Raw genomic sequence first — 43,683 nt, 5'->3', positions numbered from 1 at the left:
CGCCCCGAGCCCCTGCGCCCCCCGGCCGCTGATGCCTTTCCCTCCCGCCCCCCCCCCGCCCCCTCCCCGCTTTTATGTGTGCGCGCGGCCCCCCCCCCCCCCCCCCGGGGGGGGGGGGGGCCCCCGGACCCCGACAGACCATTGATGAAGCGCCAATATCTCGCTGACGTGAGATGGCACAACCCTGAGAGGGATTGACGCATAGTGCTCGACGTCAACTTCTTCGACGAGCTCCGGATCGGCCTGGCCACCGCTGACGACATCCGTCAGTGGAGCCACGGCGAGGTCAAGAAGCCCGAGACCATCAACTACCGCACGCTCAAGCCCGAAAAGGACGGACTCTTCTGCGAGAAGATCTTCGGTCCGACCCGGGACTGGGAGTGCTACTGCGGCAAGTACAAGCGCGTCCGCTTCAAGGGCATCATCTGTGAGCGCTGTGGCGTCGAGGTCACGCGCGCCAAGGTGCGCCGCGAGCGGATGGGCCACATCGAGCTCGCCGCGCCCGTCACGCACATCTGGTACTTCAAGGGCGTCCCGTCGCGCCTCGGCTACCTGCTCGACCTCGCGCCGAAGGACCTCGAGAAGGTCATCTACTTCGCCGCGTACATGATCACGTTCGTGGACGAGGAGCGCCGCACCCGCGACCTGCCCTCGCTGGAGGCTCACGTCTCCGTCGAGCGCCAGCAGATCGAGAACCGCCGCGACGCCGACCTCGAGGCCCGCGCCAAGAAGCTCGAGACCGACCTGGCCGAGCTGGAGGCCGAGGGCGCCAAGGCGGACGTGCGCCGCAAGGTGCGCGAGGGTGCCGAGCGCGAGATGAAGCAGCTCCGCGACCGCGCCCAGCGCGAGATCGACCGCCTCGACGAGGTGTGGAACCGCTTCAAGAACCTCAAGGTCCAGGACCTCGAGGGCGACGAGCTGCTCTACCGCGAGCTGCGCGACCGCTTCGGCACGTACTTCGACGGCTCCATGGGTGCCGCCGCCCTGCAGAAGCGACTGGAGTCCTTCGACCTCGACGAGGAGGCCGAGCGCCTCCGCGAGATCATCCGTACCGGCAAGGGCCAGAAGAAGACCCGCGCGCTCAAGCGCCTCAAGGTCGTCTCCGCGTTCCTGCAGACGAGCAACAGCCCCAAGGGCATGGTGCTCGACTGCGTGCCGGTCATCCCGCCGGACCTGCGTCCGATGGTGCAGCTGGACGGTGGCCGCTTCGCGACCTCCGACCTGAACGACCTGTACCGCCGCGTCATCAACCGCAACAACCGCCTGAAGCGGCTTCTCGACCTCGGCGCGCCCGAGATCATCGTGAACAACGAGAAGCGCATGCTCCAGGAGGCCGTCGACGCGCTCTTCGACAACGGCCGTCGTGGTCGCCCGGTCACGGGCCCCGGCAACCGTCCGCTGAAGTCGCTGTCCGACATGCTCAAGGGCAAGCAGGGCCGCTTCCGTCAGAACCTGCTCGGCAAGCGCGTGGACTACTCCGCGCGTTCCGTGATCGTCGTCGGTCCGCAGCTGAAGCTGCACCAGTGCGGTCTGCCGAAGGCGATGGCGCTGGAGCTCTTCAAGCCGTTCGTGATGAAGCGCCTGGTCGACCTGAACCACGCGCAGAACATCAAGTCGGCCAAGCGCATGGTCGAGCGCGGCCGCACGGTCGTGTACGACGTCCTCGAAGAGGTCATCGCGGAGCACCCGGTCCTGCTGAACCGTGCGCCCACGCTGCACCGCCTCGGCATCCAGGCCTTCGAGCCGCAGCTGGTCGAGGGCAAGGCCATCCAGATCCACCCGCTCGTCTGCACCGCGTTCAACGCGGACTTCGACGGTGACCAGATGGCCGTGCACCTGCCGCTGTCCGCGGAGGCGCAGGCCGAGGCCCGCATCCTGATGCTGTCCTCGAACAACATCCTCAAGCCCGCCGACGGCCGTCCGGTGACGATGCCGACGCAGGACATGGTCCTGGGTCTGTTCTTCCTCACCACCGACGGCGAGGGCCGCGGGGTCAAGGGCGAGGACCGCTCCTTCGGCTCCACCGCCGAGGCGATCATGGCGTTCGACGCGGGCGAGCTCTCGCTCCAGTCGAAGGTCGACATCCGCTTCCCGGTGGGCACCATCCCGCCGCGCGGCTGGACCCCGCCGGTGTCCGAGGAGGGTGACGAGGGTGTCGCGGAGCGCGAGTACCAGCAGGGCGACAGCTTCCGCCTGAAGACCACGCTGGGCCGTGCGCTCTTCAACGAGCTGCTGCCCGAGGACTACCCCTTCGTCGACTACGAGGTCGGCAAGAAGCAGCTCTCCGAGATCGTCAACGACCTCGCCGAGCGCTACCCCAAGGTCATCGTGGCGGCGACGCTCGACAACCTGAAGGCGGCCGGCTTCTACTGGGCGACCCGCTCCGGCGTCACCGTGGCCATCTCCGACGTCGTCGTCCCGGCGGCGAAGAAGGAGATCGTCGCGGGCTACGAGGCGCAGGACGAGAAGGTCCAGAAGCAGTACGAGCGCGGTCTGATCACCAAGGAAGAGCGCACGCAGGAGCTCATCGCGATCTGGACCAAGGCGACCAACGAGGTCGCCGAGGCGATGAACGCGAACTTCCCCAAGACCAACCCCATCTTCATGATGGTTGACTCGGGTGCCCGAGGAAACATGATGCAGATGCGGCAGATCGCCGGTATGCGCGGTCTGGTGTCGAACGCGAAGAACGAGACCATCCCGCGTCCGATCAAGGCCTCGTTCCGCGAGGGCCTGTCCGTGCTCGAGTACTTCATCTCCACGCACGGCGCCCGTAAGGGTCTGGCGGACACCGCGCTGCGTACCGCCGACTCCGGCTACCTCACCCGTCGTCTGGTCGACGTCTCCCAGGACGTCATCATTCGCGAGGAGGACTGCGGCACCGAGCGCGGCCTCAAGCTGCGGATCGCGGAGCGCGGCGCCGACGGCGTGCTGCGCAAGGCGGACAACGTCGAGACGTCCGTCTACGCCCGCATGCTGGCCGAGGACGTCGTCATCGACGGCAAGGTCATCGCCCCGGCCAACGTCGACCTGGGTGACGTGCTCATCGACGCCCTGGTCGCCAACGGCGTCGAGGAGGTCAAGACCCGTTCGGTCCTGACCTGTGAGTCGGCGGTCGGCACCTGTGCCTTCTGCTACGGCCGTTCGCTCGCCACCGGCAAGCTGGTCGACATCGGTGAGGCGGTCGGCATCATCGCCGCCCAGTCCATCGGTGAGCCCGGCACGCAGCTCACGATGCGTACCTTCCACACCGGCGGTGTGGCCGGTGACGACATCACCCAGGGTCTGCCCCGTGTCGTCGAGCTCTTCGAGGCCCGTACGCCGAAGGGTGTCGCCCCGATCTCCGAGGCCGCGGGCCGCGTCCGCATCGAGGAGACCGAGAAGACCAAGAAGATCGTCGTCACCCCGGACGACGGCAGCGACGAGACGGCATACCCGATCTCGAAGCGCGCCCGTCTCCTGGTCGGCGAGGGCGACCACGTCGAGGTGGGCCAGAAGCTCACCGTGGGTGCCACCAACCCGCACGACGTGCTGCGCATCCTGGGCCAGCGCGCCGTCCAGGTCCACCTGGTCGGCGAGGTCCAGAAGGTCTACAACTCGCAGGGTGTGTCGATCCACGACAAGCACATCGAGATCATCATCCGGCAGATGCTCCGCCGCGTGACGATCATCGAGTCCGGCGACGCCGAGCTGCTGCCCGGCGAGCTGGTCGAGCGCTCCAAGTTCGAGACCGAGAACCGTCGAGTCGTGACGGAGGGCGGCCACCCGGCCTCCGGCCGTCCGCAGCTGATGGGTATCACCAAGGCCTCGCTGGCGACGGAGTCCTGGCTGTCGGCCGCCTCCTTCCAGGAGACGACCCGAGTGCTGACGGACGCGGCGATCAACGCCAAGTCCGACAGCCTCATCGGCCTCAAGGAGAACGTCATCATCGGTAAGCTCATCCCGGCCGGTACGGGTCTGTCCCGCTACCGCAACATCCGGGTCGAGCCGACCGAGGAGGCCAAGGCCGCGATGTACTCGGCCGTCGGCTACGACGACATCGACTACTCGCCGTTCGGCACCGGCTCCGGCCAGGCCGTTCCGCTGGAGGACTACGACTACGGTCCGTACAACCAGTAGTCGGCCCGCTCGCCCCGGCGAGCGCGCCACCCGCCGCAGGGCGGTCACCCGGCTCGTGCCGGGTGGCCGCCCTGCGGTGCTTTGACGCATGATGGAGGGCACACACCGTGTGGGGGAGCGTGCGTCTCGTGACCAATCCGTCGTGGCAGCCGGCGCCGTGGCCGGGGCAGCAAGGCCAGCCGTCGATGCTCGCGGGCCACTCCGACCGGGAGCGCGCGGTCGACGTGCTGCGCGCCGGGTTCGCCGAGGGCCGGCTCCAGCAGGACGAGTACGAGCGCCGGGTGGAGCGCGCCTACGCCGCCCGTACGGTGGGGGAGCTGGGGCTCCTCGTCGCCGACCTGCCCCAGGGCCCGACGGGCTTTCCGCAGCAGGTCCCGCAGCAGTTCGCGCCCCGGGTGCCGCCCACCTTCCTGCCCGCGCCGGCGCCCACCAACGGCAAGGCCACCGCGGCCATGGTCTGCGGCATCGCGACGTTCTTCACCTTCGGCGCCTCGGCCGTGCCCGCGGTCGTCCTCGGCCACATGGCCCGCGCCGAGATCCGCCGCACCCACGAGCACGGCGACGGCCAGGCGGTGGCGGGCCTGGCCCTGGGCTGGCTGGCGATCGTGGGGTGGACGCTGCTGTTCCTGCTGGTCGTGTCGGCGTCCGGGGGCTAGGACCGGTCCGGCAGCGGGGGACGGGGCCCGGGCCGGTGGGCCGCCGCGGCGTCGGCGGTGCCCGGCGTGTCCGGGGCGCGGGGTATTTGTTTTGACCGCAGCCAATGAGGTAGGTACGCTCAGACCTTGTGCCTGGGGTGTGCCTTGGCTCGCGCGCGTGTCTTCAACCGCATCGTGAGTCTGATCCGGCCACCGCAATCTGCGCCCTCCCCGTCGTTCAGCGGGGGTCTGCAGTATTCGACACACCCGACCGCGTGGGTCGGTGACGTTCCAGGTTAGCTTTACTATTCGGCACACAGAAACCGGAGAAGTAGTGCCTACGATCCAGCAGCTGGTCCGCAAGGGCCGGCAGGACAAGGTCGAGAAGAACAAGACGCCCGCACTCGAGGGTTCGCCCCAGCGCCGTGGCGTCTGCACGCGTGTGTTCACGACCACCCCGAAGAAGCCGAACTCGGCCCTCCGTAAGGTCGCGCGTGTGCGTCTGACCTCTGGGATCGAGGTCACGGCCTACATTCCGGGTGAGGGACACAACCTGCAGGAGCACTCCATCGTGCTCGTGCGTGGTGGCCGTGTGAAGGACCTGCCTGGTGTTCGCTACAAGATCATCCGCGGTTCCCTCGACACCCAGGGTGTCAAGAACCGCAAGCAGGCCCGCAGCCGCTACGGCGCCAAGAAGGAGAAGTAAGAATGCCTCGTAAGGGCCCCGCCCCGAAGCGCCCGGTCATCATCGACCCGGTCTACGGTTCTCCTCTGGTGACCTCCCTCATCAACAAGGTGCTGCTGAACGGCAAGCGCTCCACCGCCGAGCGCATCGTCTACGGCGCCATGGAGGGCCTGCGCGAGAAGACCGGCAACGACCCGGTCATCACGCTGAAGCGCGCGCTCGAGAACATCAAGCCGACCCTCGAGGTCAAGTCCCGCCGTGTCGGTGGTGCGACCTACCAGGTTCCGATCGAGGTCAAGCCCGGTCGCGCCAACACGCTGGCGCTGCGCTGGCTGGTCGGCTACTCCCGTGCCCGTCGGGAGAAGACGATGACCGAGCGTCTGCTGAACGAGCTCCTCGACGCCTCCAACGGCCTCGGTGCCGCTGTGAAGAAGCGCGAGGACACGCACAAGATGGCCGAGTCCAACAAGGCCTTCGCGCACTACCGCTGGTAGTCGCTACCCACATCGAGAACCGAGAGAAGACTGAGCCTTATGGCTACCACTTCGCTTGACCTGGCCAAGGTGCGCAACATCGGCATCATGGCCCACATCGACGCGGGCAAGACGACGACCACCGAGCGGATCCTGTACTACACCGGTGTCTCGTACAAGATCGGTGAGGTCCACGACGGTGCTGCCACCATGGACTGGATGGAGCAGGAGCAGGAGCGTGGCATCACGATCACCTCTGCTGCCACCACCTGTCACTGGCCGCTGGAAGACGTCGACCACACGATCAACATCATCGACACCCCGGGGCACGTCGACTTCACCGTCGAGGTGGAGCGTTCCCTGCGTGTGCTCGACGGTGCTGTGACGGTGTTCGACGGCGTCGCCGGCGTTGAGCCCCAGTCCGAGACCGTGTGGCGTCAGGCAGACCGCTACGGCGTTCCGCGTATCTGCTTCGTCAACAAGCTGGACCGCACCGGTGCCGAGTTCCACCGCTGCGTCGACATGATCACGGACCGCCTTGGTGCGCAGCCGCTGGTCATGCAGCTCCCGATCGGTGCCGAGGCCGACTTCAAGGGCGTCGTGGACCTGGTCCGCATGAAGGCCCTGGTCTGGTCCGCCGACACCAAGCTGGGCGAGGCGTACGACGTCGTCGACATCCCGGCCACCCACACCGAGGCTGCCGAGGAGTACCGCGGCAAGCTGCTCGAGGCCGTGGCCGAGAACGACGAAGAGATCATGGAGCTGTACCTGGAGGGCCAGGAGCCCACCGAGGAGCAGCTCTACGCCGCGATCCGTCGCATCACCATCGCCTCCGGCAAGGGCGGCGACACCACCGTCACTCCCGTGTTCTGCGGCACCGCGTTCAAGAACAAGGGCGTGCAGCCCCTGCTCGACGCCGTCGTGCGCTACCTCCCCTCCCCCCTGGACGTCGAGGCCATCGAGGGCCACGGCGTGAAGGACCCGGAGGAGGTCGTCAAGCGCAAGCCGTCGGACGACGAGCCGCTGGCCGCGCTGGCGTTCAAGATCGCCTCCGACCCGCACCTGGGCAAGCTCACCTTCGTCCGGATCTACTCCGGCCGCCTGGAGTCCGGCACCGCGGTGCTGAACTCCGTCAAGGGCAAGAAGGAGCGCATCGGCAAGATCTACCGCATGCACGCGAACAAGCGTGAGGAGATCGACTCGGTGGGCGCGGGCGACATCATCGCCGTCATGGGTCTGAAGCAGACCACGACCGGTGAGACGCTGTGCGACGAGAAGAAGCCGGTGATCCTGGAGTCCATGGACTTCCCGGCGCCGGTCATCGAGGTCGCCATCGAGCCCAAGTCCAAGGGTGACCAGGAGAAGCTGGGTGTCGCCATCCAGCGTCTCGCGGAGGAGGACCCCTCCTTCCAGGTGCACACCAACGAGGAGACCGGCCAGACCGTCATCGGCGGTATGGGCGAGCTTCACCTCGAGGTGCTCGTCGACCGCATGAAGCGCGAGTTCAAGGTCGAGGCCAACGTCGGCAAGCCGCAGGTCGCGTACCGCGAGACGATCCGCAAGGCCGTCGAGCGCGTGGACTACACCCACAAGAAGCAGACCGGTGGTACCGGTCAGTTCGCCAAGGTGCAGATCGCGGTCGAGCCGATCGAGGGCGGCGACGCCTCGTACGAGTTCGTGAACAAGGTCACCGGTGGTCGTATCCCGAAGGAGTACATCCCTTCGGTCGACGCCGGCTGCCAGGAGGCCATGCAGTTCGGCATCCTCGCCGGTTACGAGATGACCGGCGTCCGCGTCACGCTGCTCGACGGTGCCTACCACGAGGTCGACTCCTCCGAGCTCGCCTTCAAGATCGCCGGTTCGCAGGCCTTCAAGGAGGCCGCGCGCAAGGCCAGCCCCGTGCTGCTCGAGCCGATGATGGCCGTCGAGGTCACCACGCCCGAGGACTACATGGGCGACGTCATCGGCGACATCAACTCCCGCCGTGGCCAGATCCAGGCCATGGAGGAGCGCAGTGGCGCCCGTGTCGTCAAGGGCCTGGTACCGCTGTCGGAGATGTTCGGCTACGTCGGAGACCTCCGCAGCAAGACGTCGGGTCGCGCAAGCTACTCGATGCAGTTCGACTCCTACGCCGAGGTTCCGCGGAACGTCGCCGAGGAGATCATCGCGAAGGCCAAGGGCGAGTAACTCACCCGAGTTCACGCCGTAGGCTTGACTCCGGAGCCTTCGGGGCAATCCGGCCCTCACCGGGACGGAGCGCCCCGGGCCCCGGGCACCCCAGCAAAGATCACCTGGCGCCGATGAAGTAAGGCGTACAGAACCACTCCACAGGAGGACCCCAGTGGCGAAGGCGAAGTTCGAGCGGACTAAGCCGCACGTCAACATCGGCACCATCGGTCACATTGACCACGGTAAGACGACCCTCACGGCCGCCATTACCAAGGTGCTGCACGACGCGTACCCGGACCTGAACGAGGCCTCGGCCTTCGACCAGATCGACAAGGCTCCCGAGGAGCGCCAGCGCGGTATCACCATCTCCATCGCGCACGTCGAGTACCAGACGGAGACGCGTCACTACGCCCACGTCGACTGCCCCGGTCACGCGGACTACATCAAGAACATGATCACGGGTGCCGCGCAGATGGACGGCGCCATCCTCGTGGTCGCCGCCACCGACGGCCCGATGCCGCAGACCAAGGAGCACGTGCTCCTGGCCCGCCAGGTCGGCGTCCCCTACATCGTCGTCGCCCTGAACAAGGCCGACATGGTGGACGACGAGGAGATCCTGGAGCTCGTCGAGCTCGAGGTCCGTGAGCTCCTCACCGAGTACGAGTTCCCGGGCGACGACGTTCCGGTCGTCAAGGTCTCCGCGCTCAAGGCGCTCGAGGGCGACGCCGAGTGGGGCAAGTCCGTCCTCGAGCTGATGAAGGCCGTCGACGAGTCGATCCCGCAGCCGGAGCGCGACGTCGACAAGCCGTTCCTCATGCCGATCGAGGACGTCTTCACCATCACCGGTCGCGGTACGGTCGTCACCGGCCGTATCGAGCGCGGTGTCCTCAAGGTGAACGAGGAAGTCGAGATCATCGGCATCAAGGAAGAGAAGACCAAGACCACGGTTACGGGCATCGAGATGTTCCGTAAGCTGCTGGACGAGGGTCAGGCCGGTGAGAACGTCGGTCTGCTTCTCCGCGGTATCAAGCGCGAGGACGTCGAGCGCGGCCAGGTCATCATCAAGCCCGGCACCGTGACCCCGCACACCGAGTTCGAGGCGCAGGCGTACATCCTGTCGAAGGACGAGGGTGGCCGCCACACCCCGTTCTTCAACAACTACCGCCCGCAGTTCTACTTCCGTACGACGGACGTGACCGGCGTCGTGACCCTCCCCGAGGGCACCGAGATGGTCATGCCGGGTGACAACACCGAGATGAAGGTGGAGCTCATCCAGCCCGTCGCCATGGAGGAGGGCCTGAAGTTCGCCATCCGTGAGGGTGGCCGGACCGTCGGCGCCGGCCAGGTCACCAAGATCGTCAAGTAAGTACCTGACGGTCGGGGAGACCCGGCAGCTCTTCTCGAGCTCCTGAGAAGCCCCGCTCACCAGCCGGTGGGCGGGGCTTCTCGCGCGCCTTTCCGGGTGCGAAGCGCGGCGCGGGTCAGCTTGACAAGGGGCTCGATTGGCGTCCGGCATGCCCCGTATGGCAGACTAGCGGGGTTGCTCGGTTGAGTGCCGATGCTGCGCGCCTCCCGCCGGGAGGACTGGAAGCGAGTCCCACGGTACTCGTCGCTCCAACTGCCGTCAGGCAGCGCTGGGGCGGACGTACGGGAATCTTCCGGGAAGCGTCAGCGGGGTGCCTCAGCCAGGCGCCCGGCGGCCTTTCTCAGGCTTCCCCCGGACCAGCGGTCGCAAACGGCCGCAGCCCCCTAGCAGGGAAATCCCAAGGGATATCCATGTCAGCGGGACTGCGACACGCCCGACCGCGTGGGTCGGAGGGCCTCAGAAGATCCGGCCACAGGGTTCCAGAGCGTTACGAGAGACAGGACTACAAAGTAGCCATGGCGGGACAGAAGATCCGCATCCGGCTCAAGGCCTACGACCACGAGGTCATCGACTCCTCGGCGAAGAAGATCGTCGAGACGGTGACGCGTACTGGTGCGTCGGTCGCGGGCCCGGTGCCGCTGCCCACTGAGAAGAACGTGTACTGCGTCATCAAGTCGCCGCACAAGTACAAGGACTCGCGCGAGCACTTCGAGATGCGCACGCACAAGCGCCTGATCGACATCCTCGACCCGACGCCCAAGACCGTTGACTCGCTGATGCGCCTGGACCTTCCGGCCGGCGTCGACATCGAGATCAAGCTCTGAGAGGCGCGGAACAGATGACCAAGCAGATCAAGGGCATCCTGGGCGAGAAGCTCGGCATGACCCAGGTCTGGGACGAGAACAACCGTGTCGTCCCCGTGACCGTGGTCAAGGCCGGACCCTGCGTCGTTACCCAGGTCCGTACGAATGACAGCGACGGCTACGAGTCGGTCCAGATCGCCTTCGGCGAGATCGACCCGCGCAAGGTGAACAAGCCCCTCAAGGGTCACTTCGCCAAGGCCGACGTGACCCCCCGTCGCCACCTCGTCGAGATCCGTACCTCGGACGCCTCCGAGTACACCCTCGGCCAGGAGCTGACCGCTGAGACCTTCGAGTCCGGCGTCAAGGTCGACGTGACCGGCAAGAGCAAGGGCAAGGGCTTCGCCGGTGTCATGAAGCGCCACAACTTCGGTGGCCTCGGCTCCAGCCACGGCACCCAGCGCAAGCACCGCTCGCCCGGCTCCATCGGTGGCTGCGCCACCCCGGGCCGCGTGTTCAAGGGCCTCCGCATGGCGGGCCGCATGGGCAACGAGCGGGTCACCACCCAGAACCTGACCGTCCACGCCGTTGACGCGGAGAAGGGTCTGCTGCTCATCAAGGGCGCGGTTCCCGGTCCGAACGGCGGCCTCGTCCTGGTCCGCACCGCGGCCAAGGGGGCCTGAGGTAACCGATGAGCACTGTTGACATCCTTTCGCCGGCAGGCGACAAGGCCGGTACCGTCGAGCTCCCCGCGGAGATCTTCGACGCCAAGGTCAGCGTTCCGCTGATCCACCAGGTCGTCGTCGCGCAGCTGGCCGCTGCCCGCCAGGGCACGCACAAGACCAAGACCCGCGGCGAGGTCCGTGGCGGTGGCAAGAAGCCGTACCGCCAGAAGGGCACCGGCCGCGCCCGCCAGGGTTCGACCCGCGCGCCGCAGTTCGCCGGTGGTGGCGTCGTGCACGGTCCCGTGCCGCGTGACTACTCGCAGCGGACCCCGAAGAAGATGAAGGCCGCCGCCCTGCGCGGTGCCCTCACCGACCGGGCCCGCCACAGCCGCATCCACGTCGTCTCCGACGTGGTCGAGGGCGACATCTCCACGAAGGCCGTCAAGGCTCTCCTCGGCAAGATCAGCGAGCGCAAGAACGTGCTCCTGGTCGTCGAGCGCGAGAACGAGAAGGCCGTGCTGTCCGCCCGCAACCTGCCCCAGGTCCACATCCTGGAGCCGGGCCAGCTGAACACGTACGACGTTCTCGTCTCGGACGACGTGGTCTTCACCCAGGCCGCTTTCGAGTCCTTCGTGTCTGGCCCCAAGGCCTCTGACACCGAAGGGAGCGAAGCCTGATGGCCACGCGTCACCCGAGCATCGCCTCGAAGGCCGCCAAGGCCGCCAAGGCCGCGCGCGTCGCCAAGGCGAAGCGCCAGGCCACCGAGGGCAAGAACACCGTCGAGACGCCGCTGAGCAAGAGCTTCACGGACCCCCGTGACGTCCTCGTCAAGCCGGTCGTCTCCGAGAAGAGCTACGCGCTGCTCGACGAGAACAAGTACACGTTCCTCGTCGACCCGCGGGCCAACAAGACCCAGATCAAGCAGGCCGTCGAGACGGTCTGGTCGGTCAAGGTCACCGGGGTCAACACGATCAACCGGCAGGGCAAGCGCAAGCGCACCCGCACGGGCTTCGGCAAGCGCGCCAACACCAAGCGCGCGATCGTGACCCTCGCTGAGGGCGACCGTATCGACATCTTCGGCCAGGCCTCCTAACGGAGACCCTGGTCCGAATATCGGACGAGGACTGAGAAATGGGAATCCGCAAGTACAAGCCGACGACGCCGGGCCGCCGTGGCTCCTCCGTCGCCGACTTCGTCGAGGTCACGCGGTCCACGCCGGAGAAGTCGCTGGTCCGCCCGCTGCACAGCAAGGGCGGCCGTAACAACGCCGGTCGTGTGACCGTTCGCCACCAGGGTGGCGGACACAAGCGCGCCTACCGTGTCATCGACTTCCGTCGTCACGACAAGGACGGCGTGCCGGCGAAGGTCGCGCACATCGAGTACGACCCGAACCGCACCGCGCGCATCGCCCTGCTGCACTACGCAGACGGCGAGAAGCGCTACATCATCGCTCCGCGTGGCCTGACGCAGGGTGACCGGGTGGAGAACGGCCCGGGCGCCGACATCAAGCCCGGCAACAACCTGGCCCTGCGCAACATCCCGGTCGGTACCACGATCCACGCGATCGAGCTCCGTCCGGGCGGCGGCGCCAAGTTCGCCCGCTCCGCGGGTGCCTCGGTGCAGCTCCTGGCGAAGGAGGGCTCGATGGCCCACCTGCGTATGCCGTCGGGTGAGATCCGCCTGGTCGACGTCCGCTGCCGCGCCACCATCGGTGAGGTCGGCAACGCCGAGCAGTCGAACATCAACTGGGGCAAGGCCGGCCGCAAGCGCTGGCTGGGCGTCCGTCCCACCGTTCGCGGTGTCGTGATGAACCCGGTTGACCACCCGCACGGTGGTGGTGAGGGCAAGACCTCCGGTGGTCGCCACCCGGTCTCGCCCTGGGGCAAGAAGGAAGGCCGTACTCGTTCGCCCAAGAAGGCGTCGAACAAGTACATCGTCCGCCGCCGCAAGACGAACAAGAAGCGCTAAGGACGGGTTGAGATGCCTCGTAGCCTGAAGAAGGGGCCCTTCGTCGACGACCACCTGATCAAGAAGGTGGACGCCCAGAACGAAGCCGGCACCAAGAACGTCATCAAGACCTGGTCCCGTCGCTCGATGATCGTCCCGGCCATGCTGGGCCACACGATCGCGGTGCACAACGGCAAGACCCACATCCCGGTGTTCGTCACCGAGTCGATGGTCGGCCACAAGCTCGGCGAGTTCTCGCCGACTCGCACCTTCCGCGGCCACGTCAAGGACGACCGGAAGTCGAAGCGCCGCTAAGCGGGGTGGAACGACTATGACTAACACCGAAGGGACAACCATGGAAGCCAGGGCCCAGGCGCGGTACATCCGCGTCACGCCCATGAAGGCCCGCCGCGTGGTGGACCTCATCCGTGGCATGGACGCCACGGAGGCTCAGGCGGTCCTGCGTTTCGCCCCGCAGGCCGCCAGCGTGCCGGTCGGCAAGGTGCTGGACAGCGCCATCGCCAACGCCGCGCACAACTACGACCACACGGACGCCTCGTCGCTGTACATCAGCGAGGCGTACGTGGACGAGGGCCCGACCCTGAAGCGGTTCCGCCCGCGTGCCCAGGGCCGTGCCTACCGGATCCGTAAGCGGACCAGCCACATCACCGTGGTCGTCAGCAGCAAGGAAGGAACCCGGTAATGGGCCAGAAGGTAAACCCGCACGGGTTCCGGCTCGGTGTCACGACCGACTTCAAGTCGCGTTGGTACGCCGACAAGCTGTACAAGGACTACGTCAAGGAAGACGTCGCCATCCGTCGGATGATGACGTCCGGCATGGAGCGCGCCGGCATCTCCAAGGTGGAGATCGAGCGCACCCGTGACCGCGTGCGGGTGGACATCCACACCGCTCGTCCCGGCATCGTCATCGGCCGCCGTGGCGCCGAGGCCGACCGCATCCGCGGTGACCTCGAGAAGCTCACGGGCAAGCAGGTCCAGCTGAACATCCTCGAGGTCAAGAACCCCGAGACCGATGCCCAGCTCGTGGCCCAGGCCGTTGCCGAGCAGCTGTCCTCCCGCGTCTCCTTCCGCCGCGCCATGCGTAAGAGCATGCAGTCGGCCATGAAGGCGGGCGCCAAGGGCATCAAGATCCAGTGTGGCGGTCGTCTCGGCGGTGCCGAGATGTCCCGTTCGGAGTTCTACCGCGAGGGCCGTGTGCCCCTGCACACGCTCCGCGCCAACGTGGACTACGGCTTCTTCGAGGCCAAGACGACCTTCGGCCGCATCGGCGTGAAGGTCTGGATCTACAAGGGCGACGTCAAGAACATCGCCGAGGTCCGCGCCGAGAACGCCGCTGCCCGTGCCGGCAACCGCCCGGCCCGTGGTGGCAACGACCGCCCGGCCCGTGGTGGCCGCGGTGGCGAGCGTGGCGGTCGCGGTCGCAAGCCGCAGCAGCAGTCGGCTCCGGCCGCCGAGGCCCCCAAGGCCGAGGCTCCCGCCGCCGCTGCCGCTCCGGCTGAGAGCACCGGAACGGAGGCCTGACCGACATGCTGATCCCCCGTAGGGTCAAGCACCGCAAGCAGCACCACCCCAAGCGCTCGGGCATGAGCAAGGGTGGCACGCAGGTTGCGTTCGGTGAGTACGGCATCCAGGCCATGGGCCCGGCGTACGTCACCAACCGTCAGATCGAGGCCGCGCGTATCGCGATGACCCGCCACATCAAGCGTGGCGGCAAGGTCTGGATCAACATCTACCCGGACCGTCCGCTCACGAAGAAGCCGGCCGAGACCCGCATGGGTTCCGGTAAGGGTTCCCCGGAGTGGTGGGTCGCCAACGTCAAGCCCGGACGCGTCATGTTCGAGCTGTCGTACCCCAACGAGAAGATCGCCCGTGAGGCGCTGACCCGTGCGGCCCACAAGCTGCCGATGAAGTGCCGGATCGTCAAGCGCGAGGCAGGTGAAGCGTGATGTCGGCCGGTACCAAGGCGTCCGAGCTGCGCGAGCTGGGCAACGAGGAGCTCCTCAACAAGCTCCGCGAGGCCAAGGAAGAGCTGTTCAACCTCCGCTTCCAGGCGGCGACGGGCCAGCTCGAGAACCACGGCCGTCTGAAGGCGGTCCGTAAGGACATCGCCCGGATCTACACCCTGATGCGTGAGCGCGAGCTGGGCATCGAGACGGTGGAGAGCGCCTGATGAGCGAGAGCAACGTGACTGAGAACAACACCGAGGCGCGCGGTTTCCGCAAGACCCGCGAGGGTCTGGTCGTCAGCGACAAGATGGACAAGACCGTCGTCGTCGCCGTCGAGGACCGCGTCAAGCACGCGCTGTACGGCAAGGTCATCCGCCGTACGAACAAGCTCAAGGCGCACGACGAGCAGAACGCCGCGGGTGTCGGCGACCGCGTCCTCCTGATGGAGACCCGGCCGCTGTCCGCGACCAAGCGCTGGCGCGTCGTCGAGATCCTCGAGAAGGCCAAGTAATCACCTGAAGGGTTTCCTTCAGGTTCAGTTCCGCCAGGCTCCGGGGGCCGTTCATCGGCCCCCGGGGAACCGGCAGACACACAGGAGATAGACGTGATCCAGCAGGAGTCGCGACTTCGTGTCGCCGACAACACGGGTGCGAAGGAGATCCTCACCATCCGTGTTCTCGGTGGCTCGGGTCGCCGCTACGCGGGCATCGGTGACGTCATCGTCGCCACCGTCAAGGATGCGATCCCCGGTGGCAACGTGAAGAAGGGTGACGTCGTCAAGGCGGTCATCGTTCGCACCGTCAAGGAGCGCCGCCGTCCGGACGGCTCGTACATCCGCTTCGACGAGAACGCCGCCGTCATTCTGAAGAACGACGGCGACCCTCGCGGCACCCGTATCTTCGGCCCGGTGGGCCGTGAGCTGCGCGAGAAGAAGTTCATGAAGATCATCTCGCTCGCGCCGGAGGTGCTGTAAGCATGAAGATCAAGAAGGGTGACCTGGTCCAGGTCATCACCGGCAAGGACAAGGGCAAGCAGGGCAAGGTCATTGCCGCTTACCCGCGCCAGGAGCGCGTCCTCGTCGAGGGTGTCAACCGGGTCAAGAAGCACACCAAGGCCGGTCCGACGGCGTCCGGCTCGCAGGCCGGCGGCATCGTGACGACCGAGGCCCCGATCCACGTGAGCAACGTTCAGCTCGTCGTGGAGAAGGACGGCACGAAGGTCGTTACCCGCGTCGGCTACCGCTTTGACGACGAGGGCAACAAGATCCGCGTTGCCAAGCGGACGGGTGAGGACATCTGATGGCTACCACCACCACTCCGCGTCTCAAGCAGAAGTACCGCGACGAGATCAAGTCGAAGCTGCAGGACGAGTTCAAGTACGAGAACGTCATGCAGATCCCCGGTCTCGTCAAGATCGTGGTGAACATGGGTGTCGGCGACGCCGCCCGTGACTCCAAGCTCATGGACGGTGCCGTCCGTGACCTGACCACGATCACCGGTCAGAAGCCGGCCGTCACCAAGGCCCGCAAGTCCATTGCGCAGTTCAAGCTGCGTGAGGGACAGCCGATCGGTGCCCACGTCACGCTCCGTGGCGACCGCATGTGGGAGTTCCTGGACCGCACCCTGTCGCTCGCGCTGCCGCGCATCCGCGACTTCCGTGGTCTGTCCCCCAAGCAGTTCGACGGCCGTGGCAACTACACCTTCGGTCTCACGGAGCAGGTCATGTTCCACGAGATCGACCAGGACAAGATCGACCGTGTCCGGGGTATGGACATCACCGTGGTCACCACGGCGACCAATGACGCTGAGGGCCGCGCGCTCCTTCGTCACCTCGGCTTCCCGTTCAAGGAGGCGTGAGCGAGATGGCGAAGAAGGCTCTGATCGCTAAGGCTGCTCGCAAGCCCAAGTTCGGTGTGCGCGCGTACACCCGCTGCCAGCGCTGCGGCCGTCCGCACTCCGTCTACCGCAAGTTCGGCCTGTGCCGCGTGTGCCTTCGTGAGATGGCTCACCGTGGCGAGCTGCCGGGCGTGACCAAGAGCTCCTGGTAATTCCCTTCTGTCCCTAGGACAACAGGGGTTACCCGAAGCTCTCGGTAAGCAGTGAGGTCGGTGGGGCCCGGCCGCGCATGCCGTAGGCTTGTGTGGTTGGGCGCCCGCCGCCCTCGTACGACTTACTACGCCGTAGGTCCCCGTGCCGCACCCGTCCCGCCCATGTGTGGGGAGAGGGATGGCGCATACAGGAAACCCCGGCGAGAGAGGCCGAAGGCCAATCCATGACCATGACTGATCCGATCGCAGACATGCTTACGCGTCTGCGGAACGCGAACTCGGCGTACCACGACTCGGTGTCGATGCCGCACTCCAAGATCAAGTCGCACATCGCGGAAATCCTCCAGCAGGAGGGTTTCATCACCGGCTGGAAGGTCGAGGACGCCGAGGTCGGCAAGAACCTCGTCCTCGAGCTCAAGTTCGGGCCGAACCGTGAGCGCTCCATCGCGGGCATCAAGCGGATCTCGAAGCCTGGTCTGCGTGTATACGCGAAGTCCACCAACCTGCCGAAGGTGCTCGGCGGCCTGGGCGTGGCCATCATCTCCACGTCCCACGGTCTGCTCACCGGCCAGCAGGCGCAGAAGAAGGGCGTGGGTGGGGAAGTCCTCGCCTACGTCTGGTAGCGGAAGGGAACGGAGGAAACAGCTATGTCGCGTATTGGCAAGCTCCCCATCACGGTTCCCGCCGGCGTGGACGTCACCATCGACGGCCGGACGGTCCAGGTGAAGGGCCCCAAGGGCGCCCTGAGCCACACCGTCGTGTCGCCGATCGAGATCGCTAAGGGTGAGGACGGCGTCCTGAACGTCACCCGCCCGAACGACGAGCGTCAGAACAAGGCCCTGCACGGCCTGTCCCGCACGCTGGTGGCGAACATGATCACCGGTGTGACCCAGGGTTACGTCAAGAAGCTCGAGATCAGCGGTGTCGGTTACCGCGTCGTCGCGAAGGGCTCCAACCTGGAGTTCTCGCTCGGCTACAGCCACCCGATCCTGGTCGAGGCGCCCGAGGGCATCTCGTTCAAGGTCGAGTCGCCGACCAAGTTCTCGGTCGAGGGCATCGACAAGCAGAAGGTCGGCGAGGTTGCGGCCAACATCCGCAAGCTGCGCAAGCCCGACCCGTACAAGGCCAAGGGCGTCAAGTACGAGGGCGAAGTCATCCGCCGCAAGGTCGGAAAGGCGGGTAAGTAAGCCATGGCATACGGTACGAAGATCGCTAAGGGCGACGCCTACAAGCGTGCCGCGATCAAGCGCCGCCACATCCGGGTCCGCAAGAAGGTCTCGGGTACGGCTGAGCGTCCCCGTCTGGTCGTGACGCGCTCGAACCGCCACATCGTGGCTCAGGTCATCGACGACATCAAGGGTCACACCCTGGCGTCGGCGTCGACCCTGGACGCGTCCATCCGTGGTGGCTCGGACGACAAGTCCGCGCAGGCCGGCAAGGTCGGCGCCCTGGTCGCCGAGCGTGCCAAGGCCGCCGGCGTCGAGGCTGTCGTGTTCGACCGTGGTGGTAACCGGTACGCGGGTCGCATCGCGGCCCTCGCCGACGCCGCCCGCGAGGCCGGGCTCAAGTTCTGAGCTCGCTGCGTAGCTAGCGGAAAAGAGAGAGGTAAATCCAATGGCTGGACCCCAGCGCCGCGGTGGCGGTGCCGGTGGCGGCGAGCGGCGGGACCGGAAGGGCCGTGACGGCGGCGCAGCTGCCGCCGAGAAGACCGCGTACGTTGAGCGCGTTGTCGCGATCAACCGCGTCGCCAAGGTTGTGAAGGGTGGTCGTCGCTTCAGCTTCACCGCGCTGGTCGTGGTGGGCGACGGTGACGGCACCGTGGGTGTCGGTTACGGCAAGGCCAAGGAGGTGCCGGCCGCCATCGCCAAGGGTGTTGAGGAGGCCAAGAAGCACTTCTTCAAGGTCCCCCGTATCGCCGGCACCATCCCTCACCCGGTTCAGGGTGAGAAGGCCGCGGGCATCGTCCTGCTCAAGCCGGCGTCGCCGGGTACCGGTGTTATCGCCGGTGGTCCCGTGCGTGCCGTGCTCGAGTGCGCCGGTGTTCACGACATCCTGTCGAAGTCCCTGGGCTCCGACAACGCGATCAACATCGTGCACGCGACCGTGGCGGCCCTCAAGGGCCTGCAGCGTCCCGAGGAGATCGCGGCCCGCCGCGGTCTGCCGCTCGAGGACGTCGCCCCCGCGGCTCTGCTGCGTGCGCGTGCCGGGGCTGGTGCGTAATGGCTCAGCTCAAGATCACGCAGGTGAAGTCGTACATCGGCAGCAAGCAGAACCACCGTGACACCCTGCGCTCCCTTGGTCTCAAGGGCATCAACACGCAGGTCGTCAAGGAGGACCGCCCCGAGTTCCGCGGCATGGTGCAGACCGTCCGCCACCTCGTGACGGTCGAGGAGGTCGACTGATCATGGCGGAGCAGAACCCGCTCAAGATCCACAACCTCCGTCCCGCCCCGGGCGCCAAGACCGCCAAGACCCGTGTGGGTCGTGGTGAGGCGTCGAAGGGTAAGACGGCCGGTCGTGGTACCAAGGGTACGAAGGCTCGTTACCAGGTTCCGGAGCGCTTCGAGGGTGGCCAGATGCCCCTCCACATGCGTCTTCCGAAGCTGAAGGGCTTCAAGAACCCGTTCAAGACCGAGTACCAGGTCGTCAACCTGGACAAGCTCGCCTCCCTCTACCCCGAGGGTGGCGAGGTCACGGTGGCCGACCTGGTCGCCAAGGGCGCCGTTCGCAAGAACAGCCTTGTCAAGGTCCTCGGCCAGGGCGAGATCTCCGTGGCGCTGCAGGTGACGGTCGACGCCGTCTCCGGCTCCGCCAAGGAGAAGATCACCGCCGCCGGCGGTACCGTCACCGAGCTCGTCTGAGTCACTCAGGCGTCTCGATGACTTGAGCGATCCCGACCGGGGATGCCCCACAAATGGGGCATCCCCGGTTGGTCGTTCCAAGGGGGGCACGGTCGCCGGTAAGGTGGCGTGCACTGTTACTTTCCGCGCGGTCTGTCTCGCGACCGGCCGGGCGGTTTTACGTAGTTATCCGTCGGACACACCACCGTCACCTCTGACGCAGTAGCGCGGGGGTCGCAGGAGGCACCGTGCTCACCGCGTTCGCCCGGGCGTTCAAGACGCCCGACCTGCGCAAGAAGCTGCTCTTCACGCTCGGCATCATCGTGATCTACCGGCTCGGGACGCACGTCCCGATCCCGGGCATCGACTACAAGAACGTCCAGACGTGCATCGACGCGGCCAACGCCAACCAGGGCCTGTTCGGTCTCGTCAACATGTTCAGCGGTGGCGCGCTCCTCCAGATCACGATCTTCGCGCTCGGCATCATGCCGTACATCACGGCGAGCATCATCCTGCAGCTGCTGACCGTGGTGATCCCGCGTCTGGAGGCCCTCAAGAAGGAGGGCCAGGCGGGCACGGCGAAGATCACGCAGTACACGCGCTACCTGACCATCGCGCTCGCCATCCTGCAGGGCACCGGCCTGGTGGCCACGGCCCGCACCGGCACCCTGTTCCAGGGCTGCCCGGTGGCCTCGGAGATCGTGCCGGACCAGTCGATCTTCGTCACCACCACGATGGTCATCACCATGACCGCCGGTACGGCCACGGTCATGTGGCTCGGTGAGCTCATCACCGACCGCGGCATCGGCAACGGCATGTCGATCCTGATGTTCATCTCGATCGCCGCGACCTTCCCCGCCGCCCTGTGGGGCATCAAGAAGCAGGGCGACCTGGCGGGCGGCTGGATCGAGTTCGGCACCGTCATCCTCGTCGGCCTGTTCATGGTCGGCCTGGTCGTCTTCGTCGAGCAGGCGCAGCGCCGCATCCCGGTGCAGTACGCGAAGCGCATGATCGGCCGCCGGTCCTACGGGGGGACGTCGACGTACATCCCGCTGAAGGTCAACCAGGCGGGCATCATCCCTGTGATCTTCGCCTCGTCGCTGCTCTACATCCCGGCCCTGGTCGCCCAGTTCGCCGGTGGCAACGCGGGATGGAAGACGTGGATCGAGCAGAACCTGACCAAGGGTGACCACCCGATTTACATCGTCACCTACTTCGTCCTGATCGTCTTCTTCGCCTTCTTCTACGTGGCGATCTCCTTCAACCCGGAGGAAGTCGCGGACAACATGAAGAAGTATGGTGGCTTCATCCCGGGCATCCGGGCTGGCCGACCGACCGCTGAGTACCTGAGCTACGTACTCAACCGGATCACTTGGCCGGGCTCGCTGTATCTGGGTCTGATCGCTCTTGTGCCGACGATGGCGTTGGTGGGCTTCAACGCGAACCAGAACTTCCCCTTCGGTGGGACGAGCATCCTCATCATCGTGGGTGTGGGCCTGGAGACCGTGAAGCAGATCGAGAGCCAGCTCCAGCAGCGCAACTACGAAGGGTTCCTCCGCTGATGCGAATCGTCCTCGTCGGACCGCCCGGTGCCGGCAAGGGAACGCAGGCTGCTTTCCTTGCCAAGAACCTGTCGATCCCGCACATCTCCACGGGCGACCTCTTCCGGGCCAACATCAGTCAGCAGACGGAGCTCGGCAAGCTGGCGAAGTCCTACATGGACGCCGGAAACCTCGTCCCGGACGAGGTGACCATCGGCATGGCCAAGGCCCGCATGGCGCAGCCCGACGCGGAGAACGGCTTCCTGCTCGACGGCTTCCCGCGCAACGTGTCGCAGGCGGAGTCCCTCGACGAGGCGCTGAAGGCGGACGGCCAGAAGCTGGACGCGGTCCTCGACCTGGAGGTCCCCGAGGACGAGGTGGTCAAGCGCATCGCGGGCCGCCGCATCTGCCGCAACGACTCCGCCCACGTCTTCCACGTGACGTACAGCGCGCCGCGGCAGGAAGGCGTCTGCGACGTCTGCGGCGGCGACCTGTACCAGCGCGAGGACGACAAGGAAGAGACCGTCCGCAAGCGGCTGGACGTCTACCACCGCGAGACCGAGCCGATCATCGACCACTACAAGGCCCAGGGCCTGGTGGTCACGATCTCCGCCCTCGGCAAGGTGGACGAGGTCACCAAGCGCGCGATGACCGCCCTCGCGGGCGAGAACGCCTGACACCTGCGTGACCGGGCCGCGGTACCCCGCACGGGGTGCCGCGGCCCAGCCGTGGGCGGGGCGCGGGGCTCCGGTGCGGCCGTATCGTTGAGGGTGCCCCGCACGTCGTACTCGTAGGTTCAGAAAGGCTCAGGCCCGGACATGGTGCAGATCAAGACTCCCGAGCAGATCGCCACGATGCGAGCGGCGGGACTTGTCGTCGCCGCCATCCACCGGGCCACCCGCGAGGCGGCCGTGCCGGGCGCGACCACGAAGGACCTGGACGACGTGGCCCGCAAGGTCCTCGCCGAGCACGGCGCCAAGTCGAACTTCCTCGGGTACGGCGGCTTCCCCGCCACCATCTGCACCTCGAAGAACGAGGTCGTCGTGCACGGCATCCCGAGCGACGACGTCGTCCTGGAGGACGGGGACATCATCTCCATCGACGCCGGCGCGATCGTCGACGGCTGGCACGGGGACGCGGCGTTCACGGCGTTCGTGGGCAGCGGTCACGCCCCGGAGCTGGTCGAGCTCTCCCGCGTCACCGAGGAGTCGATGTGGGCCGGCATCGCGGCCATGAAGCAGGGCAACCGCCTCGTCGACATCTCCCGCGCCATCGAGACGTACATCCGCCGCCAGCCGCGGCCCGCGAGCGGCAAGTACGGGATCATCGAGGACTACGGCGGGCACGGCATCGGCACCGAGATGCATATGGACCCGCACCTGCTGAACTACGTCGAGCGGCGGCGGGGCCGCGGGCCGAAGCTGGTGCCCGGCTTCTGCCTGGCCATCGAGCCGATGGTGTCCCTCGGCACCCCGAAGACGGAGGTCCTGTCGGACGACTGGACCGTCATCACGACCGACGGGACCTGGTCGTCGCACTGGGAGCACTCCGTCGCGCTGACCGAGCAGGGGCCGCTGGTGCTCACCGCGCCCGACGGCGGCAAGGCGAAGCTGGCCGAGTACGGGGTCGTGGCGGCGCCGGACCCGCTGGGCTAGGACCCGGCGGGGGCGGTCCCGGGGCGGGCCCCCGGGCGGGACCGGGGTCCGGTCCGGAATCCGGCTTAAGGATCTTTCCGGGCGGGCAGTCTCTCTCGATTCGTCTTTCCGGGTGCACTGACGTAGACTGACGCGTCGGCTCTCGTGCATTCGCATGTCTGCGTCTCCGTACAGAGTCGATCAAGGTAGTCGATTCGAAGGGCGAAGCGTGGCCAAGAAGCAAGGTGCCATCGAGATCGAGGGCACTGTCGTCGAGTCTCTTCCGAACGCTATGTTCAAGGTCGAGCTCCAGAACGGCCACCAGGTCCTGGCACACATCAGCGGCAAGATGCGTATGCACTACATCCGCATCCTCCCTGACGACCGGGTCGTGGTGGAGCTGTCTCCGTACGACCTGACGCGTGGCCGGATCGTCTACCGGTACAAGTAGATCTTGCCCGCATCCCGTTTCCGCGGGGTGGTGGCACTGACCCGGAGAACCTCACACCCATGAAGGTCAAGCCGAGCGTCAAGAAGATCTGCGACAAGTGCAGGGTGATCCGCCGTCACGGCCGGGTCATGATCATTTGCGACAACCCGCGCCACAAGCAGCGCCAGGGCTGACGCACGTATCGCACTCGCAGATTTCGCGCGACGCACGTAACAGCACATATGCAGGACCCGTCCCTCTTCAGGTCCATCAGGTAATGGAGGGCGACACCCCCGGTCGGAGGCCGGGGACCCAGTCCGTGCCAACCCTTGTCCAGCACAAGGGGACGGCGGCTGGGAGTGGTGCTGCTGAAGACCTCCGAAGAATCACAGGAGCCATGAATGGCACGCGTTGAAGGTGTTGACCTCCCGCGCGACAAGCGCATCGAGGTCGCCCTCACCTATGTGTTCGGCATCGGCCGGACGCTGTCCCAGCAGACGCTGGACGCCACTGGTGTCGACCGCAACACCCGCGTTCGCGACCTGACCGAGGACGACCTCGTCAAGATCCGCGAGTACGTGGACCAGAACATCAAGACCGAGGGTGACCTCCGTCGCGAGATCCAGGCCGACATCCGCCGCAAGGTCGAGATCGGCACGTACCAGGGTCTGCGCCACCGTCGTGGCCTGCCCGTCCGCGGTCAGCGCACCAGCACCAACGCTCGCACCCGCAAGGGCCCGCGTCGCGCAATCGCCGGTAAGAAGAAGCCGGGCAAGAAGTAGTCCTCGCTCAGCGGTCTGTCGACAGCCGTCGCTGCTGCAGGACCGACCACCTCCCGTAGGAGTTAAAGATGCCCCCCAAGGGTCGTCAGGGCGCTGCCAAGAAGGTGCGCCGCAAGGAAAAGAAGAACGTCGCTCACGGCCACGCGCACATCAAGAGCACGTTCAACAACACGATCGTGTCCATCACGGACCCGACCGGCAACGTGATCTCCTGGGCCTCCGCCGGCCACGTCGGCTTCAAGGGCTCGCGCAAGTCGACCCCGTTCGCCGCGCAGATGGCCGCCGAGTCGGCCGCGCGCCGCGCGCAGGAGCACGGCATGCGCAAGGTCGACGTCTTCGTGAAGGGTCCGGGCTCCGGCCGCGAGACCGCGATCCGTTCGCTCCAGGCCACGGGCCTGGAGGTCGGCTCCATCCAGGACGTCACGCCGACCCCGCACAACGGCTGCCGTCCGCCGAAGCGCCGCCGCGTCTGACGCACGCTCCGGCCGGGTCGGCGCCCGGCTGGGGGTGCGGGGGTCGCCCCCCGCATGTCGCAGCACGGCTGCCGTCCGCCGAAGCGCCGCCGCGTCTGACGCGGTGCCGCCGGCGCGGTTGTCTTGAGGATTCGGGCGGTACGTACCCTTCGGGGGCCGTACCGCCCGTACCCTTGTCATTGCAGCAGGGCGTCAAATAGCGGGCGCCCATGACTGAAGGAACGCACCATGCTGATTGCTCAGCGTCCCTCGTTGACCGAAGAGGTCGTCGACGAGTTCCGCTCCCGGTTCGTCATCGAGCCGCTGGAGCCGGGCTTCGGCTACACCCTCGGCAACTCCCTGCGTCGTACGCTCCTCTCCTCGATCCCGGGTGCGGCGGTCACGTCCATCCGCATCGACGGTGTCCTGCACGAGTTCACCACCGTGCCGGGCGTCAAGGAGGACGTCACCGACCTCATCCTCAACATCAAGCAGCTCGTCGTCTCCTCGGAGCACGACGAGCCGGTCGTGATGTACCTGCGCAAGCAGGGCCCCGGCCTGGTCACCGCCGCGGACATCGCCCCGCCGGCCGGTGTCGAGGTGCACAACCCCGACCTGGTCCTCGCCACGCTCAACGGCAAGGGCAAGCTGGAGATGGAGCTGACCGTCGAGCGCGGTCGCGGCTACGTCTCCGCCGTGCAGAACAAGCAGGTGGGCCAGGAGATCGGCCGTATCCCGGTCGACTCCATCTACTCGCCGGTGCTGAAGGTCACGTACAAGGTCGAGGCCACGCGTGTCGAGCAGCGCACCGACTTCGACAAGCTGATCGTCGACGTCGAGACCAAGCAGGCCATGCGCCCGCGCGACGCCATGGCGTCCGCCGGCAAGACCCTGGTCGAGCTGTTCGGTCTGGCCCGCGAGCTCAACATCGACGCCGAGGGCATCGACATGGGCCCGTCCCCGACGGACGCCGCCCTGGCCGCCGACCTGGCGCTGCCGATCGAGGAGCTGGAGCTCACCGTTCGGTCGTACAACTGCCTCAAGCGTGAGGGCATCCACTCCGTGGGTGAGCTCGTCGCCCGCTCCGAGGCCGACCTCCTGGACATCCGCAACTTCGGCGCGAAGTCCATCGACGAGGTCAAGATGAAGCTCAACGGGATGGGCCTGGCCCTCAAGGACAGCCCGCCCGGATTCGACCCGACCGCCGCGGCCGACGCCTTCGGTGCGGATGACGACGCGGACGCCGGGTTCGTCGAGACCGAGCAGTACTGAGAGCTCGGGCCGACGGTCCGTTCTGGGCTGCGCGATCGTCGTGGTTGATCGCGCAGTTCCCCGCGCCCCTGACGGGGCGCGGTCCACTGACCCCGGTACCTGATACGGCCGGGGCAGACATCTAGGAGAAACACCATGCCGAAGCCCACCAAGGGTGCCCGTCTGGGCGGCAGCGCCGCGCACGAGAAGCTGATGCTGGCGAACCTCGCCAAGGATCTCTTCGAGCACGGCCGCATCACGACGACCGAGGCGAAGGCCCGCCGCCTGCGCCCGTTCGCCGAGCGTCTGGTCACCAAGGCGAAGAAGGGCGACCTTCACAACCGCCGTCAGGTGCTCCAGGTCATCACGGACAAGAGCGTCGTCCACACGCTCTTCACCGAGATCGGCCCGCGCTACGAGAACCGCCCGGGTGGCTACACCCGTATCACCAAGATCGGTAACCGCCGGGGCGACAACGCGCCCATGGCCGTCATCGAGCTGGTGGAGGCCCTGACCGTGGCCCAGCAGGCCACCGGTGAGGCCGAGGCGGCCACGAAGCGCGCCGCCAAGGACGCCGAGGTTTCCGAGCCCAAGGTCGACACGACCAAGGGCGAAGAGGCTGCCGAGGAGTCGAAGGACGCGTAAGCGTTCCGCCGGGGACTGCGCATCATCGGCTGCGGCCGCGTCGTGGCCGGTCGCGCAGTTCCCCGCGCCCCTTGAGGGCGCAGCGGGCCCGACCCTGCGGGGCGGGCCCGCTTTCGCGTGCCTGAGAGGATTGCGGTGTGAGTGAGGAAGTGGAGCCCGGGCACGTCCGGGTGCGGTTGGACCTGTCGTACGACGGCCGGGACTTCTCCGGGTGGGCGCGGCAGCGCGAGGGCCAGCGGACCGTCCAGGGGGAGATCGAGGACGCGCTGCGCACGGTGACGCGGTCGCGGGAGACGTACGAGCTGACGGTGGCGGGCCGTACGGACTCCGGGGTGCACGCGCGGGGGCAGGTCGCCCACGTCGACCTGCCCGAGGCCGTGTGGGCCGAGCACCGGGAGAAGCTGCTGCGGCGGCTGGCCGGGCGGCTGCCGCACGACGTGCGGATCTGGAAGGTGGCCGAGGCGCCCGCCGGGTTCAACGCGCGGTTCTCGGCGATCTGGCGGCGGTACGCGTACCGCGTCACCGACGACCCGGGGGGCGTCGACCCGCTGCTGCGCGGCCACGTGCTGTGGCACGACTGGACGCTCGACCTGGACGCCATGAACGAGGCGGCCCAGGCGCTCATCGGCGAGCACGACTTCGCCGCCTACTGCAAGCGGCGCGAGGGCGCGACCACCATCCGTACGCTCCAGGAGCTGCGGTGGGAGCGGCGGCCGGACGGGATCCTCGAGGCCACCGTGCGGGCGGACGCCTTCTGCCACAACATGGTGCGCTCGCTGGTGGGGGCCATGCTGTTCGTGGGCGACGGGCACCGGCCGCCGGACTGGCCGGGCAAGGTGCTCGCGGCGGGCGTACGGGACTCGGCGGTGCACGTGGTGCGGCCGCACGGGCTCACCCTGGAGGAGGTCGGCTACCCGGCCGACGAGCTGCTCGCGGCGCGCAGCGCGGAGGCGCGGAACAAGCGGACGCTGCCGTCGGCGGGATGTTGCTGAGCTCTGAGTAGAACGTTCGTCCTACTCCGGGTTGTTCGCCGCGGCGGACGCCTGGGCCCGGCCGCGGCGGTCGATCTGGTGGAAGGCGAAACGGGCCAGGTCGTCGCCGACGGCGTAGGCCTCGCGGTCCTTCGTCGTGACGTCCTTGCCGTTGAGGAAGCCGGTGGTGGTGAAGTACGCGTACCGTCCGTACGCGTTGTACGTGCCGCGGCAGACGGCGGTGCGGCAGAAGGTGCCGACGCCGTCGCCGGGCAGGGACGTGACCAGGCCCTCGTCGGCCTGCCGCTTGGCCCTGGCGGCCTGGGCCTCGGTGTCGAAGACGGCGACGCCGACGGTGACCGCGATGCCGTCGCGGGCGTAGGTGGCGCGCATCAGCTTGGTGCAGTCGTTCGCGGTGAGGACGCGGCCGAGGACGGGCTGCGCGACCGAGGCGCAGCGCTTGGTGTCGTCGGTCTCGCCCTTCTTGTACACGTGGTCGCCGGAGGTGAGCTTCGTGCCCGGGAAGAAGGTGGCCGCGGCGAGCGGGGCCTTGTCCTTCTTCTTGCTGGAGATGTAGTCCTTCGGGTCCGGCGGGGGCGGGGGAGTGGTCGCCTCGAAGGACGGCGCGGGGGCCGTGGAGGCGCCGGGGATCTCCGGGGACGAGGGCAGCTCGCCGGCGGGCTTGTCCGATGCGGAGGCGTCGTCGCCGTTGGCGGAGACGACCGCGAGGGCCACGGCCGCGGCGATGCCGGCGGTGGCGAGGGCGCCGCCGCCGATCAGCAGCCATTTGCGGCGGCGGGCGCGCTTCTCGGAGGCTTCGGCCAGTGCCGCCCAGTCCGGGGTGCCCGAGCCCCCCGGACCCCACTGAGGTCCCCCTTGCCCAAAGCTCATGCGCGGCATCTTAGACGGGGGGCGGGGATGTTGAGCCGGGGTCGGCGGGGGTTCTCGGCCTAGCCTGAGCCGCATGAACACGGGCAAAAGTGATGTTTCCGGTGGCGCGGACTGGTGGCTTCGGCCCGTCGGATGGCAGGCGTGGGCGGTGCTCGGGGCGGTGCTCGGCGCGCTCGCGCTGCGTGTGGCGTACCGGGTGCCGGACGGCGGCATGGACAACGGGATCGTCGTGCGGGCCGCGGAGGCGTGGCTCGACGGGCGCTCCCCGTACCGCGACCGGCACTTCCTGTATCTGCCGGGGGCCGTGCTCGCGGCGGTGCCGCAGGCCGTGCTGCCGCGGGACCTGGTGCGGGTGCTCGTGCCGTTCGGGGTGACCGCGGCGCTCGCGGCCGGGTGGGCCGGTGCGCTGCGGGTGCACGGCGTGCCCTGGCGCAGCCGCTTCGCGGTGCTCGGGCTCCTCGGCCTGGCCCTCGGCTTCGCGCCCTTCGCGCACCTGGTGGAGCTGGGGAACTGGACGGTGGCGTCGGCGGTGGCGCTGCCGCCGGCGCTGCTGTGCGCGAGCCGGGGGCGGTGGGTGCGGGCCGGGGTGGTGCTCGGCTGCGCGGTGGCGGTGAAGCCGCTCCTGGTCCCCGTCCTGCTGCTCTTCGTCTTCGCGCGGCAGTGGCGGGCGCTCGGCGCGGCCGTGGGGGTGCCGGTGGTCCTCTCCGCGGCGACCGCGCTCGCGCTGCCGGACCCGGCGGGCTTCTTCACCCGGACCCTGCCGTTCCTGCTGCGCGGCGGCGACAGCTTCGTCCGGCTCTACGAGGCGTCGCCGGCGGCGGTGCTGCCGCGGCTGGGGGTGCCGGGGGTCGCGGCCTCGCTGATGGCGGGGGCGGCGGCGCTGGCCGGGGTGGGGTGCGCGTGGGCGAGGTGGCGCCGGGGCGCGCCGGGCGCCGGGCGGGTGGTGGACACGGCGGTGGCCCTGATGCTGGCGGCCTTCCTGGTCTCGCGCCCTTCCTACGATCACTACCTGCTGGTCGTGCTGCCGCTGGTGCTCGCGGGGGCGTTCGAGGCGGGGGCGGTGGTGCGCGGGCCCTGGTTCTGGGTGGCCCTGGTCCCGCAGGTGCCGGGGTTCACCTGGCTGTGGCTGGAGCCCGGGACGCGCCGGGCCTTCAAGGACGCGGCCACGCTGTGCCTGCTGGCGGCGGTGGTCTTCCGCCACTGCGCGACGGGGCACCCGGCTCCGGCCTCCGCCCCGGCCCCGGCCGAAGGGCGGCTCGGCGCCCGGGGCGGCGCCCGGCGGCCCCGCCCGATCCCGGCACCGGGGCGCCGGGGCCCCGCCGGTGGGCCTGGCTGAACGGGGCCGCGCGGCCCCCGCGGGAGGGGGCCCGGCGCGGGGGGCTGCGGGGCCGTTTTGACCCGTACGGGGTAGGGCCGGTATTCTGCATGTTCGTTATGTGTATTGGCCTTCTCAAACTCACGTGAGGGGCCTTGCACCGGCCCACCGGGCCGATGACCAGCGGCAGGACTCGGTTGCGTCGCCGATGTCCGCCAAGGCTGTCGTCCATCGTCCGAGGTGGCCTTGTCAGGACCCTTCCCCTTCGGTCCCCGGGACCAGGGGGGAAACCCACCTCTGAAGAAGCGAAGGCTACGAACCGTGCGTACGTACAGCCCCAAGCCCGGCGATGTCACGCGCCAGTGGCACGTCATCGACGCTCAGGACGTTGTCCTGGGACGCCTGGCGACCACTGCCGCCACCCTCCTGCGGGGCAAGCACAAGCCGATCTACGCGCCGCACGTTGACGCTGGTGACTTCGTCATCATCATCAACGCCGACAAGGTGCACCTGTCCGGCAACAAGCGGACCCAGAAGATGGCGTACCGCCACTCCGGCTACCCGGGTGGTCTGCGCTCCGTCCGCTACGACGAGCTGCTCGACAAGAACCCCGAGAAGGCGGTCGAGAAGGCCGTCAAGGGCATGCTCCCGAAGAACTCGCTGGGCCGTCAGATGCTCTCGAAGCTGAAGGTCTACAAGGGTGACCAGCACCCGCACGGCGCGCAGCAGCCGCAGCCGTTCGAGATCACCCAGGTCGCGCAGTAAGTCCGGCCACCCCCTAAGCCTGAAGAGAATCTGAGGAGCATCGTGGCCGAGACCACCGCTGAGCAGCCGATCGACGAGACCGTCGACATCGAGCACTACACCACCGAGTCCGAGGTGCCCGTCGAGGGCGAGTACACCTCGGAGTCGAACGCCGCGCGCTTCGGCGACCCGCAGCCGGCCGCCGGCCTGGGTCGTCGCAAGAACGCCATCGCCCGCGTCCGGATCGTCCCGGGCACCGGCAAGTGGAAGATCAACGGTCGCACCCTTGAGGACTACTTCCCCAACAAGGTGCACCAGCAGGAAGTCAACGAGCCGTTCAAGGTCCTCGAGCTCGAGGGCCGCTACGACGTCGTCGCCCGCATCGCCGGCGGCGGTGTCTCCGGTCAGGCCGGTGCGCTCCGTCTCGGTGTCGCCCGCGCCCTGAACGAGGCGGACGTGGACAACAACCGCGGCGCGCTCAAGAAGGCCGGCTTCCTCCGCCGCGACGACCGTGCGGTCGAGCGCAAGAAGGCCGGTCTCAAGAAGGCCCGCAAGGCCCCGCAGTACAGCAAGCGGTAATCTCGCTGCCTGCCAGTACTTCGCGAACGCCCCGGCGGCACCCCTGTGTGCTGCCGGGGCGTTTCGTTTATCAGCGCCCCATCGATCTGGGGTTCAAGCTCGGAAATGTCGCAATGTTCGGAGGACAGCAGTGGGACGACTCTTCGGCACGGACGGCGTGCGCGGTGTCGCCAACGCCGATCTGACGGCGGAGCTGGCGCTCGGTCTCTCGGTGGCCGCGGCGCATGTGCTCGCCGAAGCGGGCACCTTCGAGGGCCATCGCCCGACGGCGGTGGTGGGGCGTGACCCGCGCGCGTCCGGGGAGTTCCTGGAGTCCGCGGTCGTCGCGGGGCTCGCGAGCGCGGGCGTGGACGTCCTGCGCGTGGGTGTGCTGCCCACTCCGGCGGTGGCCCACCTCACCGCCGCGCTCGGCGCCGACCTGGGCGTGATGCTGTCCGCCAGCCACAACGCCATGCCGGACAACGGCATCAAGTTCTTCGCCCGCGGCGGCCACAAGCTGGCCGACGACCTCGAGGACCGGATCGAGGCCGTGTACGAGCAGCACCGCACCGGCGCGCCCTGGGACCGGCCCACCGGTGCGGGCGTCGGCCGCGTGACGTCGTACGACCAGGGGCTCGACCAGTACGTGGCGCACCTCATCGGCGTGCTGCCGAACCGGCTCGACGGGCTGAAGATCGTGCTCGACGAGGCGCACGGGGCCGCGGCCCGCGTCTCGCCGGAGGCCTTCGCCCGCGCGGGTGCCGAGATCATCACCATCGGCGCGTCCCCCGACGGGCTCAACATCAACGACGGCTGCGGCTCGACGCACCTGGAGCAGCTCCAGGCCGCCGTCGTCGAGCACGGCGCCGACCTAGGCATCGCGCACGACGGCGACGCCGACCGCTGCCTCGCCGTGGACCACACGGGCGCCGAGGTCGACGGCGACCAGATCCTCGCCGTGCTCGCGCTCGGCATGCGGGAGCGCGGCGTCCTGCGCCGCGACACCGTTGTCGCCACGGTGATGTCGAACCTCGGCTTCAAGCTCGCCATGGAGCGCGAGGGCATCGAGGTCGTCCAGACCGCGGTCGGCGACCGGTACGTCCTGGAGGAGATGAAGGCCAACGGCTACGCCCTGGGCGGCGAGCAGTCCGGGCACGTCATCGCCCTGGACCACGCCACCACCGGCGACGGCACCCTGACCGGGCTGCTGCTCGCGGCGCGCGTCGCCGAGACCGGCCGCGGCCTGCACGACCTCGCCGCCGTCATGGAGCGCCTGCCGCAGGTCCTGATCAACGTGCCGGACGTGGACAAGTCCCGGGTGACGACCTCGCCCGAGCTGGCCGCCGCGGTCACCGACGCCGAGCGCCAGCTCGGCGGGACCGGCCGCGTCCTGCTGCGCCCCTCCGGCACCGAGCCGCTGGTGCGCGTGATGGTGGAGGCCGCCGACATCGAGCAGGCCCGCGCGGTGGCCGGGCGCCTGGCCGACGTGGTGAAGTCCGCGCTCGGCTAGGCGGGCTCCGGCCCCCGGGGGCCCGGCCGGGCAGGCCTCGGCTAGGCGGGCCCCGGCTTCCTCGCGGTACGTTCGCGCTGCCGCGCCCAGAGCACCTTCTGGACGAGCAGCGTGAGCGTACCGGCGAGGACGATGCCGAGCAGGTTCAGCAGGAGCTGCTCGGTGGAGCCCCACGCCTGGCGGTACGCGCCGTAGCTGAAGGCGACCGCGGCGTTGGCCGCCGCCGGGACCGTCGTCACGGAGATGGCGACGCCCACCAGGGCGCCCGACTTCGCCGACGTCAGCGACAGCGTGCCCGCGGCGCCCGCGAGGACGGCCACGACGAAGGAGAACCAGTCGGGCCGGTAGATGAAGTTGGTGTTGGGCCGCTTCGCCTCCAGCGCGGACTCGTGGAACAGGTCCACCGCGTCCATGAAGAAGCTGAAGGCCACCGTCACCACCATGGCGGCCGCGAACCCCGCGACCAGCGCGATCAGCGAGCGCAGCGCCAGGCGCGGGGCGCGCCGCACGAGCGCCGTGCAGAAGCCGGCGAGCGGGCCGAACTCCGGGCCCACCGCCATCGCGCCCACGATGAGGATCGCGTTGTCCAGGACGACACCGCAGGCGGCGATCATCGTGGCGAGCGTGATGAAGGCGACGTAGGTGACGGAGAGCGTGGACTCCTCGTGCGTGGCATCCGTGAGCTGCTCCCACAGGACCGCGTCCGCGCCCTCGCCCGGCGCCTCGTCCTCGGCCTTGTCGGCGCGCCGGGACAGCGACAGGTCGATGTTCTCCAGGGAGATCGACCCGTGTTTGTCGATCTCCAGGGAGCGCAGGCCGTCGAGCAGTTCGTCGCCCGCCTCCCGGGCGACGTCGCACAGCACGATGTCGCCCGCCGGGTTGCGGGCCGCGCCCGGCACGACCGCGAGGTGCGCGGTGCCGGGCGTCGCCTCGATCAGGCGGACCACCGACTCGGTCCGGTCCGCCGGGGTGATCAGCCGCAGATGGAGCATGCCCGCACCCTAACCCGGGCCCGCGGGCTCAGAGTTTGCGCAGGCTGAGCCGCCGCACCTTGTGGTCGGGGCCCTTGCGGATGATGAGGGTGGCGCGGCCGCGCGTGGGCGCCACGTTCTCCAGCAGGTTCGGCTTGTTGATGGTCCGCCAGGTGGTGCGGGCGTAGTCGAGCGCCTCCTCCTCGGAGACCTGCGTGTACTTGCGGAAGTACGAGGACGGGTTCTGGAAGGCCGTCTCGCGCAGCTTGCGGAAGCGGCTGAGGTACCAGCGCTCGATGTCCTCGGTGCGGGCGTCGACGTACACGCTGAAGTCGAAGTAGTCGGCGAGGCCGACGCGGGTGCGGCCGTCCTTGCCGGGCAGGGCGGGCTGGAGCACGTTCAGGCCCTCGACGATGAGGATGTCCGGGCGGCGCACGGTGAGCCGCTTGCCCGGCACGATGTCGTAGATCAGGTGGGAGTAGACGGGGGCCGTCACCTCGTCCTTGCCCGCCTTGATGTCGGCGACGAAGCGGGTCAGGGCGCGGCGGTCGTACGACTCGGGGAAGCCCTTGCGGGACATCAGGCCGCGGGCCTGCAGCTCTTTGGTGGGCAGCAGGAACCCGTCGGTCGTGACCAGCTCCACCCGCGGGTGCTCGGGCCAGCGCGAGAGCAGGGCCTGGAGGAGCCGGGCGACGGTCGACTTGCCGACGGCGACGGAGCCCGCGACCCCTATGACGAAGGGCGTGCCGGACTGGGCGGCCTTCTCGCCGGTGCCGCCGAGGAACGTGTTCAGGGCGCCGCGCAGGCCGTCGGTGGCGCCCACGTACAGGTTGAGCAGGCGCGACAGCGGCAGATAGATGTCGCGCACTTCGTCCAGGTCGATGACGTCACCCAGGCCGCGCAGCTTCTCCACCTCGGCGGCGGTCAGCGGCAGCGGTGTCTTTTCGCGCAGGGCGCTCCACTCGGCGCGGGTGAGGTCGACGTACGGGGTCGCCTCCGGCTTGTGCCGGTGGGCGCCCTGGGGCGGCGTGGAGACCGGAGAGATCACATTCCATTGTTACGGCTGTTTGAACGGGAGCGCGGGTGGAGTACGTCACGCCGGTGCGGGCGCCCGGCGCCGGCGCGGTCGCCGCTGTGCCGGTGGGCCGGGGTGCCGCGGCGGCGCCGTACGCTTCCCGCGTGATTATTGGTGTGGGCATCGATGTGGCGGAGATCGACCGGTTCGCCGTCTCCCTGGAGCGGACCGCCGGGATGCGGGAACGGCTCTTCGTCGCGGGGGAGTTGTACCTGCCGAGCGGGGAGCCGCGCGGAGTCGCCTCGCTCGCCGCCCGGTTCGCCGCGAAGGAGGCCCTCGCCAAGGCCCTCGGTGCCCCCGCCGGGCTGCGCTGGACCGACGCCGAGGTGTACGTGGAGGAGTCCGGACAGCCCCGCCTGCGGGTCTCCGGGACGGTGGCCGCCCGGGCCGAGGCGCTCGGCGTACGGGGCTGGCACGTGTCGCTGAGCCATGACGCGGGGGTGGCCTCCGCCGTGGTCATCGCGGAGGGGTAGGGGCTCTTGGCCCCGGCCCCGGCCGCGCTGCCGGAGCACGGGCGGTGCGCGAGACTTGAGGGATGCGTACTGCGTATCGCGTGGAGGATGTACGGGCCGCCGAGCGGGCCCTGATGGCGCGCGTCCCCGACGGGGCGCTGATGCAGCGGGCGGCGGCCGGGCTCGCCGCGGCCTGCGGTCAGGTGCTCAAGAAGGTGTACGGGGCCCGTGTGGCGCTCCTGGTCGGCAGCGGGGACAACGGCGGTGACGCCCTGTACGCCGGGGCGCGGCTCGCCCGGCGCGGGGCCGGGGTGACGGCGGTGCTCCTGGCGCCCGAGCGGACCCACGCGGGCGGGCTCGCCGCGCTGCGGGCGGCCGGGGGACGCGTCGTGGACGGCTCGGGACCCGCGGGAGGAGCGGAGACCGAGACCGGGACCGGGGACGGAGCCAGGGCCGGGGGCGGAGTCGGGACCGGGGCTGGAGTCGGGACCGGGGACGGGGCCGGAGTCGGGACCGGCGCCGATGCCGCGCTCGCCGTCGTCGCCCGGGCCGACCTCGTCGTCGACGGCGTCGTCGGCATCGGCGGCAAGGGCGGGCTGCGGCCCCGCGCCGCCGAACTGGCCCGCGCCGCCGAGCGGTCGAAGGCCCTCGTCGTCGCCGTCGACCTGCCGAGCGGCGTCGACGCCGACACCGGCGAGGTGCGGGGCGCCGCCGTGCGGGCGGATGTGACGGTGACCTTCGGCGCCTGCAAGCCGGGGCTGCTCATCGACCCCGCCCGGGAGTACGCCGGGGCGCTGCGGTTCGTGGACATCGGGCTCGGGCCCGAACTCGCCGCGTACGACCCGGTGGTCGAGGCGTTCCAGTACGCCGATGTGGACCGGCTGCTTCCGGTGCCGGGGGCGGAGAGCGACAAGTACCGGCGCGGTGTCGTGGGCGTCGTCGCCGGGTCCGCCCGCTACCCGGGCGCCGCCGTCCTCGCCGTCGCCGGCGCGCTGCGCGGGGGTGCCGGGGCCGTGCGGTACGTGGGGCCCGCCGCCGACGCCGTGCTCGCCCGCTTCCCGGAGACGCTGGTCTCGGCCGGGCCGCCCGCCAAGGCGGGGCGCGTCCAGGCCTGGGCGGTCGGGTCCGGGCTCGGGGACGACGAGGAGCGGCTCCACGACGTGGTCGCCGCCGACGTGCCGGTCCTCATCGACGCCGACGGGCTGCGGCTCGCCGACGCCGAGGCCGTGCGCAGGCGGGTGGCGCCCACGCTGCTCACCCCGCACGCCGGGGAGGCCGCCGCGCTGCTCGGCGCCACCCGGGAGGAGGTCGAGTCGGGGCGCCTGGAGGCCGTACGGGAGCTGGCGGGCCGGTACGCGGCCACGGTCCTCCTGAAGGGCTCCACCACGGTGGTCGCCGGGCCGGACGGGACCGGCGCGGCGCGGGTCAACCCGACCGGGACGCCGTGGCTGGCCACCGCCGGGAGCGGGGACGTGCTGTCCGGGCTCGCCGGGGCGCTGCTCGCGGCCGGGCTCGGGGCGCGGGACGCCGGGGCGGTCGGCGCCTTCCTGCACGGCCTCGCGGGACGGCTCGCCGCGGACGGGGCGCCGGTGGCGGCACAGGACGTGGCCGAGGCCCTGCCGGCGGCCTGGCGGGACGTGCGGCGGGGGTAGGGCCGCTGCCCTCGGGACCGCGCGCCCCCCCGGCCGGGGCAGGACCGTTTCCCCCGGCCCGCGCCTCCCGGCCTGGGGGGGGGCAGGACCGTTTCCCCCGGCCCGCGCGCCCCAGCCGTTCCCTCCGGCCCGCGCACCCCGGCGCGGGCGAGGGTCCCCCGGTGGGGCAGGGCGGACATACCGGCACGTCCCGCCCCGTACCGCCGACGGCTGTCCGCCGGTGTGTTCGTCCCCTCTGAGAGACTGTTCGACGATGACTGAGACTGCACTGCCGCGCGTGCGCGCCGATATCGACCTCGCCGCCCTCCGGGCCAACGTACGGACGCTGCGCGCCCTGGCGCCCGGCGCCGCGTTCATGGCCGTGGTGAAGGCGGACGGATACGGGCACGGGATGGTGCCGTGCGCCCGGGCCGCCGTCGAGGCCGGTGCCACGTGGGTGGGGACGGCGACGCCCGAGGAGGCGCTCGCGCTGCGGGCCGCCGGGATCGGCGGGCGCGTCATGTGCTGGCTGTGGACGCCGGGCTCGCCCTGGCGGGAGGCCGTCGAGGCCGACATCGACGTGTCGGTGAGCCGGGTGGACGCGCTTGGCGAGGTCGTCGCCGCCGCGCGCGCCGTGGGACGGCGGGCCCGGGTGCAGCTCAAGGCCGACACGGGGCTGGGGCGCAACGGCTGCATGCCGGAGGACTGGCCGGACCTCGTCGCCGCCGCGCTGCGCGCCGAGGCGGACGGTTCGGTGCGGGTCACGGGGGTCTGGTCCCACTTCGCCTGCGCCGACGAGCCGGGGCACCCGTCGATCGCCGCCCAGCTGGGCGCCTTCAGGGACATGGTGGGCCGGGCCGAGGACGCGGGGCTGCGGCCCGAGGTCCGCCACATCGCCAACTCCCCGGCGGCCCTGACGCTGCCGGAGACCCACTTCGACCTGGTGCGGCCGGGGATCGCCATGTACGGGATCTCGCCGAGCCCCGAGGTGGGGGCGCCGGCGGACTTCGGGCTGCGGCCGGTGATGACCGTGACGGCGGCGCTTGCCCATGTGAAGCGGGCCCCGGCCGGGCACGGGGTCAGTTACGGCCATCGTTACACGACGCCCGGCGAGACCACGCTCGGTCTTGTCCCGGCGGGGTACGGGGACGGCATCCCCCGGCACGCGTCCGGCACCGGGCCGGTCCTCGTCGGCGGCAAGTGGCGCACGGCGGCCGGGACGATCGCGATGGACCAGTTCGTGGTGGACCTGGGCGGGGACGAGCCCGAGGTGGGCTCGGAGGCCGTGCTCTTCGGGCCGGGGGACCGGGGGGAGCCCACGGCCGAGGACTGGGCGCGGGCGGCGGGCACCATCGCGTACGAGATCGTGACGCGGATCGGCGCCCGCGTTCCCCGGATCTACACGAACGAACGGTCCGACTGAGGGGAGCGGTACGTGGGCGAGGGCAGCACGGGGGCGGCCGCCGCCGAGGTGGCCGAGGTGGCCGACGCGGTGGTGCGCGGGGCGACGACCTGGCGACGGGCCGGGCTCGCGGGCGCCGCCATAGGGGTCGTCGCGGCGGGCGCCGCGGCGGGTGTCGCCATCGAGCGGCTGACGGTCGGGCGCGGCATGCGCAAGAAGGCCCGTCTCGCCCTGGACGCCGCGGGCCCCTACGGCTCGCTGCGCGGCATGCCCGGCACGGCGTACGCCGAGGACGGCACCGAACTCGCCTACGAGGTCGACGAGGTGGAGTCCGACACCCAGGCCGCGCGCCGGCGGCGGCTCTTCGGGCGCCGGGCGCCCGCCCCGGTCACCGTCGTCTTCAGCCACGGCTACTGCCTGAACCAGGACTCCTGGCACTTCCAGCGGGCGGCCCTGCGGGGCGTGGTGCGCTGCGTCTACTGGGACCAGCGCAGCCACGGGCGCTCGGGCCGCGGGGTCGCGCAGGCGCGCGACCGCGAGCCGGTCTCCATCGACCAGCTCGGGCGGGACCTCAGGGCCGTCATCGACGCGGCCGCGCCCGAGGGGCCGCTGGTGCTCGTCGGGCACTCGATGGGCGGCATGACGACGATGGCCCTCGCCGACCAGTTCCCGGACCTGGTCCGGGAGCGGGTGGCGGCCGTGGCCCTCGTCGGTACGTCCTCCGGCGGGCTCGGCGAGGTCAACTTCGGGCTGCCGGTGGCCGGGGTGAACGCCGTGCGGCGCGTGCTGCCCGGCGTCCTGCGGGCCCTCGGCTCCCAGGCCGAGCTGGTGGAGCGGGGGCGGCGGGCCACGTCGGACCTGTTCGCGGGCGTCATCAAGCGGTACTCGTTCTCGTCGAAGGACGTCGACCCGGCCGTCGCCCGGTTCGCGGAGCGGATGATCGAGTCCACGCCGATCGACGTGGTCGCGGAGTACTACCCCGCGTTCAACGACCACGACAAGACGGAGGCGCTCAAGCACTTCACGGCGCTCCCGGTCCTCGTCCTCGCGGGCGACGAGGACCTGGTCACGCCGAGCGGGCACAGCGAGGTGATCGCCGGTCTGCTGCCGGACGCGGAGCTGGTCCTCGTGCCGGACGCCGGGCACCTAGTGATGCTGGAGCACCCGGAGGCGGTGACGGACCGGCTGGCGGATCTGCTGGCGCGCACGGGCACCGTCGCCACCGGTTAACGTGGGGCGCATGGAAGCACCGCACAGCCCGGCCCCCGCCGCCTCCCTCACGATCGACGTCAACTCCCCCGAGCAGATGGGCGAGTTGGGCCGCCGCCTGGCCAAGCTCCTGCGCCCGGGCGACCTCGTCATGCTCACCGGGGAGCTCGGCGCGGGCAAGACGACGCTGACGCGCGGCCTCGGCGAGGGCCTCGGCGTGCGCGGCGCAGTCACCTCGCCGACGTTCGTCATCGCCCGCGTCCACCCCCCGCTCGGCGACGGGCCCGCCCTGGTGCACGTGGACGCGTACCGCCTGGGCGGCGGGCTCGACGAGATGGAGGACCTGGACCTCGACGTCTCGCTGCCGGACTCGGTGGTCGTCGTGGAGTGGGGCGACGGCAAGGTCGAGGAGCTCTCCGACGACCGGCTGCACCTGCTGATCCACCGCGCCGTGGGAGACACCGCGGACGAGCGGCGCGAGGTGGCGCTGCGCGGCATCGGGGCCCGCTGGGAGGGCGTCGACCTCTCGGCGCTGTCCGCCTGAGCTGTCCCCGCCTCCGGGTGCTGTCCGCCTGAGCCGTCCCCGCCTCCGCGTGCTGTCCGCCTGAGCCGTACCCCGCACCCGAGCGAAGAACCGCGCGCCCCGGCCCTGGGGCGGCCGCGGGCACGAGCACGCCTGCCGTACGGGGCCCGGCCGCCGACACACCGTCCCGCGGAGCTGTCGTACCCGGGCCCCGGGGGGGCGTCCGTCCTCATTTTCCGACAAGGCGTCGGTAACATGTTGCGCGGGCGGGCCCGGGCGTGGTCACATGGATACCGGTCCTGGTTAGGTCTACCTAACCACGTCTGCCCCCGAAGCCCCAGGAGGCGTCCATGCCGGCTTCAGAACACGACACGCAGTCCCGGCCGCAGGGGCTGCCGGCGCAGCCCTCCGCCTGCTCGATGAGTGAGCTGCTCGCGTCGTGCGCCGCCGCGAGCGCCGTCTCCACGCCTCCCGCCGCTCCCGTGCACCAAGGCGCCCCCGCGGACGAGGCCCGCCGCGACGCGGCGTAGGCCGGTCACGGGCGGGTGGCGACGGGCGGGGGCGGCAGCCCGGTGACGGCGGCCGGGTGACGGCCGCGGCCTGCTACGCCCGCTACTTGACGACGACGACCTTCGTCTCGATGATCGCGAAGTCCCACATCGCGTTGCCGTCCTCACGGGACGAGCGGATGCCGCCGGTCTTCCTCCCGGGGTCCGGCTTCTCCGTGGAGCCGTTGAGCGCCGCGCTGAACCCGACCGCTATGCCGTCGACCGCCGCGAAGCGCACGACGTGCTCGATCTGCACCCCGTCCGAGCCGGTGACCTGGCCCGAGCGCGACGTGACCTTGTACTGGCCGGGGGCCGGGTCGACGGTGCTCGGCGTGACCTTGTACGTGCGCTTGGCCTTGCCGGACTCGCCGACCAGCCACACCCGGTCCTGGTCCAGGGAGTACACGACCCGCTTGCCGGTGCCCGACTGCGCGGGCAGCGCCAGCGAGTCGCCCTTGTCCTTGGGGGACTTCGTGGGGGAGGTGGGGGACTTGTCCGGCCGCGCGTTCAGGTCGTCGGGCGCGCTGGCCGAGGCCTGGTAGGCGAGGAAGCCGACCACGGCGAGCGCCGCCGCCGTGAGCCCGGCCACGAATCCCGAGCTGCTCCTGGACACTGCCCCACCTCTCCTACGTACGGCTATGGGGTGACGGTAGCAGCCGGGGCACCTCGGGCCGGTGCGGCCGTGCGGCGGGCGCCGGAGCCGTAGGCTGTTCGCGTGCTCTTGCTCGCTCTGGATACCGCAACCCCCGCCGTCACCGTCGCCCTGCACGACGGCACGTCCGTCGTCGCGCACGCGAGTCAGGTCGACGCCCGCCGCCACGGTGAGCTGCTGCTGCCCGCCGTCGACCGCGTCCTCGCCGACGCGGGCGTGAGACTCGACGCGGTCACGGCCGTCGTCGCCGGGGTGGGCCCGGGGCCCTACACCGGCCTGCGCGTGGGCCTGATGACGGCGGACACCTTCGGCCTGGCGCTCGGCGTGCCGGTGTACGGCGTCTGCACGCTCGACGGTCTGGCGTACGCGTCCGGGATCGAGTCCGGCCCCTTCGTCGTGGCCACCGACGCGCGGCGCAAGGAGGTCTACTGGGCCCGGTACGAGGACACCCGGACGCGGGTGGGCGGGCCCGCCGTCGACCGGCCCGCGGACATCGCCGAGCAGGTCGCGGGCCTGCCGGCCGTCGGCGCCGGTGCCGCGCTCTACCCGGAGGCCTTCCCGGACGCGCGCGGCCCCGAGCACGTCGCGGCCGCCGCCCTCGCCGCGCTGGCCGCGGAGAGGCTGGCCGCGGGCGAGGAGCTGCTGGAACCGCGTCCGCTGTACCTGCGCCGCCCGGACGCGCAGGTGCCCAAGAACTACAAGGTGGTCACGCCCCAGTGACGACCGTGACGCCCCACGCCGCCGTGCTGCGCGAGATGCGCTGGTGGGACATCGATCCCGTGCTCGCCCTGGAGAAGGACCTCTTCCCCGAGGACGCCTGGTCGCGCGGCATGTTCTGGTCCGAGCTCGCGCACGCGCGCGGGCCCGGCTCCACGCGCCGCTACGTCGTCGCGTACGACGGCGAGCGCCTCGTCGGGTACGGCGGGCTCGCGGTCGCGGGCACCGACTCCGGCGGCGGCGACGCGGTGGCCGCCGACGTGCAGACCATCGCCGTGGCCCGCGACCAGTGGGGCACCGGGCTCGGCGCGCGGCTGCTCACGGAACTGCTCCGGCACGCGACGGCCTTCGAGGCCACCGAGGTGCTGCTGGAGGTGCGCGTGGACAACACCCGGGCGCAGAAGCTGTACGAGCGCTTCGGCTTCGAGCCGATCGGCTTCCGGCGCGGCTACTACCAGCCGGGGAACGTGGACGCGCTGGTGATGCGCCTGTCCGACCCCTCGGCCGTCCCGCCGGCCGCCCCGCACACCTCCCCGAACGGACGGGCCGACGGCCCGGTGAACGGCGTACAAGGAACCGAGATCCATGGCTGACCTCCGCGACGAGCCCCTCGTCCTCGGCATCGAGACCTCCTGCGACGAGACCGGCGTCGGCGTCGTGCGCGGCACCACGCTGCTCGCCGACGCCGTCGCCTCCAGCGTCGACGAGCACGCGCGCTTCGGCGGCGTCGTGCCCGAGGTCGCCTCCCGCGCCCACCTGGAGGCGATGGTCCCGACGATCCAGCGCGCCCTGAAGGACGCGGGCGTCACGGCCAAGGACCTCGACGGCATCGCCGTCACCGCCGGTCCCGGCCTCGCGGGCGCGCTGCTCGTCGGCGTCTCGGCCGCCAAGGCGTACGCGTACGCGCTCGGCAAGCCGCTGTACGGCGTCAACCACCTGGCCTCGCACATCTGCGTGGACCAGCTCGAGCACGGCGCGCTGCCCGAGCCGACGATGGCCCTGCTGGTGTCCGGCGGGCACTCCTCGCTGCTGCTCTCCACGGACATCACCGCCGACGTACGGCCGCTCGGCGCGACCATCGACGACGCCGCGGGCGAGGCCTTCGACAAGGTCGCCCGGGTGCTGAACCTGGGCTTCCCCGGCGGCCCGGTCATCGACCGCTACGCGCGCGAGGGCGACCCCGAGGCCATCGCCTTCCCGCGCGGGCTCACCGGGCCGCGCGACCCGGAGTTCGACTTCTCCTTCTCCGGCCTGAAGACCGCCGTGGCCCGGTGGATCGAGGCCAAGCGGGCCGCGGGCGAGGAGGTGCCGGTGCGGGACGTGGCGGCGTCCTTCCAGGAGGCGGTGGTCGACGTGCTGACCCGCAAGGCGGTCAAGGCCTGCAAGGCCGAGGGCGTCGACCACCTGATGATCGGCGGCGGCGTCGCGGCCAACACCCGGCTGCGGGCGCTCGCCGAGGAGCGCTGCGAGCGCGCCGGGATCCGGCTGCGGGTGCCGCGGCCCAAGCTGTGCACGGACAACGGCGCGATGGTCGCCGCGCTCGGCGCGGAGATGGTGGCGCGCAACCGCCCGGCCTCCGACCTCGGCCTGTCGGCGGACTCCTCGCTGCCGGTGACCGAGCCGCACGTGCCGGGCGCGGGCGCGCACACCCACGACCACGACCACGTGCACGAGGTCAGCAAGGACAACCTCTACTCATGAGCGTCGCGCTGATGTGGGAGGCCCGGGCCGCCGAGGGGCGCGGGGAGGAGCTGCTGGCCTGGGCGCGGGCCCAGGAGCTGGCCGCGGCGCCGGTGCGGCGGGAGACGTTCCGGGCGCCGGCGGACCGGGTGCTGGTCGTCACGTGGTGGGACGCGGCGCCCGACGCCGAGCTGCCGGAGCTGCCCGCGCCCCCGGAGGAACTGGTGGCACGGGCGCCGCACCGGTGGCGGTTCGAGTCGGTGGACCTGGCCTGATCCCACGCGGGGCGCCCCAGACCCGCCCCTTCCCGAACCAGGGGGGGGGGGGGGGGGGGGGGGGGGGGGGGGGGGGGGGGGGGGGGGGGGGGGGGGGGGGGGGGGGGGCGGG

General features: G+C 69.9%; 55 protein-coding genes. 51 read left to right on the top strand and 4 right to left on the bottom strand.

Going from position 1 to position 43,683, the window contains the following annotated elements:
• Positions 1 to 204 precede the first annotated feature (204 nt).
• The 37 genes from QK440_RS28015 to truA all read left to right on the top strand — a co-directional run bounded on the left by QK440_RS28015 (position 205) and on the right by truA (position 27,439).
• Positions 205 to 4,119, top strand: coding sequence for a DNA-directed RNA polymerase subunit beta' (locus QK440_RS28015; protein WP_282795999.1), 3,915 nt, complete (start codon positions 205 to 207; stop codon positions 4,117 to 4,119).
• Between the two features lie 128 nt (positions 4,120 to 4,247).
• Positions 4,248 to 4,775, top strand: a complete 528-nt coding sequence (locus QK440_RS28010; protein ID WP_282795998.1) for a DUF1707 and DUF4190 domain-containing protein — start codon at positions 4,248 to 4,250, stop codon at positions 4,773 to 4,775.
• A gap of 313 nt (positions 4,776 to 5,088) precedes the next feature.
• Entirely contained in the window at positions 5,089 to 5,460 is a 372-nt protein-coding gene (gene rpsL / locus QK440_RS28005) for a 30S ribosomal protein S12 (protein WP_003948652.1), read from the top strand.
• 2 nt (positions 5,461 to 5,462) lie between these two features.
• The gene (gene rpsG, locus QK440_RS28000; RefSeq protein WP_003974303.1) at positions 5,463 to 5,933 is read left to right on the top strand and encodes a 30S ribosomal protein S7; all 471 of its coding nucleotides are present in this window, start codon (positions 5,463 to 5,465) and stop codon (positions 5,931 to 5,933) included.
• A gap of 39 nt (positions 5,934 to 5,972) precedes the next feature.
• Positions 5,973 to 8,099: an elongation factor G gene (gene fusA / locus QK440_RS27995; RefSeq protein ID WP_282795997.1), complete on the top strand. Its 2,127-nt coding sequence runs from the start codon at positions 5,973 to 5,975 to the stop codon at positions 8,097 to 8,099.
• Between the two features lie 154 nt (positions 8,100 to 8,253).
• Positions 8,254 to 9,447, top strand: a complete 1,194-nt coding sequence (gene tuf / locus QK440_RS27990) for an elongation factor Tu (protein ID WP_282795996.1) — start codon at positions 8,254 to 8,256, stop codon at positions 9,445 to 9,447.
• A gap of 515 nt (positions 9,448 to 9,962) precedes the next feature.
• Positions 9,963 to 10,271: a 30S ribosomal protein S10 gene (gene rpsJ, locus QK440_RS27985; protein ID WP_003948644.1), complete on the top strand. Its 309-nt coding sequence runs from the start codon at positions 9,963 to 9,965 to the stop codon at positions 10,269 to 10,271.
• A 14-nt stretch (positions 10,272 to 10,285) separates the two neighbouring features.
• Positions 10,286 to 10,930: a 50S ribosomal protein L3 gene (gene rplC, locus QK440_RS27980; protein ID WP_138961312.1), complete on the top strand. Its 645-nt coding sequence runs from the start codon at positions 10,286 to 10,288 to the stop codon at positions 10,928 to 10,930.
• Positions 10,931 to 10,938: 8 nt separating this feature from the next.
• The gene (rplD, locus tag QK440_RS27975; RefSeq protein WP_282795995.1) at positions 10,939 to 11,589 is read left to right on the top strand and encodes a 50S ribosomal protein L4; all 651 of its coding nucleotides are present in this window, start codon (positions 10,939 to 10,941) and stop codon (positions 11,587 to 11,589) included.
• Complete coding sequence (gene rplW, locus QK440_RS27970; protein WP_282795994.1) at positions 11,589 to 12,005, top strand: 50S ribosomal protein L23; 417 nt, start codon at positions 11,589 to 11,591, stop codon at positions 12,003 to 12,005. Before rplD ends, rplW begins: the two co-directional genes overlap by 1 nt.
• Before the next feature lie 38 nt (positions 12,006 to 12,043).
• Positions 12,044 to 12,880 carry a 50S ribosomal protein L2 gene (rplB, locus tag QK440_RS27965; RefSeq protein WP_282795993.1) on the top strand — a complete coding sequence of 279 codons (837 nt, stop codon included), beginning with the start codon at positions 12,044 to 12,046 and terminating at the stop codon, positions 12,878 to 12,880.
• Between the two features lie 12 nt (positions 12,881 to 12,892).
• The gene (gene rpsS / locus QK440_RS27960; protein WP_010036728.1) at positions 12,893 to 13,174 is read left to right on the top strand and encodes a 30S ribosomal protein S19; all 282 of its coding nucleotides are present in this window, start codon (positions 12,893 to 12,895) and stop codon (positions 13,172 to 13,174) included.
• 40 nt (positions 13,175 to 13,214) lie between these two features.
• Complete coding sequence (gene rplV / locus QK440_RS27955) at positions 13,215 to 13,562, top strand: 50S ribosomal protein L22 (RefSeq protein ID WP_030685471.1); 348 nt, start codon at positions 13,215 to 13,217, stop codon at positions 13,560 to 13,562.
• The gene (gene rpsC, locus QK440_RS27950; RefSeq protein WP_087885483.1) at positions 13,562 to 14,401 is read left to right on the top strand and encodes a 30S ribosomal protein S3; all 840 of its coding nucleotides are present in this window, start codon (positions 13,562 to 13,564) and stop codon (positions 14,399 to 14,401) included. The genes rplV and rpsC overlap by 1 nt, the downstream gene beginning before the upstream one ends.
• A gap of 5 nt (positions 14,402 to 14,406) precedes the next feature.
• The gene (gene rplP, locus QK440_RS27945; RefSeq protein WP_190134825.1) at positions 14,407 to 14,826 is read left to right on the top strand and encodes a 50S ribosomal protein L16; all 420 of its coding nucleotides are present in this window, start codon (positions 14,407 to 14,409) and stop codon (positions 14,824 to 14,826) included.
• Positions 14,826 to 15,050: a 50S ribosomal protein L29 gene (gene rpmC / locus QK440_RS27940; RefSeq protein WP_010036720.1), complete on the top strand. Its 225-nt coding sequence runs from the start codon at positions 14,826 to 14,828 to the stop codon at positions 15,048 to 15,050. Before rplP ends, rpmC begins: the two co-directional genes overlap by 1 nt.
• Positions 15,050 to 15,337, top strand: a complete 288-nt coding sequence (gene rpsQ / locus QK440_RS27935) for a 30S ribosomal protein S17 (protein WP_282795992.1) — start codon at positions 15,050 to 15,052, stop codon at positions 15,335 to 15,337. Before rpmC ends, rpsQ begins: the two co-directional genes overlap by 1 nt.
• Positions 15,338 to 15,430: 93 nt before the next feature.
• On the top strand, positions 15,431 to 15,799 hold the full coding sequence (gene rplN / locus QK440_RS27930; RefSeq protein WP_003974257.1) for a 50S ribosomal protein L14: 369 nt from the start codon (positions 15,431 to 15,433) through the stop codon (positions 15,797 to 15,799).
• 2 nt (positions 15,800 to 15,801) lie between these two features.
• Complete coding sequence (gene rplX / locus QK440_RS27925) at positions 15,802 to 16,125, top strand: 50S ribosomal protein L24 (RefSeq protein ID WP_282795991.1); 324 nt, start codon at positions 15,802 to 15,804, stop codon at positions 16,123 to 16,125.
• A complete protein-coding gene (gene rplE / locus QK440_RS27920; protein ID WP_190134822.1) occupies positions 16,125 to 16,682 on the top strand; it encodes a 50S ribosomal protein L5 in 558 nt (185 codons plus the stop codon). The genes rplX and rplE overlap by 1 nt, the downstream gene beginning before the upstream one ends.
• 5 nt (positions 16,683 to 16,687) lie before the next feature.
• Positions 16,688 to 16,873, top strand: a complete 186-nt coding sequence (locus QK440_RS27915; RefSeq protein WP_003956452.1) for a type Z 30S ribosomal protein S14 — start codon at positions 16,688 to 16,690, stop codon at positions 16,871 to 16,873.
• 224 nt (positions 16,874 to 17,097) lie between these two features.
• On the top strand, positions 17,098 to 17,496 hold the full coding sequence (gene rpsH, locus QK440_RS27910) for a 30S ribosomal protein S8 (RefSeq protein ID WP_019888762.1): 399 nt from the start codon (positions 17,098 to 17,100) through the stop codon (positions 17,494 to 17,496).
• 24 nt (positions 17,497 to 17,520) lie between these two features.
• Positions 17,521 to 18,060: a 50S ribosomal protein L6 gene (rplF, locus tag QK440_RS27905; RefSeq protein ID WP_282795990.1), complete on the top strand. Its 540-nt coding sequence runs from the start codon at positions 17,521 to 17,523 to the stop codon at positions 18,058 to 18,060.
• Between the two features lie 3 nt (positions 18,061 to 18,063).
• Complete coding sequence (gene rplR, locus QK440_RS27900; RefSeq protein WP_190134820.1) at positions 18,064 to 18,447, top strand: 50S ribosomal protein L18; 384 nt, start codon at positions 18,064 to 18,066, stop codon at positions 18,445 to 18,447.
• Between the two features lie 40 nt (positions 18,448 to 18,487).
• Positions 18,488 to 19,093, top strand: a complete 606-nt coding sequence (gene rpsE, locus QK440_RS27895) for a 30S ribosomal protein S5 (protein ID WP_190134819.1) — start codon at positions 18,488 to 18,490, stop codon at positions 19,091 to 19,093.
• Complete coding sequence (gene rpmD, locus QK440_RS27890; RefSeq protein ID WP_055418359.1) at positions 19,093 to 19,275, top strand: 50S ribosomal protein L30; 183 nt, start codon at positions 19,093 to 19,095, stop codon at positions 19,273 to 19,275. The genes rpsE and rpmD overlap by 1 nt, the downstream gene beginning before the upstream one ends.
• A 2-nt stretch (positions 19,276 to 19,277) precedes the next feature.
• Complete coding sequence (gene rplO, locus QK440_RS27885) at positions 19,278 to 19,733, top strand: 50S ribosomal protein L15 (RefSeq protein WP_190134818.1); 456 nt, start codon at positions 19,278 to 19,280, stop codon at positions 19,731 to 19,733.
• Between the two features lie 227 nt (positions 19,734 to 19,960).
• Positions 19,961 to 21,274 (top strand): preprotein translocase subunit SecY, encoded by a 1,314-nt coding sequence (gene secY / locus QK440_RS27880; RefSeq protein ID WP_282795989.1) that lies wholly within the window; start codon positions 19,961 to 19,963, stop codon positions 21,272 to 21,274.
• The gene (locus QK440_RS27875) at positions 21,274 to 21,930 is read left to right on the top strand and encodes an adenylate kinase (protein WP_282795988.1); all 657 of its coding nucleotides are present in this window, start codon (positions 21,274 to 21,276) and stop codon (positions 21,928 to 21,930) included. Before secY ends, QK440_RS27875 begins: the two co-directional genes overlap by 1 nt.
• Before the next feature lie 141 nt (positions 21,931 to 22,071).
• Entirely contained in the window at positions 22,072 to 22,908 is an 837-nt protein-coding gene (gene map, locus QK440_RS27870; protein WP_282795987.1) for a type I methionyl aminopeptidase, read from the top strand.
• 208 nt (positions 22,909 to 23,116) lie between these two features.
• A complete protein-coding gene (gene infA / locus QK440_RS27865; protein WP_003948620.1) occupies positions 23,117 to 23,338 on the top strand; it encodes a translation initiation factor IF-1 in 222 nt (73 codons plus the stop codon).
• A gap of 59 nt (positions 23,339 to 23,397) precedes the next feature.
• Complete coding sequence (rpmJ, locus tag QK440_RS27860) at positions 23,398 to 23,511, top strand: 50S ribosomal protein L36 (RefSeq protein WP_003948619.1); 114 nt, start codon at positions 23,398 to 23,400, stop codon at positions 23,509 to 23,511.
• Between the two features lie 207 nt (positions 23,512 to 23,718).
• Complete coding sequence (rpsM, locus tag QK440_RS27855; RefSeq protein WP_282795986.1) at positions 23,719 to 24,099, top strand: 30S ribosomal protein S13; 381 nt, start codon at positions 23,719 to 23,721, stop codon at positions 24,097 to 24,099.
• A 68-nt stretch (positions 24,100 to 24,167) separates the two neighbouring features.
• Entirely contained in the window at positions 24,168 to 24,572 is a 405-nt protein-coding gene (gene rpsK, locus QK440_RS27850) for a 30S ribosomal protein S11 (protein WP_003948617.1), read from the top strand.
• 228 nt (positions 24,573 to 24,800) lie between these two features.
• Positions 24,801 to 25,823 carry a DNA-directed RNA polymerase subunit alpha gene (locus tag QK440_RS27845; protein ID WP_016645160.1) on the top strand — a complete coding sequence of 341 codons (1,023 nt, stop codon included), beginning with the start codon at positions 24,801 to 24,803 and terminating at the stop codon, positions 25,821 to 25,823.
• 135 nt (positions 25,824 to 25,958) lie between these two features.
• Positions 25,959 to 26,447 (top strand): 50S ribosomal protein L17, encoded by a 489-nt coding sequence (gene rplQ, locus QK440_RS27840; protein ID WP_190134813.1) that lies wholly within the window; start codon positions 25,959 to 25,961, stop codon positions 26,445 to 26,447.
• Between the two features lie 137 nt (positions 26,448 to 26,584).
• Positions 26,585 to 27,439 carry a tRNA pseudouridine(38-40) synthase TruA gene (truA, locus tag QK440_RS27835; protein ID WP_282795985.1) on the top strand — a complete coding sequence of 285 codons (855 nt, stop codon included), beginning with the start codon at positions 26,585 to 26,587 and terminating at the stop codon, positions 27,437 to 27,439.
• A gap of 21 nt (positions 27,440 to 27,460) precedes the next feature.
• Here the strand turns inward: truA and QK440_RS27830 are convergent, their stop codons facing one another.
• On the bottom strand, positions 27,461 to 28,309 hold the full coding sequence (locus tag QK440_RS27830) for a hypothetical protein (protein WP_282795984.1): 849 nt from the start codon (positions 28,307 to 28,309) through the stop codon (positions 27,461 to 27,463).
• Positions 28,310 to 28,382: 73 nt separating this feature from the next.
• Here QK440_RS27830 and QK440_RS27825 point away from each other — a divergent pair, with 73 nt between their 5' ends.
• From QK440_RS27825 to glmM, 4 genes are all read left to right on the top strand, one after another.
• The gene (locus tag QK440_RS27825) at positions 28,383 to 29,645 is read left to right on the top strand and encodes a glycosyltransferase family 87 protein (RefSeq protein ID WP_282795983.1); all 1,263 of its coding nucleotides are present in this window, start codon (positions 28,383 to 28,385) and stop codon (positions 29,643 to 29,645) included.
• A gap of 300 nt (positions 29,646 to 29,945) precedes the next feature.
• Positions 29,946 to 30,389 carry a 50S ribosomal protein L13 gene (gene rplM / locus QK440_RS27820; RefSeq protein WP_031034795.1) on the top strand — a complete coding sequence of 148 codons (444 nt, stop codon included), beginning with the start codon at positions 29,946 to 29,948 and terminating at the stop codon, positions 30,387 to 30,389.
• Between the two features lie 42 nt (positions 30,390 to 30,431).
• Positions 30,432 to 30,947 carry a 30S ribosomal protein S9 gene (rpsI, locus tag QK440_RS27815; protein ID WP_190134808.1) on the top strand — a complete coding sequence of 172 codons (516 nt, stop codon included), beginning with the start codon at positions 30,432 to 30,434 and terminating at the stop codon, positions 30,945 to 30,947.
• Positions 30,948 to 31,077: 130 nt separating this feature from the next.
• On the top strand, positions 31,078 to 32,436 hold the full coding sequence (gene glmM, locus QK440_RS27810) for a phosphoglucosamine mutase (protein ID WP_282795982.1): 1,359 nt from the start codon (positions 31,078 to 31,080) through the stop codon (positions 32,434 to 32,436).
• Positions 32,437 to 32,477: 41 nt separating this feature from the next.
• Here the strand turns inward: glmM and QK440_RS27805 are convergent, their stop codons facing one another.
• Together QK440_RS27805 and coaA are read right to left on the bottom strand one after the other, a co-directional pair.
• Complete coding sequence (locus tag QK440_RS27805) at positions 32,478 to 33,428, bottom strand: DUF389 domain-containing protein (RefSeq protein ID WP_282795981.1); 951 nt, start codon at positions 33,426 to 33,428, stop codon at positions 32,478 to 32,480.
• Positions 33,429 to 33,456: 28 nt separating this feature from the next.
• Positions 33,457 to 34,455 carry a type I pantothenate kinase gene (coaA, locus tag QK440_RS27800; RefSeq protein WP_282795980.1) on the bottom strand — a complete coding sequence of 333 codons (999 nt, stop codon included), beginning with the start codon at positions 34,453 to 34,455 and terminating at the stop codon, positions 33,457 to 33,459.
• Positions 34,456 to 34,586: 131 nt separating this feature from the next.
• Between coaA and QK440_RS27795 the strand changes: the two genes are divergently transcribed.
• The 6 genes from QK440_RS27795 to QK440_RS27770 all read left to right on the top strand — a co-directional run bounded on the left by QK440_RS27795 (position 34,587) and on the right by QK440_RS27770 (position 40,229).
• Entirely contained in the window at positions 34,587 to 34,955 is a 369-nt protein-coding gene (locus tag QK440_RS27795) for a holo-ACP synthase (protein WP_282795979.1), read from the top strand.
• 62 nt (positions 34,956 to 35,017) lie between these two features.
• The gene (locus QK440_RS27790) at positions 35,018 to 36,586 is read left to right on the top strand and encodes an NAD(P)H-hydrate dehydratase (protein WP_282795978.1); all 1,569 of its coding nucleotides are present in this window, start codon (positions 35,018 to 35,020) and stop codon (positions 36,584 to 36,586) included.
• A gap of 253 nt (positions 36,587 to 36,839) precedes the next feature.
• Entirely contained in the window at positions 36,840 to 37,988 is a 1,149-nt protein-coding gene (alr, locus tag QK440_RS27785) for an alanine racemase (protein WP_282795977.1), read from the top strand.
• A gap of 48 nt (positions 37,989 to 38,036) precedes the next feature.
• Positions 38,037 to 39,197 (top strand): alpha/beta hydrolase, encoded by a 1,161-nt coding sequence (locus QK440_RS27780; RefSeq protein ID WP_282796001.1) that lies wholly within the window; start codon positions 38,037 to 38,039, stop codon positions 39,195 to 39,197.
• 10 nt (positions 39,198 to 39,207) lie between these two features.
• A complete protein-coding gene (gene tsaE, locus QK440_RS27775) occupies positions 39,208 to 39,720 on the top strand; it encodes a tRNA (adenosine(37)-N6)-threonylcarbamoyltransferase complex ATPase subunit type 1 TsaE (RefSeq protein WP_282795976.1) in 513 nt (170 codons plus the stop codon).
• A 329-nt stretch (positions 39,721 to 40,049) separates the two neighbouring features.
• A complete protein-coding gene (locus QK440_RS27770) occupies positions 40,050 to 40,229 on the top strand; it encodes a hypothetical protein (RefSeq protein WP_282795975.1) in 180 nt (59 codons plus the stop codon).
• An 82-nt stretch (positions 40,230 to 40,311) separates the two neighbouring features.
• On the opposite strand, the gene QK440_RS27765 is transcribed toward QK440_RS27770, so the two are convergent.
• Complete coding sequence (locus QK440_RS27765) at positions 40,312 to 40,860, bottom strand: hypothetical protein (RefSeq protein WP_282795974.1); 549 nt, start codon at positions 40,858 to 40,860, stop codon at positions 40,312 to 40,314.
• Positions 40,861 to 40,962: 102 nt separating this feature from the next.
• Here QK440_RS27765 and tsaB point away from each other — a divergent pair, with 102 nt between their 5' ends.
• Genes tsaB through QK440_RS27745 form a run of 4 tightly spaced genes read left to right on the top strand, consistent with a single transcriptional unit; the run spans position 40,963 to position 43,571 of the window.
• On the top strand, positions 40,963 to 41,619 hold the full coding sequence (gene tsaB, locus QK440_RS27760) for a tRNA (adenosine(37)-N6)-threonylcarbamoyltransferase complex dimerization subunit type 1 TsaB (RefSeq protein WP_282795973.1): 657 nt from the start codon (positions 40,963 to 40,965) through the stop codon (positions 41,617 to 41,619).
• A gap of 35 nt (positions 41,620 to 41,654) precedes the next feature.
• Entirely contained in the window at positions 41,655 to 42,209 is a 555-nt protein-coding gene (gene rimI / locus QK440_RS27755; RefSeq protein WP_282796000.1) for a ribosomal protein S18-alanine N-acetyltransferase, read from the top strand.
• Positions 42,202 to 43,317, top strand: coding sequence for a tRNA (adenosine(37)-N6)-threonylcarbamoyltransferase complex transferase subunit TsaD (gene tsaD, locus QK440_RS27750; RefSeq protein WP_282795972.1), 1,116 nt, complete (start codon positions 42,202 to 42,204; stop codon positions 43,315 to 43,317). Before rimI ends, tsaD begins: the two co-directional genes overlap by 8 nt.
• The gene (locus QK440_RS27745; RefSeq protein WP_282795971.1) at positions 43,314 to 43,571 is read left to right on the top strand and encodes a hypothetical protein; all 258 of its coding nucleotides are present in this window, start codon (positions 43,314 to 43,316) and stop codon (positions 43,569 to 43,571) included. The genes tsaD and QK440_RS27745 overlap by 4 nt, the downstream gene beginning before the upstream one ends.
• Positions 43,572 to 43,683: the final 112 nt, after the last annotated feature.

The organism is Streptomyces sp. CC224B, from assembly GCF_030010595.1.
GTDB classification, from domain to species: domain Bacteria; phylum Actinomycetota; class Actinomycetes; order Streptomycetales; family Streptomycetaceae; genus Streptomyces; species Streptomyces longispororuber.
Note: the sequence above shows the minus strand (reverse complement) of the source record. Positions and strands in the feature narration are given on the sequence as shown.

What these genes read in the sequence shown, in the direction of transcription:
- rplW (WP_282795994.1), top strand. Translation starts at nt 11,589, where the DNA reads ATGGCCACGCGTCACCCGAGCATCGCCTCGAAGGCCGCCAAGGCCGCC.
- rplQ (WP_190134813.1), top strand. Translation starts at nt 25,959, where the DNA reads ATGCCGAAGCCCACCAAGGGTGCCCGTCTGGGCGGCAGCGCCGCGCAC.
- QK440_RS27790 (WP_282795978.1), top strand. Translation starts at nt 35,018, where the DNA reads ATGCGTACTGCGTATCGCGTGGAGGATGTACGGGCCGCCGAGCGGGCC.
- QK440_RS27770 (WP_282795975.1), top strand. Translation starts at nt 40,050, where the DNA reads ATGCCGGCTTCAGAACACGACACGCAGTCCCGGCCGCAGGGGCTGCCG.
- rplF (WP_282795990.1), top strand. Translation starts at nt 17,521, where the DNA reads ATGTCGCGTATTGGCAAGCTCCCCATCACGGTTCCCGCCGGCGTGGAC.
- rpsS (WP_010036728.1), top strand. Translation starts at nt 12,893, where the DNA reads ATGCCTCGTAGCCTGAAGAAGGGGCCCTTCGTCGACGACCACCTGATC.
- rpsK (WP_003948617.1), top strand. Translation starts at nt 24,168, where the DNA reads ATGCCCCCCAAGGGTCGTCAGGGCGCTGCCAAGAAGGTGCGCCGCAAG.
- rpsM (WP_282795986.1), top strand. Translation starts at nt 23,719, where the DNA reads ATGGCACGCGTTGAAGGTGTTGACCTCCCGCGCGACAAGCGCATCGAG.
- rplR (WP_190134820.1), top strand. Translation starts at nt 18,064, where the DNA reads ATGGCATACGGTACGAAGATCGCTAAGGGCGACGCCTACAAGCGTGCC.
- rplD (WP_282795995.1), top strand. Translation starts at nt 10,939, where the DNA reads ATGAGCACTGTTGACATCCTTTCGCCGGCAGGCGACAAGGCCGGTACC.
- QK440_RS27805 (WP_282795981.1), bottom strand. Translation starts at nt 33,428, where the DNA reads ATGCTCCATCTGCGGCTGATCACCCCGGCGGACCGGACCGAGTCGGTG.
- rplX (WP_282795991.1), top strand. Translation starts at nt 15,802, where the DNA reads ATGAAGATCAAGAAGGGTGACCTGGTCCAGGTCATCACCGGCAAGGAC.
- rpsQ (WP_282795992.1), top strand. Translation starts at nt 15,050, where the DNA reads ATGAGCGAGAGCAACGTGACTGAGAACAACACCGAGGCGCGCGGTTTC.
- rpmJ (WP_003948619.1), top strand. Translation starts at nt 23,398, where the DNA reads ATGAAGGTCAAGCCGAGCGTCAAGAAGATCTGCGACAAGTGCAGGGTG.
- fusA (WP_282795997.1), top strand. Translation starts at nt 5,973, where the DNA reads ATGGCTACCACTTCGCTTGACCTGGCCAAGGTGCGCAACATCGGCATC.
- rpsC (WP_087885483.1), top strand. Translation starts at nt 13,562, where the DNA reads ATGGGCCAGAAGGTAAACCCGCACGGGTTCCGGCTCGGTGTCACGACC.
- rplV (WP_030685471.1), top strand. Translation starts at nt 13,215, where the DNA reads ATGGAAGCCAGGGCCCAGGCGCGGTACATCCGCGTCACGCCCATGAAG.
- rplO (WP_190134818.1), top strand. Translation starts at nt 19,278, where the DNA reads ATGGCGGAGCAGAACCCGCTCAAGATCCACAACCTCCGTCCCGCCCCG.
- map (WP_282795987.1), top strand. Translation starts at nt 22,072, where the DNA reads ATGGTGCAGATCAAGACTCCCGAGCAGATCGCCACGATGCGAGCGGCG.
- rplP (WP_190134825.1), top strand. Translation starts at nt 14,407, where the DNA reads ATGCTGATCCCCCGTAGGGTCAAGCACCGCAAGCAGCACCACCCCAAG.
- rpmC (WP_010036720.1), top strand. Translation starts at nt 14,826, where the DNA reads ATGTCGGCCGGTACCAAGGCGTCCGAGCTGCGCGAGCTGGGCAACGAG.
- rpmD (WP_055418359.1), top strand. Translation starts at nt 19,093, where the DNA reads ATGGCTCAGCTCAAGATCACGCAGGTGAAGTCGTACATCGGCAGCAAG.
- QK440_RS27825 (WP_282795983.1), top strand. Translation starts at nt 28,383, where the DNA reads ATGAACACGGGCAAAAGTGATGTTTCCGGTGGCGCGGACTGGTGGCTT.
- QK440_RS27830 (WP_282795984.1), bottom strand. Translation starts at nt 28,309, where the DNA reads ATGAGCTTTGGGCAAGGGGGACCTCAGTGGGGTCCGGGGGGCTCGGGC.
- rpsG (WP_003974303.1), top strand. Translation starts at nt 5,463, where the DNA reads ATGCCTCGTAAGGGCCCCGCCCCGAAGCGCCCGGTCATCATCGACCCG.
- QK440_RS27915 (WP_003956452.1), top strand. Translation starts at nt 16,688, where the DNA reads ATGGCGAAGAAGGCTCTGATCGCTAAGGCTGCTCGCAAGCCCAAGTTC.
- rplC (WP_138961312.1), top strand. Translation starts at nt 10,286, where the DNA reads ATGACCAAGCAGATCAAGGGCATCCTGGGCGAGAAGCTCGGCATGACC.
- tsaD (WP_282795972.1), top strand. Translation starts at nt 42,202, where the DNA reads ATGGCTGACCTCCGCGACGAGCCCCTCGTCCTCGGCATCGAGACCTCC.
- rpsJ (WP_003948644.1), top strand. Translation starts at nt 9,963, where the DNA reads ATGGCGGGACAGAAGATCCGCATCCGGCTCAAGGCCTACGACCACGAG.
- QK440_RS27875 (WP_282795988.1), top strand. Translation starts at nt 21,274, where the DNA reads ATGCGAATCGTCCTCGTCGGACCGCCCGGTGCCGGCAAGGGAACGCAG.
- rplE (WP_190134822.1), top strand. Translation starts at nt 16,125, where the DNA reads ATGGCTACCACCACCACTCCGCGTCTCAAGCAGAAGTACCGCGACGAG.
- alr (WP_282795977.1), top strand. Translation starts at nt 36,840, where the DNA reads ATGACTGAGACTGCACTGCCGCGCGTGCGCGCCGATATCGACCTCGCC.
- rimI (WP_282796000.1), top strand. Translation starts at nt 41,655, where the DNA reads ATGCGCTGGTGGGACATCGATCCCGTGCTCGCCCTGGAGAAGGACCTC.
- rpsE (WP_190134819.1), top strand. Translation starts at nt 18,488, where the DNA reads ATGGCTGGACCCCAGCGCCGCGGTGGCGGTGCCGGTGGCGGCGAGCGG.
- rplB (WP_282795993.1), top strand. Translation starts at nt 12,044, where the DNA reads ATGGGAATCCGCAAGTACAAGCCGACGACGCCGGGCCGCCGTGGCTCC.
- tsaE (WP_282795976.1), top strand. Translation starts at nt 39,208, where the DNA reads ATGGAAGCACCGCACAGCCCGGCCCCCGCCGCCTCCCTCACGATCGAC.
- QK440_RS27745 (WP_282795971.1), top strand. Translation starts at nt 43,314, where the DNA reads ATGAGCGTCGCGCTGATGTGGGAGGCCCGGGCCGCCGAGGGGCGCGGG.
- QK440_RS27845 (WP_016645160.1), top strand. Translation starts at nt 24,801, where the DNA reads ATGCTGATTGCTCAGCGTCCCTCGTTGACCGAAGAGGTCGTCGACGAG.
- rpsH (WP_019888762.1), top strand. Translation starts at nt 17,098, where the DNA reads ATGACCATGACTGATCCGATCGCAGACATGCTTACGCGTCTGCGGAAC.